This window comes from Streptomyces sp. NPDC040718 (genome assembly GCF_055593565.1).
Genome location: NZ_JBVIXO010000007.1, coordinates 285,075 through 341,209, shown reverse-complemented (window position 1 = coordinate 341,209; position 56,135 = coordinate 285,075). Strand labels below are relative to the sequence as shown.

General features: G+C 73.2%; 44 protein-coding genes, 1 tRNA gene, 1 rRNA gene and 1 pseudogene (1 of these 47 only partly in view). 26 read left to right on the top strand and 21 right to left on the bottom strand.

Translation table 11 applies throughout. From position 1 onward, the window contains the following. The 3 genes from rrf to ACZ597_RS20685 all read left to right on the top strand — a co-directional run. A 5S ribosomal RNA gene (gene rrf / locus ACZ597_RS20695) occupies positions 1 to 93 on the top strand; the annotation flags it as partial. 5 nt (positions 94 to 98) lie between these two features. Next, positions 99 to 171, top strand: a tRNA-Thr gene (locus ACZ597_RS20690). 98 nt (positions 172 to 269) lie between these two features. Continuing rightward, complete coding sequence (locus tag ACZ597_RS20685) at positions 270 to 902, top strand: hypothetical protein (protein WP_471332016.1); 633 nt, start codon at positions 270 to 272, stop codon at positions 900 to 902. Between the two features lie 8 nt (positions 903 to 910). Here the strand turns inward: ACZ597_RS20685 and ACZ597_RS20680 are convergent, their stop codons facing one another. Beyond that, positions 911 to 3,493, bottom strand: a complete 2,583-nt coding sequence (locus ACZ597_RS20680; RefSeq protein ID WP_471332013.1) for a SpoIIE family protein phosphatase — start codon at positions 3,491 to 3,493, stop codon at positions 911 to 913. Between the two features lie 185 nt (positions 3,494 to 3,678). On the opposite strand from ACZ597_RS20680, the gene ACZ597_RS20675 reads away from it, so the two are divergent. The 8 genes from ACZ597_RS20675 (at position 3,679) to ACZ597_RS20640 (ending at position 17,591) form a co-directional block, all read left to right on the top strand. Further along, the gene (locus ACZ597_RS20675) at positions 3,679 to 9,162 is read left to right on the top strand and encodes a HAMP domain-containing protein (protein WP_471332055.1); all 5,484 of its coding nucleotides are present in this window, start codon (positions 3,679 to 3,681) and stop codon (positions 9,160 to 9,162) included. A 235-nt stretch (positions 9,163 to 9,397) separates the two neighbouring features. Next, a complete protein-coding gene (locus ACZ597_RS20670; RefSeq protein WP_469114782.1) occupies positions 9,398 to 10,078 on the top strand; it encodes a response regulator in 681 nt (226 codons plus the stop codon). Positions 10,079 to 10,244: 166 nt separating this feature from the next. Beyond that, positions 10,245 to 13,058, top strand: coding sequence for an FtsK/SpoIIIE family DNA translocase (locus tag ACZ597_RS20665; RefSeq protein WP_471332010.1), 2,814 nt, complete (start codon positions 10,245 to 10,247; stop codon positions 13,056 to 13,058). A gap of 293 nt (positions 13,059 to 13,351) precedes the next feature. After that, the gene (locus ACZ597_RS20660; RefSeq protein WP_471332007.1) at positions 13,352 to 14,254 is read left to right on the top strand and encodes a helix-turn-helix domain-containing protein; all 903 of its coding nucleotides are present in this window, start codon (positions 13,352 to 13,354) and stop codon (positions 14,252 to 14,254) included. Positions 14,255 to 14,379: 125 nt separating this feature from the next. Beyond that, on the top strand, positions 14,380 to 15,882 hold the full coding sequence (gene rimO / locus ACZ597_RS20655) for a 30S ribosomal protein S12 methylthiotransferase RimO (RefSeq protein WP_471332005.1): 1,503 nt from the start codon (positions 14,380 to 14,382) through the stop codon (positions 15,880 to 15,882). Continuing rightward, positions 15,879 to 16,535 carry a CDP-diacylglycerol--glycerol-3-phosphate 3-phosphatidyltransferase gene (pgsA, locus tag ACZ597_RS20650; protein WP_471332002.1) on the top strand — a complete coding sequence of 219 codons (657 nt, stop codon included), beginning with the start codon at positions 15,879 to 15,881 and terminating at the stop codon, positions 16,533 to 16,535. The genes rimO and pgsA overlap by 4 nt, the downstream gene beginning before the upstream one ends. Before the next feature lie 65 nt (positions 16,536 to 16,600). Then, positions 16,601 to 17,101 carry a CinA family protein gene (locus ACZ597_RS20645; RefSeq protein WP_471332053.1) on the top strand — a complete coding sequence of 167 codons (501 nt, stop codon included), beginning with the start codon at positions 16,601 to 16,603 and terminating at the stop codon, positions 17,099 to 17,101. Between the two features lie 109 nt (positions 17,102 to 17,210). Continuing rightward, a complete protein-coding gene (locus ACZ597_RS20640) occupies positions 17,211 to 17,591 on the top strand; it encodes a helix-turn-helix domain-containing protein (RefSeq protein ID WP_007266936.1) in 381 nt (126 codons plus the stop codon). 421 nt (positions 17,592 to 18,012) lie between these two features. On the opposite strand, the gene ACZ597_RS20635 is transcribed toward ACZ597_RS20640, so the two are convergent. The 4 genes from ACZ597_RS20635 to ACZ597_RS20620 form a co-directional block, all read right to left on the bottom strand. After that, positions 18,013 to 18,819: an SDR family NAD(P)-dependent oxidoreductase gene (locus ACZ597_RS20635; RefSeq protein ID WP_471332000.1), complete on the bottom strand. Its 807-nt coding sequence runs from the start codon at positions 18,817 to 18,819 to the stop codon at positions 18,013 to 18,015. Then, entirely contained in the window at positions 18,816 to 19,628 is an 813-nt protein-coding gene (locus ACZ597_RS20630) for an Fpg/Nei family DNA glycosylase (protein ID WP_471331997.1), read from the bottom strand. Before ACZ597_RS20630 ends, ACZ597_RS20635 begins: the two co-directional genes overlap by 4 nt. 102 nt (positions 19,629 to 19,730) lie before the next feature. Next, positions 19,731 to 20,447: a hypothetical protein gene (locus ACZ597_RS20625; protein WP_471331994.1), complete on the bottom strand. Its 717-nt coding sequence runs from the start codon at positions 20,445 to 20,447 to the stop codon at positions 19,731 to 19,733. A 182-nt stretch (positions 20,448 to 20,629) separates the two neighbouring features. Continuing rightward, positions 20,630 to 25,222 carry an ATP-dependent helicase gene (locus ACZ597_RS20620; protein ID WP_471331990.1) on the bottom strand — a complete coding sequence of 1,531 codons (4,593 nt, stop codon included), beginning with the start codon at positions 25,220 to 25,222 and terminating at the stop codon, positions 20,630 to 20,632. An 81-nt stretch (positions 25,223 to 25,303) separates the two neighbouring features. Here ACZ597_RS20620 and ACZ597_RS20615 point away from each other — a divergent pair, with 81 nt between their 5' ends. The 4 genes from ACZ597_RS20615 to ACZ597_RS20600 all read left to right on the top strand — a co-directional run bounded on the left by ACZ597_RS20615 (position 25,304) and on the right by ACZ597_RS20600 (position 28,543). Next, on the top strand, positions 25,304 to 26,176 hold the full coding sequence (locus ACZ597_RS20615; RefSeq protein ID WP_471331986.1) for an AraC family transcriptional regulator: 873 nt from the start codon (positions 25,304 to 25,306) through the stop codon (positions 26,174 to 26,176). A gap of 29 nt (positions 26,177 to 26,205) precedes the next feature. Beyond that, positions 26,206 to 27,465 (top strand): DUF2716 domain-containing protein, encoded by a 1,260-nt coding sequence (locus ACZ597_RS20610; RefSeq protein ID WP_471331984.1) that lies wholly within the window; start codon positions 26,206 to 26,208, stop codon positions 27,463 to 27,465. A gap of 74 nt (positions 27,466 to 27,539) precedes the next feature. Then, positions 27,540 to 28,238, top strand: a complete 699-nt coding sequence (locus ACZ597_RS20605) for an AzlC family ABC transporter permease (protein WP_471331981.1) — start codon at positions 27,540 to 27,542, stop codon at positions 28,236 to 28,238. Continuing rightward, complete coding sequence (locus ACZ597_RS20600; RefSeq protein WP_471331978.1) at positions 28,235 to 28,543, top strand: AzlD domain-containing protein; 309 nt, start codon at positions 28,235 to 28,237, stop codon at positions 28,541 to 28,543. The genes ACZ597_RS20605 and ACZ597_RS20600 overlap by 4 nt, the downstream gene beginning before the upstream one ends. Here the strand turns inward: ACZ597_RS20600 and ACZ597_RS20595 are convergent. Next, complete coding sequence (locus ACZ597_RS20595) at positions 28,512 to 29,534, bottom strand: hypothetical protein (protein ID WP_471331976.1); 1,023 nt, start codon at positions 29,532 to 29,534, stop codon at positions 28,512 to 28,514. The two genes, ACZ597_RS20600 and ACZ597_RS20595, sit on opposite strands and share 32 nt — an antisense overlap. 81 nt (positions 29,535 to 29,615) lie before the next feature. On the opposite strand from ACZ597_RS20595, the gene ACZ597_RS20590 reads away from it, so the two are divergent. Both ACZ597_RS20590 and ACZ597_RS20585 read left to right on the top strand, forming a co-directional pair. Continuing rightward, entirely contained in the window at positions 29,616 to 29,810 is a 195-nt protein-coding gene (locus tag ACZ597_RS20590; RefSeq protein WP_267032313.1) for a DUF3046 domain-containing protein, read from the top strand. 267 nt (positions 29,811 to 30,077) lie between these two features. After that, entirely contained in the window at positions 30,078 to 31,169 is a 1,092-nt protein-coding gene (locus ACZ597_RS20585; protein WP_471332050.1) for an AI-2E family transporter, read from the top strand. On the opposite strand, the gene ACZ597_RS20580 is transcribed toward ACZ597_RS20585, so the two are convergent. Next, on the bottom strand, positions 31,123 to 31,878 hold the full coding sequence (locus tag ACZ597_RS20580) for a Clp protease N-terminal domain-containing protein (protein ID WP_471331972.1): 756 nt from the start codon (positions 31,876 to 31,878) through the stop codon (positions 31,123 to 31,125). The two genes, ACZ597_RS20585 and ACZ597_RS20580, sit on opposite strands and share 47 nt — an antisense overlap. A gap of 115 nt (positions 31,879 to 31,993) precedes the next feature. Next, the gene (locus tag ACZ597_RS20575; RefSeq protein ID WP_471331970.1) at positions 31,994 to 32,419 is read right to left on the bottom strand and encodes a hypothetical protein; all 426 of its coding nucleotides are present in this window, start codon (positions 32,417 to 32,419) and stop codon (positions 31,994 to 31,996) included. Positions 32,420 to 32,716: 297 nt separating this feature from the next. Between ACZ597_RS20575 and ACZ597_RS20570 the strand changes: the two genes are divergently transcribed. Beyond that, positions 32,717 to 33,547, top strand: coding sequence for a S1 family peptidase (locus tag ACZ597_RS20570; protein WP_471331967.1), 831 nt, complete (start codon positions 32,717 to 32,719; stop codon positions 33,545 to 33,547). 43 nt (positions 33,548 to 33,590) lie between these two features. On the opposite strand, the gene ACZ597_RS20565 is transcribed toward ACZ597_RS20570, so the two are convergent. Further along, positions 33,591 to 34,346 (bottom strand): hypothetical protein, encoded by a 756-nt coding sequence (locus ACZ597_RS20565; RefSeq protein ID WP_471331965.1) that lies wholly within the window; start codon positions 34,344 to 34,346, stop codon positions 33,591 to 33,593. A 309-nt stretch (positions 34,347 to 34,655) separates the two neighbouring features. Further along, complete coding sequence (locus tag ACZ597_RS20560) at positions 34,656 to 35,207, bottom strand: SMI1/KNR4 family protein (protein ID WP_471331962.1); 552 nt, start codon at positions 35,205 to 35,207, stop codon at positions 34,656 to 34,658. Positions 35,208 to 35,406: 199 nt separating this feature from the next. Here ACZ597_RS20560 and recA point away from each other — a divergent pair, with 199 nt between their 5' ends. The 3 genes and pseudogenes from recA (at position 35,407) to ACZ597_RS20545 (ending at position 39,730) form a co-directional block, all read left to right on the top strand. Further along, positions 35,407 to 36,513, top strand: a complete 1,107-nt coding sequence (gene recA / locus ACZ597_RS20555) for a recombinase RecA (RefSeq protein WP_471331959.1) — start codon at positions 35,407 to 35,409, stop codon at positions 36,511 to 36,513. Next, positions 36,423 to 37,085: pseudogene (gene recX, locus ACZ597_RS20550) on the top strand (recombination regulator RecX); the annotation flags it as partial. The gene recA and the pseudogene recX, both read left to right, overlap by 91 nt. Before the next feature lie 101 nt (positions 37,086 to 37,186). After that, positions 37,187 to 39,730, top strand: coding sequence for an FtsX-like permease family protein (locus tag ACZ597_RS20545; RefSeq protein ID WP_471331956.1), 2,544 nt, complete (start codon positions 37,187 to 37,189; stop codon positions 39,728 to 39,730). A gap of 60 nt (positions 39,731 to 39,790) precedes the next feature. Here the strand turns inward: ACZ597_RS20545 and ACZ597_RS20540 are convergent, their stop codons facing one another. The 8 genes from ACZ597_RS20540 to ACZ597_RS20505 form a co-directional block, all read right to left on the bottom strand. After that, entirely contained in the window at positions 39,791 to 40,171 is a 381-nt protein-coding gene (locus ACZ597_RS20540; RefSeq protein ID WP_471331955.1) for a rhodanese-like domain-containing protein, read from the bottom strand. Next, positions 40,168 to 40,722, bottom strand: a complete 555-nt coding sequence (locus ACZ597_RS20535; protein WP_471331953.1) for a cupin domain-containing protein — start codon at positions 40,720 to 40,722, stop codon at positions 40,168 to 40,170. Before ACZ597_RS20535 ends, ACZ597_RS20540 begins: the two co-directional genes overlap by 4 nt. A 78-nt stretch (positions 40,723 to 40,800) precedes the next feature. Beyond that, on the bottom strand, positions 40,801 to 40,848 hold the full coding sequence (locus ACZ597_RS20530) for a hypothetical protein (RefSeq protein ID WP_311314449.1): 48 nt from the start codon (positions 40,846 to 40,848) through the stop codon (positions 40,801 to 40,803). 72 nt (positions 40,849 to 40,920) lie between these two features. Next, a complete protein-coding gene (locus ACZ597_RS20525; protein ID WP_471331951.1) occupies positions 40,921 to 42,492 on the bottom strand; it encodes an FAD-dependent monooxygenase in 1,572 nt (523 codons plus the stop codon). A gap of 197 nt (positions 42,493 to 42,689) precedes the next feature. Further along, positions 42,690 to 43,586 (bottom strand): amino acid ABC transporter permease, encoded by an 897-nt coding sequence (locus ACZ597_RS20520; protein WP_471331949.1) that lies wholly within the window; start codon positions 43,584 to 43,586, stop codon positions 42,690 to 42,692. Then, positions 43,583 to 44,257, bottom strand: coding sequence for an amino acid ABC transporter permease (locus ACZ597_RS20515; RefSeq protein WP_471331947.1), 675 nt, complete (start codon positions 44,255 to 44,257; stop codon positions 43,583 to 43,585). Before ACZ597_RS20515 ends, ACZ597_RS20520 begins: the two co-directional genes overlap by 4 nt. Before the next feature lie 84 nt (positions 44,258 to 44,341). Beyond that, on the bottom strand, positions 44,342 to 45,196 hold the full coding sequence (locus ACZ597_RS20510; protein ID WP_471331945.1) for a glutamate ABC transporter substrate-binding protein: 855 nt from the start codon (positions 45,194 to 45,196) through the stop codon (positions 44,342 to 44,344). A gap of 98 nt (positions 45,197 to 45,294) precedes the next feature. Next, positions 45,295 to 46,080, bottom strand: coding sequence for an amino acid ABC transporter ATP-binding protein (locus ACZ597_RS20505; protein ID WP_042801963.1), 786 nt, complete (start codon positions 46,078 to 46,080; stop codon positions 45,295 to 45,297). A 277-nt stretch (positions 46,081 to 46,357) separates the two neighbouring features. Here ACZ597_RS20505 and ACZ597_RS20500 point away from each other — a divergent pair, with 277 nt between their 5' ends. After that, positions 46,358 to 47,062 carry a response regulator transcription factor gene (locus ACZ597_RS20500; RefSeq protein ID WP_471331942.1) on the top strand — a complete coding sequence of 235 codons (705 nt, stop codon included), beginning with the start codon at positions 46,358 to 46,360 and terminating at the stop codon, positions 47,060 to 47,062. Between the two features lie 12 nt (positions 47,063 to 47,074). Beyond that, positions 47,075 to 48,487, top strand: a complete 1,413-nt coding sequence (locus tag ACZ597_RS20495) for a sensor histidine kinase (protein ID WP_471331939.1) — start codon at positions 47,075 to 47,077, stop codon at positions 48,485 to 48,487. Here the strand turns inward: ACZ597_RS20495 and ACZ597_RS20490 are convergent. Both ACZ597_RS20490 and ACZ597_RS20485 read right to left on the bottom strand, forming a co-directional pair. Beyond that, positions 48,484 to 50,640 (bottom strand): endo-beta-N-acetylglucosaminidase, encoded by a 2,157-nt coding sequence (locus tag ACZ597_RS20490; RefSeq protein ID WP_471331936.1) that lies wholly within the window; start codon positions 50,638 to 50,640, stop codon positions 48,484 to 48,486. The two genes, ACZ597_RS20495 and ACZ597_RS20490, sit on opposite strands and share 4 nt — an antisense overlap. After that, the gene (locus ACZ597_RS20485; RefSeq protein WP_471331934.1) at positions 50,637 to 51,872 is read right to left on the bottom strand and encodes a glycoside hydrolase 5 family protein; all 1,236 of its coding nucleotides are present in this window, start codon (positions 51,870 to 51,872) and stop codon (positions 50,637 to 50,639) included. Before ACZ597_RS20485 ends, ACZ597_RS20490 begins: the two co-directional genes overlap by 4 nt. Before the next feature lie 242 nt (positions 51,873 to 52,114). Between ACZ597_RS20485 and ACZ597_RS20480 the strand changes: the two genes are divergently transcribed. Together ACZ597_RS20480 and ACZ597_RS20475 are read left to right on the top strand one after the other, a co-directional pair. Further along, positions 52,115 to 53,164 (top strand): LacI family DNA-binding transcriptional regulator, encoded by a 1,050-nt coding sequence (locus tag ACZ597_RS20480; protein WP_471331933.1) that lies wholly within the window; start codon positions 52,115 to 52,117, stop codon positions 53,162 to 53,164. 97 nt (positions 53,165 to 53,261) lie between these two features. After that, positions 53,262 to 54,185 carry an ROK family protein gene (locus ACZ597_RS20475; protein ID WP_471332047.1) on the top strand — a complete coding sequence of 308 codons (924 nt, stop codon included), beginning with the start codon at positions 53,262 to 53,264 and terminating at the stop codon, positions 54,183 to 54,185. Here the strand turns inward: ACZ597_RS20475 and ACZ597_RS20470 are convergent. Continuing rightward, positions 54,175 to 55,170 (bottom strand): TAXI family TRAP transporter solute-binding subunit, encoded by a 996-nt coding sequence (locus ACZ597_RS20470; protein ID WP_471331932.1) that lies wholly within the window; start codon positions 55,168 to 55,170, stop codon positions 54,175 to 54,177. The two genes, ACZ597_RS20475 and ACZ597_RS20470, sit on opposite strands and share 11 nt — an antisense overlap. Before the next feature lie 127 nt (positions 55,171 to 55,297). Between ACZ597_RS20470 and miaB the strand changes: the two genes are divergently transcribed. Next, on the top strand, positions 55,298 to 56,135 hold the 5' portion of the coding sequence (miaB, locus tag ACZ597_RS20465) for a tRNA (N6-isopentenyl adenosine(37)-C2)-methylthiotransferase MiaB (protein ID WP_471331930.1). The gene runs 683 nt beyond the window's last position; only the first 838 of its 1,521 coding nucleotides appear in the window; the start codon lies at positions 55,298 to 55,300; its stop codon lies beyond the right edge, outside the window.

Below are 56,135 nucleotides of genomic sequence, written 5' to 3'. Positions count from 1 at the left end.
ACGCCCGGTTACATTCCGAACCCGGAAGCTAAGCCTTTCAGCGCCGATGGTACTGCAGGGGGGACCCTGTGGGAGAGTAGGACGCCGCCGAACAACCCGCCCTTTTAGCTCAGTCGGTAGAGCGTCTCCATGGTAAGGAGAAGGTCAACGGTTCGATTCCGTTAAAGGGCTCTGACTTGACAAAGAGGCCCCCGCCACCAGGCGGGGGCCTTTTTTGCGTTCTAGGCTCGTCCGCGGCGCGACAGTCCGCGAACGGGAAGAGAACGGAAATGCTGGAGAACAAGGCGGCCCAGGCCGAATTCGAGAGCGCGTGGAACGACGTGCGGCACACGCGTGCCGAGCTTCCGCCGGTCGACGTGAACGCCGTCCTCTCGGAGCGGTACGAGACAGACGAGCCGCTCGCCTTCACCGCGGACATGCTCTGGGACATGGAGGTACGCAAGGCCGGCGATCCTGCCGCCTTCATCCCCTACGTCGTACGGGCCGGCTCCGCGGCCGCGTGGGTCCCCGGACGGGAGGGCGGGGAGCTCGGCGACGTGTTCGTACGCCGGTCGGACCAGCGGATCTGGGTGAGTCCCGACGAATACGGGCTCGTGCTGGAGGAGGTCTACCTCGACCACCGGCAGAAGCTGGTCACCTTCCTCGGCCGCGCCGATCTCCCGGAAACCCCGGAAGGCCCGGCGGCGGCCGGGACGGGACAGCCGCTCTTCCACGTACAGCACGGCGTCGCCGGTACGGCAGAGCGGCCCACCAACACCTGGCGGATCGTCCTGCTCACCGACGAGCCCGACGCGCGCGTCGTGAAGGTGTTCGAGGAGATGGCGGCGGAGGTGTGGCTGCCCGGGTTCGTCGAGAACTACGTACGCGACGTCCTCGGCCTGACCCTCACCCGGAAGCCGTAGGGCAGGGGTCAGGAGCCTTCGCGCTGCTGGGGGACCCGGAAGGCCAGGATGGCCATGTCGTCCGAGGCCGGTTCGGCGGCGAAGCGCTCGACCGCGCGCAGGACCCGGGAGGCGACCGCGCCCGCCGTGAGGCCGGTGCAGGTGGTGAGGACCTCCGCGAGGCCGTCGTCGCCGAGCATCCGGGTGCCCTCACGGCGTTCGGTGACGCCGTCCGTGACGCAGAGCAGGACGTCGCCCGGGTCGAGGGTCATGGTCTGTTCGTAGAGGTCGAGGTCGTCGATCACGCCGAGCAGCGGCTGCGGCTCCGCGGCCGGCGTGACCTCGCCGTCCGGGCGCAGCCGCAGCGGCAGCGGGTGGCCCGCGCAGACGACCTTCATCAGGGCGCCGCCGTCGGGCTGCGGGTGGAGCTCCCCGTAGAGGAGGGTCAGGAAGCGGCTGCGGGCGCCCTCGTCGAGGATGGCCGCGTTGAGCCGCTCCAGCACCGCCGGCCCGCCCAGGCCCTCGCGGGCCAGGAGGCGCAGGGCGTGGCGGGCCAGGCCGGTGACGGCGGCCGCCTCCGGGCCCGTACCGCAGACGTCGCCGATGGCGAAGCCGTAGGCGCCGTCGCGGATCGGGAAGACGTCGTAGAAGTCGCCGCCCACCTCGTTGCCCTCGCCGGCGGCGCGGTAGATGACCTCGACCTCCATGCCGGGGATGGCGGGGGAGCCGGGCGGCAGGAGGCTGCGCTGGAGGGAGCGGCTGATGGCGGTGCGCTCGGAGTAGAGGCGTGCGTTGTCCAGGGCCAGGGCCGCGCGGCGGGAGAGGTCGTCGGCGAGTTCGAGGATCTCCCGGCGGAAGTGCTCCTCGCTGGGCTTGCCGAGCGTGAGCATGCCGATCACCCGGTTGCGGGCGAGGAGGGGCAGTACGACCGTCTCGCCGCCGACCGCGGCGGCCGTCGCCGGCCAGGGGCGGGCACCGGCCTCGCGGACCGGTTCGGGCGGTTCGACGCGGGACAGGAGGGCCTTGAGGCCGTCGATGCGCTCCTCGTCCTCGTGCAGGACGTAGGCGAGGTAGGGGTCCGAGGCCTGGTCGGCGATGGTGTAGACGGCGCACCAGGTGGCGAGCGTGGGGACGGTCATCTGGGCCATGAGGGCCAGGGTCTGGTCCCGGTCGAGGGTCCCGGCGAGCAGGTCGGAGGCCTCGACGAGGAAGGACAGGGAGCCGCGGCGCAGCCGTTCCAGCTCGCCCAGGCGGGCGGATTCGACGGCGAGGGCGATACGGTCCGCGGCGAACTGGAGACGCAGGGCCTCCTCGTTGGTGTAGCGGCCCGGGCCCTCGGCGGCGACGCCGAGGGAGCCGGTGAGGCGGCCCTCGACCTTGAGGGGGACGGTGACGACGGAGCGCATGCCGGTGGACTCCAGGAGCGGTACGGCTCCGGGGACGACGGCGAGGTCGTCGTGGACGGCGGGCAGGCGGGCCGATCCGTAGCGGCTGGTGCCGGCCTCGACGGGGACGCGGGCGAAACGCTGCCGGGTCGAGGGCAGGCCGGTGGTCGCGCGGACCTCCAGCTCGGTTTCGTCGTCGGTGGCCAGCAGCAGGAAGGCGGCGTCGGCGTCGAGCATGTCGCGGGCCCGCTCGACGGTGCGCTGGAGCAGCCCGTCGAGGTCGTCGGGGGCGGGGGAGCCGATGAAGACCTCGAAGGGGTCGGTGGGGCGGGGCTCGCTGTGCTGGCCGTCGGAGCTGGGGACGCGTACGGGGGTCTGGAGCAGGGCCCGCTCGTCGTCGTGGACGAGGAGGCAGACGATGGAGGGCTCGCCGTGGGCGTCGCGGACCCGCAGGTGGGAGGCGTAGACGGGGATGACGCGGCCGTCGGCGCCGCGGATGCCGTAGCTGCCCTCCCAGCGGGACAGGCGCAGGGCCTCGGCGACGCCGGTGCCGGTGCCCGGGGTCTGGGGCCAGGCGGCGATCTCGGCGAGGGGGCGGCCGACGGCCTTCTCCGCGGGGTGGCCGAAGATGTGCTCGGCGTCCTCGTTCCAGGCGGAGATGGAGTCGGTGCCGTCGATCTGGAGGACGGCGACGCGGACCCGGCTCTCGGCCAGGGGCAGGAACTGGTCCGGTACGACGGGGCCCGCGGAGCGGGTACCGACCGGCCGGTCCGGGAGGTCGAGGCGGAACCACACGTGTTTGTGGGTGGCGGTGTACTCGACGCCCCAGCGGGTGGCGAGGGCGGCGCAGAGCATCAGGCCGCGGCCGCTCTCGCGGTCGGGATCGGCGTACGGGCGCTCGCCGGGGTGCCGCAGGGGCAGCTCGCGCTCGGGGTAGCGGTCGGCGACCTCGACGCGTACGCCGTCCTCGGCGCGCAGGCACAGGACCTCGGCCCTGGTTCCGGCGTGCACCACGGCGTTGGTGACGAGCTCGCTGGTCAGCACGACCGCGTCGTCGACGATGTCCGCGAAGCCCCAGCCCTGCAGCGTGTCGCGCACGAACGCGCGGGCGGCGGCGACCGACCGCCCTTGAGGGTCGAAACTGGCAGCCGCCCGTGCCGTGATCACGAGTCTCCTTCGACGCGGTTGAACATCGGATGCCAGGTTACTTACCTTCGCGGTCGCCATGAGGCCGTCGTACCGGATTCCACCCGCGGGGTGCGGCCGGTGTGCGATGGTGCCGAAGTGTTATCGCCGGGTTCGGCCAGGGTGAAACACTGGGCAGGCTTGGAGAGCCGGCTCTTGGACAGCCGGTGTCCGGTGGAACAGAGGTCGACCCTTTCGGGAGGGACACGGTGGAGTCCAGCGCAGCGGTGCGGCGTACGGGAACGCGGCCCAAGGGCGGGCGGTCCCGGCGGAACGGGACCACGGAAGTCGACACCGCCGCTCTGAACCGTCTGCTCACGGCCCTGGTGTCGATGCGGGACGGGAACTTCCGCAAGCGGCTGACGGTGTCCGGCGAGGGCGTGATGGCGGAGATCGCCGCCGTCTACAACGAGGTCGCCGACCGCAATCTGCACCTGACCGGTGAGCTTTCCCGGGTCCGGCGGATGGTGGGCCGTGAGGGCAAGCTGAGCGAGCGGCTGGAGACGGGGGCCTGCGAGGGCTCCTGGGCGGCCGCGATCGACGCGTCGAACCAGCTGGTGGACGATCTCGCGCGGCCGGTGTCCGAGGTGGGCCGGGTGCTGTCGGCGGTGGCCGAGGGCGACCTGGACCAGCGGATGGACCTGCGGACGCAGGCCCCGGACGGGGTGGGGCATCCGCTGCGCGGGGAGTTCCTGAAGGTCGGGCGCACGGTCAACAACCTGGTCGACCAGCTGTCGGCGTTCACCGACGAGGTGACGCGGGTGGCGCTGGAGGTCGGTACGGAGGGCAAGCTGGGCGGTCAGGCCCAGGTGCGTGGAATGTCCGGTTCTTGGAAGGACCTGACCGACTCCGTCAACACGATGGCGTACCGGCTCACCGCTCAGGTGCGTGACATCGCCCTCGTCACGACGGCGGTCGCCAAGGGCGATCTCTCGCGCAAGGTCACGGTCCACGTGGCCGGCGAGATGCTCCAGCTGAAGAACACCGTGAACACGATGGTGGACCAGCTGTCCTCGTTCTCCTCCGAGGTGACGCGCGTCGCCCGCGAGGTGGGCACCGAGGGCGAGCTGGGCGGTCAGGCGAAGGTGCCCGGGGTCGCGGGCGTCTGGAAGGACCTGACCGACTCCGTCAACACGATGGCCGGGAACCTGACGGCGCAGGTGCGCGGGATCGCGCAGGTGACGACGGCCGTGGCGAACGGCGACCTGTCGCAGAAGGTGCGGGTCAGCGCGCGCGGCGAGGTGGCGCAGCTGGCCGAAACGATCAATCAGATGACGGAGACGCTGCGGACCTTCGCGGACGAGGTCACGCGCGTGGCCAGCGAGGTCGGTGCGAAGGGGCTCCTCGGCGGCCAGGCGCAGGTGCCGGGGGCGGCGGGTACCTGGAAGGACCTCACCGACTCGGTGAACACGGTCTTCCGCAACCTCACCACGCAGGTGCGGGACATCGCCCAGGTGACGACCGCGGTGGCCAACGGCGACCTGTCGCAGAAGGTCACGGTCGACGTGGCCGGCGAGATGCTGGAGCTGAAGAACACCGTCAACACGATGGTGGACCAGCTCCAGTCCTTCGGTGCGGAAGTGACGCGCGTGGCCCGTGAGGTCGGTGTCGAGGGCGAGCTGGGCGGCCAGGCGCAGGTGCCGGGGGCGGCGGGTACCTGGAAGGACCTCACCGACTCGGTGAACACGGCCTTCCGCAACCTCACCGGGCAGGTCCGCAACATCGCCCAAGTGACCACGGCGGTGGCCAACGGCGACCTGTCGCAGAAGGTCACGGTGGACGTCTCCGGCGAGATGCTCCAGCTGAAGAACACCGTGAACACGATGGTGGACCAGCTGTCCTCGTTCGCGGACCAGGTCACGCGGATGGCGCGGGACGTGGGCACGGAGGGACGGCTCGGCGGTCAGGCCCGGGTGGAAGGGGTCTCCGGCACCTGGAAGGAGCTCACCGACTCCGTCAACTTCATGGCCGGGAACCTGACTTCGCAGGTGCGCCAGATCGCCCAGGTGACGACGGCGGTGGCGCGCGGTGACCTGTCGCAGAAGATCGACGTGGACGCCCGGGGCGAGATCCTGGAGCTGAAGAACACCATCAACACGATGGTCGACCAGCTCTCCGCCTTCGCGGAGCAGGTGACCCGGGTCGCCCGGGACGTGGGCACCGAGGGCCGGCTCGGCGGTCAGGCGCAGGTGCCCGGCGTGGCCGGGGTGTGGCGGGACCTGACGGATTCGGTGAACGGCATGGCCGGGAACCTGACTTCGCAGGTGCGCAACATCGCGCAGGTCGCGACGGCGGTGGCGCGCGGTGACCTGTCGCAGAAGATCGACGTGGACGCCCGGGGCGAGATCCTGGAGCTGAAGAACACCCTCAACACGATGGTCGACCAGCTGTCGAACTTCGCGGAGCAGGTGACCCGGGTGGCGCGCGAGGTGGGCACGGAGGGCATCCTCGGCGGGCAGGCGGAGGTCAAGGGCGTCTCCGGCACCTGGAAGGACCTCACCCAGTCCGTCAACTTCATGGCGAACAACCTGACGTCGCAGGTGCGCAACATCGCCGAGGTGACCACGGCCGTGGCCATGGGCGACCTCTCCAAGAAGATCACGGTGGACGCCAAGGGCGAGATCCTCGAACTGGTCACCACCGTGAACACGATGGTCGACCAGCTGTCGTCCTTCGCGGAGCAGGTGACGCGGGTCGCGCGCGAGGTGGGCACCGAGGGCATCCTCGGCGGCCAGGCCCGGGTGCGCGGGGTCACCGGTATCTGGAAGGACCTCAGCGACAACGTCAACACGATGGCCGGGAACCTGACGGCGCAGGTGCGCGGGATCGCCCAGGTCTCGGCGGCCGTCGCCAACGGCGACCTGACGAAGAAGGTCACCGTCGAGGCGCGGGGCGAGGTCGCGCAGCTCGCCGACACCGTCAACACGATGGTGAAGACCCTGTCGTCCTTCGCGGACGAGGTCACGCGCGTGGCCCGCGAGGTGGGCACGGAGGGCCGCCTCGGCGGCCAGGCGCACGTCCCGGGCGTCTCGGGGACGTGGAAGGACCTCACCGACTCGGTGAACTTCATGGCGTCCAACCTCACCGGCCAGGTGCGGCAGATCGCCATGGTCACGACCGCCATCGCCAAGGGCGACATGACCAAGAAGATCGACATCGATGCCCGCGGGGAGATCCTGGAGCTCAAGACGACCATCAACACGATGGTCGACCAGCTGTCGTCCTTCGCCGACCAGGTGACACGGGTGGCGCGCGAGGTGGGCACCGAGGGCATCCTCGGCGGCCAGGCCCGGGTGCGCGACGTGGACGGCACCTGGCGGGACCTGACCGAGTCCGTGAACGAGATGGCCGGCAACCTCACCCGGCAGGTGCGGGCCATCGCGGCCGTGGCCACCGCGGTGACCCGCGGTGATCTCAGCCTGAAGGTCGACGTGGACGCCGCGGGCGAGATCCAGGTGCTCCAGGACAACATCAACACGATGATCGTCAACCTGCGCGACACCACCCTTGCCAACAAGGAGCAGGACTGGCTCAAGGGCAACCTCGCCCGGATCTCGGCCCTGATGCAGGGCCGCCGGGACCTGGACGACGTGGCCTCGCTGATCATGAGCGAGCTGACCCCGGTGGTCTCCGCGCAGCACGGGGCCTTCTTCCTCGCCGTCCCGGCCGGCGGGACCTCCGAGATCGGGACGGACGGCGGCGCGGAGGGCTCGTTCGAGCTGCGGATGCGCGGGAGCTACGCGTACGCGGGCGGCCAGATGCCCATCTCCTTCCGGCCCGGCGAGGGGCTGATCGGCACGGTGGCCGAGGAGAAGCGGACGATCCTCGTCGAGAACACCCCGCCCGGCTACCTGAAGATCTCCTCGGGGCTCGGGGAGGCGCCGCCGGCGCACGTGATCGTGCTGCCGGTGCTGTTCGAGGGGAAGGTCCTCGGCGTCATCGAGCTGGCGTCGTTCACGGGGTTCACGCAGATCCAGAAGGACTTCCTGAGCCAGATCGCCGAGATGATCGGTACGAGCGTCAACACCATCTCCGTGAACTCCAAGACGGAGATGCTGCTCAAGCAGTCGCAGGAGATGACCGAGCAGCTGCGCGAGCGCTCCGACGAGCTGGAGAACCGGCAGAAGGCCCTCCAGGCGGCCAACGCGGAGCTGGAGGAGAAGGCGGAGCTGCTGGCCCAGCAGAACCGGGACATCGAGGTGAAGAACACCGAGATCGAGGAGGCCCGGCAGGTCCTGGAGGAGCGCGCCGAGCAGCTCGCGGTCTCGATGCGGTACAAGAGCGAGTTCCTCGCGAACATGTCGCACGAGCTGCGCACCCCGCTGAACTCGCTGCTGATCCTGGCCAAGCTGCTCGCCGACAACGCGGACGAGAACCTCTCGCCGAAGCAGGTGGAGTTCGCGGAGACCATCCACGGTGCGGGTTCGGACCTGCTCCAGCTGATCAACGACATCCTCGACCTGTCGAAGGTCGAGGCGGGCAAGATGGACGTCTCGCCGACGCGGATCGCGCTGGTCCAGCTCGTGGACTACGTGGAGGCCACCTTCCGGCCGCTGACCGCGGAGAAGGGGCTGGACTTCTCGGTACGGGTCTCCCCGGAGCTGCCCGCGACCCTGCACACCGACGAGCAGCGGCTGCTCCAGGTGCTGCGCAACCTCCTGTCGAACGCGGTGAAGTTCACCGACAACGGGGCCGTGGAGCTGGTGATCCGGCCCGCCGGCTCCGATGTGCCGACGGCCATCCGGGAACAGCTGCTGGAGGCGGGTTCGCTGCGGGACGCGGACGCCGACCTGATCGCCTTCTCCGTGACCGACACCGGGATCGGGATCGCGGCGAGCAAGATGCTGGTGATCTTCGAGGCGTTCAAGCAGGCGGACGGCACCACCAGCCGCAAGTACGGCGGCACGGGCCTGGGGCTGTCCATCAGCCGGGAGATCGCCCGGCTGCTGGGCGGGGAGATCCACGCGGCCAGTGAGCCCGGCCGGGGGTCGACCTTCACGCTGTACCTGCCGCTGCACCCGAGCGAGCTGCCGCCGCAGGGGTACGCGCCGCCGACGCCCGGCGGGGCGCGCGGGGAGTACCGCAGGGCGGCCGAGGAGGAGCCGCCGGCGGTCCAGCCGCTCCCGGCGGTGCTGCCGTCGCCGCTGGGCGCGGCACCGCAGCGGCAGGCGCTGCCGGTGGCGGAGGCGAGCGGTCAGGGCTCCTCTGCGCTGTTCCGGCGCCGGCGCAAGCCGTCGGCCGGTCCGCTGCCGCGCACCGAGGTGCCGGGGCAGTCCGAGGGCGACGCGTGGGACGTGGAGGAGCCGCTTCCGGCGCCGCCGCGGACGTACGACTTCCACGGTGAGCGAGTGCTGATCGTGGACGACGACGTGCGCAACGTGTTCGCCCTGACGAGCGTGCTGGAGCAGCACGGGCTGGCGGTGCTGTACGCGGAGAACGGCCGGGAGGGCATCGAGGTCCTGGAGCAGAACGACGACGTGTCGGTCGTGCTGATGGACATCATGATGCCGGAGATGGACGGGTACGCGACGACCTCGGCGATCCGGCGGATGCCGCAGTTCGCGGGGCTGCCGATCATCGCGCTGACGGCGAAGGCGATGAAGGGGGACCGGGAGAAGGCCATCGACTCCGGGGCCTCCGACTACGTCACCAAGCCGGTCGAGCCCGATTACCTGCTGACGGTCATGGAACAGCACATGCGCGGAAACTGATCGGAGGGCGGGCCGCGGGCGGAGGCCGGGAGGGGAACCTTTGGGTCTCCCCTCACGTTTCCGCTTCGTGCACAGTGACATCTTGGTGACAGGGTGTGGCGATCTCGGGACTGGGGCTACGATGACCGGCACAAGGACGGACGGCTCAAGGATGCCGTCCTCTGGGGCGGGGCCCGGCGCGCATGCCGGAGCCAGGAGCCGGGGAGGCCCCATGCCGGGGCGAGGAGGACAGGGCATGGTGCAGAAGGCCAAGATCCTCCTGGTCGACGACCGGCCGGAGAATCTGCTGGCGCTGGAGGCCATCCTCTCCGCGCTCGATCAGACACTGGTCCGGGCGTCGTCGGGGGAGGAGGCGCTCAAAGCGCTGCTCACGGACGATTTCGCGGTCATCCTGCTGGATGTCCAGATGCCGGGCATGGACGGATTCGAAACGGCCGCGCACATCAAGCGGCGCGAACGGACCCGGGACATCCCGATCATCTTCCTCACCGCGATCAACCACGGTCCGCACCACACCTTCCGCGGTTACGCGGCGGGCGCGGTGGACTACATCTCGAAGCCGTTCGACCCGTGGGTGCTGCGCGCCAAGGTCTCGGTGTTCGTCGAGCTGTACACCAAGAACTGCCAGCTGCGGGAGCAGGCGGCCCTGCTGCGCCTCCAGCTGGAGGGCGGCGGTACCAACGGCGACGGCGGCCGGGAGACGGCCGGGCTGCTCGCCGAGCTCTCCGCGCGGCTGGCGGCGGTCGAGGAACAGGCCGAGGCGCTGACCAAGCAGCTCGGCGAGGACTCGGCGGACGCGGGCGTGGTCGCCACGGCCGCCCATCTGGAGCGGAAACTGACCGGGCTGCGGCGGGCGCTCGACGCGCTGGAGCCGGGCGCCAGCGGAGGGGCCGCCATCCTGCCCGCGCAGGGCTGAGGCGGCCGGGCCGCCCGTCGCGCCGGCGGAGCGGCCCGCCCGGCAACCCCGCTGGGCACCCGTCAGTTCTGTCACGGAGTCAAAGCGCTTACGGGCGGGGCGACACGAACGGGTGAAGGGGTGGGCACGCGTGTCCACCGGCGTGCGCACGGGTAACCTCGGCCCCATGGCCTCAAGTACGTCCGGCAAGGGTTCCCAGAGCACGGCGGGCACCGCGAAGGGCCGCACCGGCCGTACGACGGCGCCGACCAAGAAGGCGGCCCCGCGTAAGCCCCCCGCGAAGAAGGCCGCCGCGGCCAAGCGCCCCCCGGCGAAGAAGGCCGCCGCCGCCAAGCCGGCGCCGCCGCAGAGCGGGGGAGCGGTGCGGCTGGTCCGCTGGTGCTGGCTCGGCCTCGCGCACGCCGTCGGCGGGCTGTTCCGCGGGATCGGCAGGGGCGCCAAGAACCTGGACCCGGCCCACCGCAAGGACGGTGTGGCGCTGCTGCTCCTCGCCCTCGCGCTGATCGTCGCCGCCGGCACCTGGTCGAACCTGAGCGGCCCCGTCGGGGACCTGGTCACGATGCTGGTCACCGGGGCCTTCGGGCGCCTGGACCTGCTCGTGCCGATCCTGCTGGGGGTCATGGCGGCACGTTTCATCCGCCACCCCGAGCAGACCGACGCCAACGGGCGCATCGGGATCGGCCTGTCCGCCCTCGTCATCGGCGTCCTCGGGCTGGTGCACATCGCCTGCGGTGCGCCCGGCCGGGACGAGGGCACCACCGCCATGCAGAACGCGGGCGGGCTGATCGGCTGGGGCGCCTCCAAGCCGCTGATCTTCACCATGGGGGCGCCGCTGGCGGTGCCCATGCTGGTGCTGCTCACGGTCTTCGGGCTGCTGGTGGTCACCGCGACCCCGGTCGCCGCGATCCCGCAGCGGCTGCGCCGCGCCGGGATCCGGCTCGGGGTGGTCCAGCCATGGGGGTCCCCCCGGACGGAGTCTGGGGGAGAGTACGACGAGGGGTACGGGGAGCCGCACGAGGGCTCCGGCCGGCCAGGCCGGCAGGACCGTCATGACGCAGAGCAGTGGCAGGCCCGCACCGGCGGTGCCGGCGACGCGGTGGACGAGGCCGAGGACGCGGCCCTGGCGCGGCGGCGCCGGCCCCGGCGGAGCGCCGCGCGGCCGGGCGGGCGGGAGCCGGACGCCGTCGACGTCGCCGCCGCGGCGGCGGCCGCGCTGGACGGGGTGGTCTACGGGGGGCTGCCGCCGAACCCGCTGGTCGCCGATCTCACCCAGGGGATCTCCGCCCGGGGGGAGGGGGCGGAGGCCACCGCGCCGGTGCCGCCCGCCCGGGAGGAGCGGCCCGCCGCCCGGCCGTCGGCCCCGGCTCCGGCCGCAGACTCCGACGGCGCTCCGCACGAGCGGACCGCGGCGGCCTCCGGGACGCTGGCGGTGCCGGACCTGACGAAGACCCCGCCGCCGGCCCAGCCGCTCCCGCCGCGGGCCGAACAGCTCCAGCTGCGCGGGGACATCACGTACGCACTGCCCTCGCTGGAGCTGCTGGAGAAGGGCGGCCCCGGCAAGACCCGCAGCGCCGCCAACGACTCGGTGGTGGCGGCGCTGACGAACGTCTTCACCGAGTTCAAGGTGGACGCGCAGGTCACCGGCTTCACCCGGGGGCCGACGGTCACCCGGTACGAGGTGACGCTCGGCGCCGCGGTGAAGGTCGAGCGGATCACCGCGCTCGCCAAGAACATCGCCTATGCCGTGGCCTCGCCGGACGTGCGGATCATCAGCCCGATCCCGGGGAAGTCGGCCGTCGGCATCGAGATCCCGAACACCGACCGCGAGATGGTCAACCTGGGCGACGTGCTGCGCCTCGCGGACGCCGCCGAGGACGACCACCCGATGCTGGTCGCGCTCGGCAAGGACGTCGAGGGCGGCTACGTCATGGCCAACCTCGCCAAGATGCCGCACGTGCTCGTCGCGGGCGCCACCGGATCCGGCAAGTCCTCCTGCATCAACTGCCTGATCACCTCGATCATGGTGCGGGCCACCCCGGAGGACGTCCGGATGGTCCTGGTCGACCCCAAGCGGGTCGAGCTGACCGCCTACGAGGGCATCCCGCACCTGATCACGCCGATCATCACCAACCCCAAGCGGGCCGCCGAGGCCCTCCAGTGGGTCGTGCGCGAGATGGACCTGCGCTACGACGACCTGGCCGCCTTCGGCTACCGGCACATCGACGACTTCAACCAGGCGATCCGGGACGGCAAGATCAAGCTGCCGCCGGGCAGCGAGCGGGAGCTCAGCCCGTACCCGTACCTGCTGGTGATCGTCGACGAGCTCGCGGACCTGATGATGGTGGCCCCGCGCGACGTCGAGGACTCGATCGTCCGCATCACCCAGCTCGCCCGCGCGGCGGGCATCCACCTGGTCCTCGCCACGCAGCGGCCCTCGGTGGACGTGGTGACCGGTCTGATCAAGGCGAACGTGCCCTCGCGGCTGGCGTTCGCGACCTCCTCCCTCGCCGACAGCCGGGTCATCCTGGACCAGCCGGGCGCGGAGAAGCTGATCGGCAAGGGTGACGGACTGTTCCTGCCGATGGGCGCGAACAAGCCGGTCCGCCTCCAGGGCGCCTTCGTCACCGAGGACGAGATCGCCGGGATCGTCCAGCACTGCAAGGACCAGATGGCGCCCGTGTTCCGGGACGACGTCACCGTGGGGCAGAAGCAGAAGAAGGAGATCGACGAGGAGATCGGCGACGACCTGGACCTGCTGTGCCAGGCGGCGGAGCTGGTGGTGTCCACCCAGTTCGGCTCCACCTCGATGCTCCAGCGCAAGCTGCGGGTCGGCTTCGCCAAGGCGGGGCGGCTCATGGACCTGATGGAGTCCCGCGGGGTCGTCGGGCCGAGCGAGGGCTCCAAGGCGCGCGACGTGCTGGTCAAGCCCGACGAGCTCGACGGGGTGCTCGCCGTGATCCGTGGCGAGGAGGCTCCCTAGGGCCCCGGGGGCACCCTGTTCCCGGCGGAAGCGGAATCCCCAGGAGCCCCGGGCGGCCCGCTAGAACGGGGGTCCGGCCGCCTCACCCGACCGAATGGGATCGTGGCCGGATCGTCACCGGATCCGGTGGCAACCGTTTCCCTCGGGCGTGCGTCAAGTTGAGGGAGGCACCGGCGGCCGTTCGCCTCGCCATTCGGATGGCGTAGGAAGCGGACCCTCCGGTTGCCCCACCCTTTCGTCACCCCCCTAGACTGGACATCCAGCAGGTGGCTACACGCTCGAAAGGCGCCCTTGTGTCCATCGGCAACTCCAACTCCCCCGAAGAAGAGCGGCCTTCGACCGACGCCCGGTCCGAGGACCGGTCCGAGGACCGCATCGTCGAGCGCTCCGTCGAAGAGCCGTCCATCGGGACGGCCCTGAAGAAGGCCCGGATCGCCGCCGGGCTCACCGTCGACGAGGTCAGTTCCACCACCCGTGTGCGCATCCCGATCGTGCACGCGATCGAAGAGGACGACTTCACGCGGTGCGGCGGCGACGTGTACGCCCGCGGGCACATCCGTACGCTCGCCCGCGCCGTCCACCTCGACCCGGCACCCCTGGTCGAGCGCTACGACGCGGCCCACGGCGGCCGGCCGGCGCCCACCCCCGCCGCACCGATGTTCGAGGCCGAGCGGATCCGCCCCGAGCGGCAGCGGCCCAACTGGACCGCAGCCATGGTCGCCGCCATCGTCGCGGTGATCGGCTTCGTCGGCTTCACGGCGTTCAGCGGCGGCGACGAGCAGTCCAAGCGGCCGGTGGCGGAAGGTTCCGTCTCCCCGAAGCCCGCGCCCAAGCAGCCCGCGGGCAAGCAGCCCGCCGCCCCGACCCCGCAGGCTCCCAGGCCCGAGCCCTCGGACAGCGCCATCGCCGCCGCCCCCAAGGACCTCGTCACCGTCGTCCTGACGGCCGACGCCGGCGAGAGCTGGATCTCGGCGAAGGACCACAGCGGCCGGCTCCTCTTCGACGGCACCCTCGAGCAGGGCGAGTCGAAGACCTTCACGGACAAGGAGTCCGTGGACCTCGTCCTCGGCGACGCCGGGGCCGTCAAGCTGTTCGTGAACGGCAAGGAGATCAAGGAGAGGTTCGAGTCGGGACAGGTCGAACGTCTCACCTACACCAAGGACGACCCGCGCCAGGGTCAGGCCCAGGCGGGCTGACCAGCACGGAATAAGAAATTCCAGATCCCCGGGATCCCGCGCGGCGGCCGCCGCCGGCCCCGGGGATCTTGCCGTGGGGGGACTTGGGGCGGGGGTGGGCGCCGGGACGAAGTAGTCTTGAGTCCATGCCCGAACGCCGTACCGTCGCCCTTGTCACTCTTGGCTGCGCCCGTAACGAGGTGGACTCGGAGGAGCTCGCAGGCCGCTTGGCGGCGGATGGCTGGGAGCTCGTCGAGGACGCCGCCGACGCGGACGTAGCCGTCGTCAACACCTGTGGCTTCGTCGAAGCCGCCAAGAAGGACTCCGTAGACGCCCTGCTGGAAGCCAACGATCTCAAGGATCACGGCAAGACCCAGGCCGTCGTCGCCGTCGGCTGCATGGCCGAGCGCTACGGCAAGGAACTCGCCGAGGCGCTCCCCGAGGCCGACGGAGTCCTCGGCTTCGACGACTACGCCGACATCTCCAACCGCCTCCAGACCATCCTCAGCGGCGGCAGCGTCGAGGCGCACACCCCGCGCGACCGGCGCAAGCTGCTGCCGATCAGCCCGGCCGAGCGGCAGAGCGCCGACGTGGCCCTGCCCGGCCACGCCCAGGCCGCCGAGGAGCCCGCCCCGGCCCCCGCCGACCTGCCGGACGGGCTCGCGCCCGCCTCCGGGCCGCGCGCGCCGCTGCGCCGCCGCCTGGACAAGAGCCCGGTCGCCTCCGTGAAGCTCGCCTCCGGCTGTGACCGGCGCTGTTCCTTCTGCGCCATCCCGTCCTTCCGCGGCTCCTTCATCTCCCGCCGTCCCAGCGACGTGCTGGGCGAGACGCGCTGGCTCGCCGAGCAGGGCGTCAAGGAGGTCATGCTGGTCTCCGAGAACAACACCTCGTACGGCAAGGACCTGGGCGACATCCGCCTGCTGGAGACCCTGCTGCCCGAGCTGGCCGCCGTCGACGGCATCGAGCGCGTCCGCGTCAGCTACCTCCAGCCCGCAGAGATGCGGCCCGGGCTGATCGACGTGCTCACCTCGACCCCCAAGGTCGTGCCGTACTTCGACCTGTCCTTCCAGCACTCGGCCCCCGACGTGCTGCGCGCGATGCGCCGCTTCGGCGACACCGACCGCTTCCTGGAGCTGCTGGACACCATCCGCTCCAAGGCCCCGCAGGCCGGCGTCCGGTCCAACTTCATCGTCGGCTTCCCCGGCGAGAAGGAGTCGGACTTCGCCGAGCTGGAGCGTTTCCTCACGCACGCCCGCCTCGACGCCATCGGCGTCTTCGGCTACTCCGACGAGGACGGCACCGAGGCCGCCGGCTACGAGGACAAGCTGGACGAGGACACCATCGCCGAGCGGCTCGCGCACATGCAGCGGCTCGCCGAGGAGCTGACCTCGCAGCGCGCGGAGGAGCGGATCGGGGAGACCCTGGAGGTGCTCGTCGAGACGGTCGTCCCGCTCGACGAGGCGGAGGAGGGCGAGGGCGCCTACGGGCGCGCCGCCCACCAGGCCCCCGAGACCGACGGCCAGGTCGTCTTCACCGACGGCGCGGGCCTGGTCCCCGGGCGCATCGTCACCGCCAAGGTGGTCGGCACCCTGGGCGTCGACCTCGTCGCCGAGCCCCTGGGCGTGGAACTCGAGGAGGCGGCCGGATGACCGGAGTCCCGGCATCGGCGGCGGGCGGGACCGGCCGCCGGCCCACGCCCGGCGCGAAGCTCGGGACTGCGGCCGTCAACCAGGCCAGCCTCTGGAACATCGCCAACATCCTGACGATGATCCGGCTCGTCCTCGTGCCGGGATTCGTCCTGCTGCTGCTCGCCGACGGGGGCTACGACCCCGTCTGGCGGGCGCTGGCCTGGGCGGCCTTCGCCGTCGCCATGATCACGGACGTGTTCGACGGGCACCTGGCCAGGACGTACAACCTGGTCACGGACTTCGGGAAGATCGCCGACCCCATCGCCGACAAGGCGATCATGGGGTCGGCGCTCGTGTGTCTCTCCTGGCTCGGCGACCTGCCCTGGTGGGTGACCGGGGTGATCCTCGGGCGCGAGCTGGGCATCACGCTGATGCGCTTCTGGGTGATCCGGTACGGGGTGATCCCGGCCAGCCGGGGCGGCAAGCTGAAGACCCTGGCCCAGGGCACGGCGGTGGGCATGTACGTGCTCGCGCTGACCGGGCCGCTGGCGACCATGCGGTTCTGGGTGATGGCCGTCGCCGTCGTGCTGACCGTGGTCACCGGTCTGGACTACATCCGGCAGGCCGTGGTGCTGCGCCGGGCCGGTCTGGTGGCGGAGCGGGCCGCGAAGTGACATACGGGGCGGGGGACGCGCCGGAGGCCGCGGAAGCGGCGGAAGGCGCCGCGGGGGCGGCGGGGGTGGCCGAAGACGTGCTGCGGCTGCTCGCGGAGAGTGACCAGACCCTCGCGGTCGCGGAGTCGCTGACCGGTGGAATGGTGGCTTCCGAGCTGACGGCGGTGCCGGGGGCCTCGCGCGCCTTCCGCGGCTCGGTCACGGCGTACGCCACCGAACTGAAGCACCGCGTCCTCGGGGTGGACGCGGAGCTGCTCGCGGCCGAAGGCGCGGTGAACGCGCAGGTCGCGGAGGAGATGGCGGCCGGTGTGCGGCAGGTGCTGGGCGCCTCGTGGGGGATCGCGACGACCGGAGTGGCCGGACCGGACCCCCAGGACGGGCAGCCGGTGGGCACCGTCTTCATCGCCGTGGCCGGTCCGGCGGGCAGGAAAACGGCCCGACTGCGGTTGAACGGCTCCCGCGCGGAAATCCGTAGGGAGAGTGTACGGACAGTGCTCGAACTCCTCTCGAGCGAACTCCGCGAGAATCGGCGGGGGCAGGATACGGAACAGAACGGGGGGATCTGATGTTTGCAGCCCTGAGTGAACACGACATCGCTCCCCGCACGGCCGCGGCGCGAGGCGGTACGGTGGGGCGTGAAGGTTACGGCTACACGGTCAGAGGAGGGAGCCACCGATGATTCTGCTCCGTCGCCTGCTGGGTGACGTGCTGCGTCGGCAGCGCCAGCGCCAGGGCCGTACTCTGCGCGAAGTCTCCTCGTCCGCCCGAGTTTCGCTCGGCTATCTCTCCGAGGTGGAGCGGGGGCAGAAGGAGGCATCCTCCGAGCTGCTCTCCGCGATCTGCGACGCGCTGGACGTACGGATGTCCGAGCTGATGCGCGAAGTCAGCGACGAGCTGTCGCTGGCGGAGCTTGCGCAGTCGGCCGCCGCAAGCGAACCGGTGCCGGCACCGGTGCGCCCGATGCTCAATTCGGTCTCCGTGGCCTCGGTCACGGGCGGACCCGAGCGGGTGACCATCAAGGCACCCGTGGAAGCGGTGAACGTCGTAGCCGCTTGAGCGTGCCGTTGGGTATGTGAGCGTGGCGGGAGCCCCGGTTGGTGCGTGAGCACCGGCCGGGGCTCCTTGCCGTTCCGGGGGCCTGGCGGAGCCGGTGCCCGGCGTTCTGGGTGCGGGGCCGCGGAGGGTGCGGGAGGATGGGCCCGTCCGGGAACCGGCCCTCCCCCCACTCCGTCCGGGGGGACCGCCAGGGAGGTCGCCGTGCGGCGGTTACTGCGCATACCTGTGGTGGCGGTGCCCTTCGCCCTGGCCGTGGCGGTGCTGTGGTGCTGGGCCGTGCTGCGGCTTGCGCTGGCGCCGGCCGAGGCGGGCCCGGTGGAGGGCGCGATCGCCGTCGGCGGCTGGGGCCTGGGGCTGCTGCCGGTGCACTGCGTGCCGGGGCCCGTGCGCGGGGCCGGCGGGGAGCGGTCCGCGGCGGGGGCTACCAGGGCATCGACACTCCGCCGTTCGGGCGCAGGATCTGGCCCGTCATGAAGGACGAGGCGTCCGAGGCCAGGTAGAGCACGGCCTGGGCGATGTCCTCGGGCTCGCCGACCCGGCCCAACGGGGACATGCGGACCATGGCGGCCTCGGTCTGCTGCTGGACCTCGGGGCCGTGGCGGCCGGTCATCGGCGTGCGGACCCATCCGGGGGCGACGGCGTTGACGCGTATCCCGTGCGGGCCGCTCTCGGTGGCCAGGGTCTTGGTCAGCTGGACGACGGCGGCCTTGGCGGCGCTGTAGCAGAGCAGGCCGGGCTGGGCGGCGTCCACGGCGCCGGAGGCCATGGTGACGACCGAGCCGGGGCGGCCGGCGGAGATCATCGCGCGGACGGCCTCCTGGCAGGTGCGCAGGACTCCCTTGAAGTTGACGTCGAGGATCCGGTCCAGGTCCTCGTCGGTGGTGTCCAGGACGCTGCTGGTGTGCATCACCCCGGCGATGGCGGCCACGATGTCGAGCGGTCCCGCGGCGGCGACGGCGGCGCGCAGGGCGGCCCGGTCGGTGACGTCGAGGGGGTGGGCGGTGGCGGAGCCGCCGTCCTCGGCGATCAGGGCGGCGGTCTCGGCGAGGCCCCGTCCGTCGAGGTCCGCGCAGTGGACGGCGGCTCCGGCCCGGGCGAGGAGGAGGGCGGTGGCGCGGCCTATGCCGCCGGCGGCTCCGGTGACGAGCGCGGTGCGGCCGGTGAGGTCGTACGAGGCGATCGGTGTGGGCATGCCAGGACCGTACGAGCGGATCTGACGGCCCGTCAACTGGTGGGGTGCTCCGGGACCGGGCCGGACTGGCAGCGGGGGCACCAGTACGTGGGCCGGCCGTCCTGCGGGGCCTCGCGGACCGGGGTGCCGCAGCGCAGGCAGGGGCGGTGGGCGCGGCCGTAGACGAAGAGCCCCTTGCCGGGGTGGCGGCTGCCGGTGGTGTTGCGGGCGCCGCCGTGGCCGGTGTTCGCCGCCAGCAGGCGCTGGGCGGCGGAGGCGATGCGGGGGATGGTGGTGGCGGGGTCGGGGAGCGCGCCGACCGGAGTCCAGGGCGTGACCTGGGCGAGGAAGCAGAGCTCGCACTTGTAGATGTTTCCGATGCCCGCCAGGTTGCGCTGGTCCAGCAGGGCCTCGCCGAGCGGGCGGCCGGGGTCGGCGAGGAGGTTGGCGGCGGCCCGCTCCCGGTCCCAGTCGGGTCCCAGGAGGTCGGGGCCCAGGTGGCCCACGGCCAGGGCCTCGTCCGCCGTGCGCAGCAGTTCCAGTACGGGGAGCCGGTAGCCGACCGCGGTGGAGTCGGCGGTGGACAGGACGGCCCGGATCTCGTGGGAGGGTCCGCCGCGCCACTTCTCGCCGGGGGCGAAGAGGCGCCAGGAGCCGTCCATGCCGAGGTGGCTGTGGAGGGTGAGGCCGCCTTCGAGGCGGGCGAGAAGGTGCTTGCCGCGGGGGGTGACGTCGAGGACGGTGCGGCCGGTGAGGTCGGCGGTGGCGAAGCGGGGGACGCGCAGGTCGGCGTGGGTGAGCGGCCTGCCCGCGAGGGCGGCGTGCAGGCGGGCCGCCGCGCGGTGGACGCTGTCTCCTTCGGGCATGGGGCCATTGTCGGGCCCGGGAGCGCGCGGAACCCCCTGGGCGGGGTGGCCGCCGCAGGGGGTTCGCGGATCAGGAGGGGCGAGGGCCGGGTGGGCCGCCCGTCACTTCCAGGTGAGGCCCTTCTGCGGCGGGGAGGCCAGGTTGTTGTACGGGTCGCCCCAGTACAGGGCGCCGGAGACCTTGGTCCCGGTCGGGGCCAGGGCCACGGCGCAGGAGTTCTGCGACTGGCCGTTGGTGAAGCCCTTCGGCAGCGACTCGTTCGGGCACTTGTCGAACTTGCCGGCGATCAGGAGGACGTCGGACTCGCTGCCGCCGTCGAGCAGGCCCTTCATGTGGCCGACGGAGGAGAAGGACAGGTCCGTGTTGCCGGTGTTCTTGACCGTGTAGCGGATGTAGAAGGGGGTCTTGCCCTTCACCTTGTCGGCGGCGATGTTCACCGAGGCCAGGTCGGACGGGTTGCCCGCGTCGATGCCGGTGACCGTGATGGCGAGCTGGCCGCCCTTGTTGCTGCCGTAGCTGAACGGGACGGTGGCCGCCTCGCCGATCTTGAAGGACTGGCCGGACTTGGCCACGGCGCCGCCGGCGGATCCGCCCGGGGCGGCGGAGGCGCCCGCCGAGCCGTCGTAGCCCGTCGAGGAGCTGGGCGCGGCCGGGGAGACGGGCTGGGCCGAGGAACCGGCGGAGGGGGCGGCGGACGGCGCGGCCGGGGCCGCCGGGGTCTCCTCGATGCCGTCCTTGCAGCCGGTCAGGACGAGCGTGCCGGCGACGGCGAGGCCGGCCGCGGCGAGGGTGGTCCGGCGCATGCTGTTGGTGCTCACTGTTCTTGTCCCCCATGACGGGGCACCGCCGATCGCGGTGCCTGTGATCACCTTTGATAAGCCACGGATAAGCGGCTGGGCCAGCCCTGGAGCCCCTGCGGAGCGGCTGGCAGCAGTTTCGTGACATGCCCAAGACATACGTGTCCGGGTCGAGACCCGACCTGCTTCCCGGGCTCTCGGCGTCAGCTGCGCAGCCGCAGCCCCCTCGGGGTGGCGTGGAAGCCCGCCGCCTCCAGCGCAGGGCCCAGCGGGGAGGTCAGGGCCGCCGCCGCGTTGATCCGCTCCACCGTCAGCGCCGGAACGGTGCCCGCGCGGGAGCCGGCGGCCAGCGCCGCCGTCGCCGCCTCCAGGCGCGGATCCCCCGGCTCCGGCCAGGCCAGCAGGGTCTTGCCGCCGCGCTCCAGGTACAGGATCAGCTCGCCGTCGACCAGCACCACCAGCGAGCCCGCCTTGCGGCCCGGCTTGTGCGCGGCGCCCGCCGGCGGCTCCGGCCAGGGCAGGGCCGCCCCGTACGCGTTCGCCGGATCGGCGGCGGCCAGGACCACCGCCGCCAGCGGCGGAGGGTTCTTCTCGGCGGCCCGGAGCCGGTCCACGGCGCCGTCCATCGCGAACTGGGCGGCGCCCAGGCCCTCGACCACGTACCCCCGGCGGGCCTGGCCGCCGTCCTCGAACGCCGACAGCACCCGGTAGACCGCGCTGAAGCCGCCCTCGACGCCCTCCGCCGCGACCGCGCCCCGGGTGACCACCCCGTGCCGGTCGAGCAGGGTGCGGGCCAGGGCGTGCGCCCGGTGGGTCGGGTCGGGGGCCCGCTCGGGCAGCAGCGACCAGCGGCCCGAGACCGTGGGCGGGCCGTTGCGGGACACCGAGGCGCTCAGGCTGCCGTAGCGGCCGCGCGACACCGTTCGCCGGGCCCTGTGTGCGGTGGCGCCGGCCGTACGGCCCGAGCCCAGCAGGGAGCGCAGCGGGGCCAGGGTGTCGTTCGTCAGCCGGCCCGACCAGGCCAGGTCCCACAGCACCTCCGAGAGCTCCAGGTCGGAGGCCTCCGGGTGGCGGGCGCGGACGGACTGGGTGATCTGCCGGAAGAACAGGCCGTACCCGCCGGACAGGCTCTCCAGGACCGCCTGGTGCAGCGGGCCCGGCTCCAGCGGATGCGGGTCGGGCAGCAGCAGCGGAGCCGCGTCCGCCAGGTACAGGGAGATCCAGCCGTCCTTGCCCGGCAGGGCCCCCGCACCCGCCCACACCACCTCCCCGGTGCTCGTCAGCTCGTCCAGCAGCGTCGGCGAGTACCCCGCCACCCGCGAGGGCAGGATCAGCCGCTCCAGCGCCGAGGCCGGCACCGGGGCCCCCTGGAGCTGCTCCACGGCGCGGGCCAGGCCGTCGATCCCGCGCAGCGCCCCGCCCAGGTGCTGCCACTGGGGCAGGAAGGTGGCCAGCGAGGCCGGCGGGACCGGCTCCAGCTCCTGGCGCAGCGCCGCCAGCGAACGCCGCCGCAGCCTGCGCAGCACCGTCGCGTCGCACCACTCCTGGCCGATGCCCGCCGGATGGAACTCGCCCTGCACCACCCGGCCCGCCGCCGCGAGCCGGTGCAGGGCGCCCTCGGTCACCGCCGCGCCCAGGCCCAGGCGGGCGGCCACCACCGCGGTGGTGAACGGCCCGTGGGTGCGCGCGTACCGGGCCAGGAGATCGCCGAGCGGGTCCTTGACCGGCTCGGTGAACGCCTCCGGCACCCCGACCGGCAGGGCCGTGCCCAGCGCGTCCCGCAACCGGCCCGCGTCCTCGATCGCCGCCCAGTGGTCCACGCCGCCGATCCGCACCCGGATCGCCCGCCTGGCCGTCTCCAGCTCCCGCGCCCAGGCCGGCTCGGCCCCGCGCGCGGCCAGCTCGGCGTCCGTCAGCGGGCCCAGCAGCCGCAGCAGGTCCGCCACCGACTCGGCGTCCTTGGCGCGCCGGTCCTCCGTCAGCCACTGGAGCTCCCGCTCCAGCTCCTCCAGCACCTCCGCGTCGAGCAGCTCCCGCAGCTCCGCCTGGCCCAGCAGCTCGGCCAGCAGGCGGGAGTCCAGCGACAGCGCCGCCGCCCGCCGCTCGGCCAGCGGCGAGTCCCCCTCGTACAGGAACTGCGCCACGTACCCGAAGAGGAGGGAACGGGCGAACGGCGAGGGCTCGGGGGTGGTGACCTCGACCAGCCGGACCCGCCGCGCCTCGACGTCCCCCATCAGCTCGGTCAGGCCCGGTACGTCGAACACGTCCTGGAGGCACTCGCGCACGGCTTCCAGCACGATCGGGAAGGAGCCGAACTCCGAAGCCACCTGCAGCAGTTGCGAGGCGCGCTGGCGCTGCTGCCACAGCGGGGTGCGCTTGCCCGGACTGCGCCGCGGCAGCAGCAGCGCGCGCGCCGCGCACTCGCGGAACCGGGAGGCGAACAGGGCCGACCCGCCCACCTGGTCGGTGACGATCCCCGAGACCTCGCCCTGGTCGAACACCACGTCGGCCGCGCCCAGCGGTGCCTGCTCGTCGTCGAACTCGAACGCGGCCGGACGCGCGGGGTCGTGGTCCAGGAGGTCCATGGAGAGCAGGTCGGCGTCCGGCAGGCGCAGCACGATCCCGTCGTCGGCGTGCATCACCTGGGCGTCCATGCCGTACTTCTCGGCGAGCCGGGCGCCCAGCGCCAGCGCCCACGGGGCGTGCACCTGCGCGCCGAAGGGGGAGTGGACGACGACACGCCAGTCGCCGAGCTCGTCCCGGAACCGCTCGACCAGGATGGTCCGGTCGTCCGGCACGTGCCCGCAGGCCTCCCGCTGCTCGGCCAGGTACGCGAGGACGTTGTCGGCGGCCCAGCCGTCGAGGCCCGCCGCGAGCAGCCGCAGCCGGGCGTCCTCGTCGGAGAGCGCGCCCAGCTCCCGCAGGAACGCGCCGACCGCGCGCCCCAGTTCCAGGGGGCGGCCCAGCTGGTCGCCCTTCCAGAACGGCAGCCGGCCCGGCACCCCGGGGGCGGGGGTGACGAGGACCCGGTCACGGGTGATGTCCTCGATCCGCCAGGAGGTGGTGCCCAGGGTGAACACGTCGCCCACGCGGGACTCGTAGACCATCTCCTCGTCCAGCTCGCCGACCCGGCCCCCGCCCTTCTTCGGGTCGGCACCGGCGAGGAACACCCCGAACAGGCCCCGGTCCGGGATGGTGCCGCCGGAGGTGACCGCCAGGCGCTGCGCACCGGGCCGCCCCGTGATCGTCCCGGCGACCCGGTCCCACACCACGCGCGGTCTGAGCTCGGCGAACGCGTCCGACGGATAGCGGCCCGCCAGCATGTCCAGCACCGAGGTGAACGCCGACTCGGGCAGCGCCGCGAAGGGCGCCGCCCGACGCACCAGCGCCAGCAGCTCGTCCAGCTGCCAGGTGTCCATGGCGGTCATCGCCACCAGTTGCTGGGCGAGCACGTCCAGCGGGTTGGAGGGGATCCGCAGCGACTCGATCGCCCCGGTCCGCATCCGCTCGGTGACCACGGCCGCCTGCACCAGGTCCCCGCGGTACTTGGGGAAGACCACACCCGTGGAGACCGCGCCGACCTGGTGCCCGGCGCGGCCCACCCGCTGGAGTCCCGAGGCCACCGACGGCGGGGACTCCACCTGCACCACCAGGTCCACGGCACCCATGTCGATGCCCAGCTCCAGGCTGGAGGTGGCGACCACGGCGGGCAGCCGGCCCGCCTTCAGGTCCTCCTCGACCAGCGCCCGCTGCTCCTTGGACACCGAGCCGTGGTGGGCGCGGGCCAGCAGCGGCGGGGCGCCGAGGGCCGCACCCGACTGGGCCATGATCTCCGCCGGGGGCGGGGCGCCCTCGGCGAGCGCCTCGCCCGTGGCCCGCTCGTGGGCGATCTCGTTGAGCCGGTTGCACAGCCGCTCCGCGAGGCGGCGGGAGTTGGCGAACACGATCGTCGACCGGTGCGCCTGCACCAGGTCCGCGATCCGCTCCTCCACGTGGGGCCAGATCGACGGCTTGTCGCCGCCCTCCCTCCCCTCGGTCGCCGGGGAGCCTCCCAACTCGCCCATGTCCTCGACCGGGACGACCACCGACAGGTCGAACTCCTTGGCCGAGGGCGGCTGCACGATCTCCACCCGGCCGCGCGGCGCGAGGTAGCGGGCCACCTCCTCCACCGGCCGGACCGTCGCCGACAGCCCGATCCGGCGGGCCGGGCGCGGCAGCAGCTCGTCCAAGCGCTCCAGGGACAGCGCCAGATGCGCGCCGCGCTTGGTCCCGGCGACCGCGTGCACCTCGTCCAGGATCACCGTCTCCACCCCGGACAGCGCCTCCCGGGCCGCCGAGGTCAGCATCAGGAACAGCGACTCCGGCGTGGTGATGAGGATGTCCGGCGGCCGCGTCGCCAGCGTCCGGCGCTCGGCGGCCGGAGTGTCCCCCGAGCGGATGCCCACCCGGATGTCCGGCTCGGGCAGCCCCAGCCGGGCGGACTCCTGCCGGATCCCCGTCAGCGGACTGCGCAGATTGCGCTCCACGTCCACCGCCAGGGCCTTCAGCGGCGACACGTACAGCACCCGGCACCGCTTGCGCGCCTCCGCCGGCGGCGGCTGCGAGGCGAGCCGGTCCAGGGCGGCGAGGAAGGCGGCCAGGGTCTTGCCGGAACCCGTCGGCGCCACCACCAGCACGTCCGAGCCCTCCCCGATGGCCCGCCAGGCGCCCTCCTGTGCGGAAGTGGGCGTACGGAAGGCCCCCGTGAACCACGAGCGGGTCGCGGGGGAGAACGAGTCGAGCGCAGCGCCTGCCATGCCCCCATCGTGCACCCCGCCTCTGACAACGGGGCCCGAGCTGGGAGAACGCCCCGCCGGGGCGGGGCGCAGAATGAGGACATGGGGACGGACGGCGGGCACGGGCGCGGCGAATGGGCACGGCACTGGCAGTACGAGGAACTGCCCGGCCTGGACCTGCTGCGCGCCCACTACGTGCGCCACACCTTCCCCCGCCACGCCCACGACGGGTACGTCATCGCCGCCGTCACCGGCGGCATCGAGGAGATCGGCCTGCCCGGCGGCACCGTACGCGCCGGACCGGGCAGCGTGGTGCTGATCAACCCGGAGGTCGCGCACACCGCCCGCGCCGGGGTCCCCGAAGGCTGGGCCTACTCCACCCTCTACCCCTCGCGGGACCTGATCGCCGAGGTGGCCGCCGAGATCGCCACCCCGCGCGGCACCCCCGGGTTCAACGCCGACATGGTCGCCGACGCGCAGGGCGCACGGGCCATCACCGAGGTGCACCGGGCCGCCGAGGCCGGGAACGCGCTGGCCGCCGACACCCTGCTGCGGAGCGTGGTGGCCCGGATGCTCAGCAGGCACGCCGGCCCGCTGCCCGCCCGCCCGGTGCGCGGCGCGGGGGCCGCCGACGCCGGACGGGCCAGGGCCGTGCTGGAGGAGCGGATGGCCGAGCCGCCCTCCCTGGAGCAGCTGGCGGCCGAGCTCGACACCAGCCCCTTCGCGCTGCTGCGCGCCTTCCGGGAGCAGTACGGGATGCCCCCGCACACCTGGCTGACCGACGCCCGGGTCCGCAGGGCGCGCCGGCTGCTCGACGCGGGCGTGCCGCCCGCCGAGGCGGCGGTCACCGTCGGCTTCACCGACCAGCCGCACCTGAACCGGCACTTCACCCGCATCGTCGGCGTCCCGCCGGGCGCCTACCGGCGGGAGCGGGCCGGTCAGTGCCTGTCCGGCGGACCATGGCCGGGGCCCTGATCCGCCGGACAGGCCTTAGGCTCCCGCCCATGGACGCCGGGGGACTGCTGGAGCTGTACGACGCGCGGGTGCGGGGCCGGGTGCCCGAGCAGCCGCCGGTCGGGGCCGTGGTGTGCCGCGACGGGCCCGTCGTGCGCACCCATTACGGCACCCACGGCACCGTCGACCACCCGCCGCTGACCGGCCCGCCGCCGGCCGGGCTGGTGCGCCGCCAGGCGGAGGCCTTCGCCGAGCGCGGCGAGGGCGCCCGCTGGAAGGTCCACGGCCACGACCCGGCGGGCCTCGCCCGGCAGCTGGAGGCGGCCGGGTTCGAGCCCGGTCCCGAGCGCTCGGTCCTGGTCGCCCCCTTCGCCGGGCTCGCGCCGGCGCAGGGCCCTCCCGCCGACGTGCGCTCCCTGGGCGCCTGGGAGGCCGATCCCGCCTGGTGGCCGCGGCTTCGGGAGCTGGCCGCCGCCGGCGGTCCGCACCCCGGCCCGCTCGACGAGTTCGAGACCGACGCCGCCCGGTGCGGTGGCCGGGGCGACGCCGCCGTGGCCCTGGAGGGCGGGCTGCCCGCCGCCGGCGGCTGGGCGCGGGTGGTGCCCGGCACGGACGTCGTGGCCGTCGGCGGGCTCACCGCCCCCGCGGCGGCCGCCGACCTGGTCCGCAGCTGGCAGGGGCTCGGGGCCGCGTACGGGTACGACGGCGCCCGGTACTGCTGCGCCGAAGCCGCCGGGGAGACGCGTACGGCCCTGCTCGCTGCGGGCCTCACCGAGGTGGCGACCGTACGCACCTTCACGCTGCTCCCGCCGGGCGGCGCTCCGGCCGCCGCGACCCGGCCGGTGCTGGGGCTCGGCGGGGCCCGGGAGGACGCGCTGTGGGACCGGCTGTGGGGCGAGTTCGGCTTCCGCACCAAGGTCGTGGAACTCCCCGGCTTCGCCCCGCCCGCCCCGTCCGCCACCTGGCCGCTCGGCGACCCCGTCGAGGAGCACACCCGCCCGGTGGAGCAGGCCGTACGGCGCGCGCTGACCGCCGCCACCGAGCCCGGGGACCGGCTGTACTGGATGGACTGGCAGCACCCCTGCTACGACTTCGACCCGCACCGGGCCGGGCGCCCCGGGCAGCCGCCCTGGCCGGGCTGGGCCTTCCCGAACGGCGACTTCTACCTCTACCTCCACCCGGAGCTGCGGTTCGGGACCTTCGGCCACCCCTGGGAGCCCACCCTGACGGTGTTCGGGGCCGCGCTGCTCGCGGCGGCCGGGCCGGAGCTGACCCGGCTGCTCGGGGGGCCGGTGCGCCGGCGGGGCTGAGCCGGGCGCGCGCAAGAACGTACAAGACCCGGACGCTCCTCCCCGCCTACGTTCGGGGCGTGGGAGAACATCAGATGGTGATACAAGAGGCCCCCGACGCGGTCGGCGGCCGACCGCGCGCCGCCGTCGTGCGGGATTCGCTCGGGGTCGGCGTGGCCGTCGGCCTGTCGGGGTTCGCGTTCGGGGTGACCGCGGCCGGGGCCGGGATCAGCGTGCTCCAGGCCTGTGTGCTCAGCCTGCTCGTCTTCACCGGCGCCTCGCAGTTCGCGCTGGTCGGAGCACTCGCGGCGGGCGGGAACCCGTTCACCGCCGCCGCCGGGGCCTTCTTCCTCGGCACCCGCAACGCCTTCTACGGACTGCGGCTGTCCCAGCTGCTCGCCCTCCCGAAGGCCGTACGGCCCCTCGCCGCGCACTGGGTGATCGACGAGACCACCGCCGTCGCGCTGGCCCAGCCCGACCGCAGGTCGGCCCGGCTCGGCTTCACCGTGACCGGGCTCACCCTCTACGTGCTGTGGAACCTCACCACCCTGCTGGGGGCCCTCGGCGCCGAGGCCATCGGCGACACCGCCGCGTGGGGCCTGGACGCCGCCGGGCCGGCCGTGTTCCTCGCCCTGCTCGCGCCGATGCTCAAGAGCACCACCGAGCGGGCCGTCGCCGCCCTGGCCCTGGTGCTGGGGCTGGGCTTCCTGCCGGTGCTGCCGGCCGGGGTGCCCGTACTGATCGCCGCGCTGGCCGCGCCCGCGGTGCTGTGGATGAAGGGACGCCGCTCGTGAACGTCTGGATCGCCATCGGGCTCACCGTCGCCGGATGCTACGCCGTCAAGCTCGCCGGACTGCTCGTGCCCGCCGGGGCCCTGGAACGCCCCGTGGTGCGCCGGCTCTCCGCCCTGCTGCCCGTCGCGCTGCTCGCCGCGCTCACCGCCCAGCAGACCTTCAGCACCGGCCACGAGCTGGTCCTCGACGCCCGGGCCGCGGGGCTCGCCGCGGCCGGGGCCGCCCTGCTGCTGCGCGCCCCGTTCCTGCTGGTCGTCGGCGCGGCCGTGGTCGTCACCGCGGGCGTCCGGGCCCTGGGAGGCTGACCCCGCCGGCCCCGATCGGCCGCCCGTACGCCCGCAGGGTCAGCAGGGCCTCCAGGGTCGCGATCGGCCGCCGCTCCAGCGAGCTGCCCGGCGCCCAGGCCCGGCGGCGCACCGGCCAGCCGCCGTCGGGCTGCTGCTCCGCCGCGAGGAAGTCCAGCGAGCGCCGCATCTCCTCGTCGGTGAACCAGCCGCGGGCCAGTGACTCCGGCCGGCGCGCGTAGTCGTGCGGGAACAGCTGCTCTTCCGGCGCGTGGCCGGGGGCGGTCGGGTACTCCGCGCGCCGGTCCGGTTCGAGCACCGCCAGCCGCCGCTCGCGCACCAGCCGGCCCAGCCGGTCCGCCGCCGCCGCGGCGCGGGCCCGGTCGGGGGCGCCGTCGAGGAAGGCCACGGCGCTCTGCACCTCGTACGGGTGGGCCTGGCGCAGCGTCTCGACCCGCTCCCAGCAGAAGTCCGTGGCGCGGAAGAGCCAGGCGTGCCAGATCCGGTTGCGGTGCAGCACCCCGACGACGGGGCCCGTGGTCAGCAGCGCACCCGGCGGGTCGTCGCACACCGGGTGGTACGGGGCGGCGGGATAGTCCCGGGGACCCGCCACGACCAGCGGGAGCGCGCCCTCCGGGGTGGAGACCCGGGTCAGGTGGCGGCAGAGCCGCTCGATGCGCTGCCCGGAGCACCGGCCCAGGGCGTCGAGGACCCGCAGGGCGTGCGCGGTGTGCAGCGGCTGGCTCAGCGGGCCGCGCAGGTCGGGGTCGAGCGCGTGCCCGTAGCCCCCGTCGTCGCCGAGGTACGAGCCGAGGGCCGCGTCGACCGGGTCGGCATCCCCGCCGAGGAAGTGGAACGCGAACCGCCGCTGCTCCAGCACCCGGGCCGTGAGCCAGGTGAACCGCTCGGCGCGGGCCAGCGGGGTGGACGCGGGGGAGGAGGGGGCCGCCGAGGTGGCCGTCGGGGCCGCCGGGCCCGGTGGGGCCGGGGCGGGAGCTTCGTCTCCAGGCATGCGTGACACCGTAGGGCGCCCGCACGGGGGTGCAGGGGAGCAACGGGGCCGGTGCACTCTCCGGGGCGGGATACTGGAGGCATGCGGTTGACGATTTTCTGGGAGCGGATGGCCGAGCACTTCGGCGCGGGCTACGCGGAGTCCTTCGCGAGGGACCACGTGATGGCCGAGCTCGGCGGACGCACCGTCCACCAGGCCCTGGACGCGGGCTGGGAGACCAAGGACGTGTGGCGCGCGGTGTGTTCGGCGATGGACGTGCCGGCCTCGCTGCGCTGACCCGCCCCCGGGCCGCGCGCGGCGCGCGCCGGCGGACCCGCGCGCGGGCCCCGTCCCGTGCGGCTTCGTGGTCCGGGCGGCCGTTGGGACAGACTGGACGGCGTGGCAGCGACAGAAGACACGACCGACCAGACGACGGGCTCGACCGCGGGCGGGAAGGGCGGGACGGGCGGCGAGCCGGCGGGCCCGGCGGCCGGCGTCCCCGCGGCCCCCGCGGGCGCGGGCGCCGTCCCGCCCGGGAGCACCCCGGCCGGGGGAGAGGCGCGGATGCCGCGCTGGCTGCCGCGCGCGGTGGTCCTCGTACTGGCCCTCGTCGCCTGCTTCCAGCTCGGCAGCTGGGCCTTCCACCAGCTGATCGGGCTGCTGGTCAACATCCTGATCGCGTTCTTCCTCGCGCTCGCCGTCGAACCGGCCGTGGCCAGGATGGCGGCCCGCGGCATGCGCCGCGGGCTCGCCACCTTCCTGGTCTTCCTGAGCGTGTTCGTCGCGGGCGCCGGCTTCCTCGCGCTGCTCGGCTCGATGCTCGCCGGGCAGATCATCGACATGGTGGCGGGCTTCCCGGGCTACCTCGACTCGGTGATCGACTCGATCAACCGGACCTTCCACACCGATCTGTCCCGGCTGGAGATCCAGGACAGCCTGCTGCACTCCCAGTGGCTCCAGAAGTACGTGCAGAACAGCGCCACCGGTGTGCTCGACGTGTCCACCACCGTGCTGGGCGGGCTGTTCAGGCTCCTGACGATCTTCCTGTTCTCCTTCTACTTCGCCGCCGACGGGCCCAGGCTGCGGCGCGCGCTGTGCTCCGTACTGCCGCCCGCGAAGCAGCGGGAGGTGCTCCGGGCCTGGGAGATCGCCGTGGCGAAGACGGGCGGCTACCTGTACTCGCGCGGGCTGATGGCGCTGATCTCCGGCATCGCGCACTACGTCCTCCTCGCGGTGCTCGACGTGCCGTACGCGCCCGCACTCGCGGTGTGGGTGGGGCTGGTCTCGCAGTTCATCCCCACGATCGGCACCTACCTGGCGGGCGCGCTGCCGATGCTGATCGCCTTCGCCGACGATCCCTGGGACGCGCTGTACGTCCTCGGGTTCGTGGTGGTCTACCAGCAGTTCGAGAACTACGTCCTGCAGCCGAAGCTGACCTCCAGGACGGTGGACATCCACCCCGCGGTGGCGTTCGGATCGGTCATCGCGGGCACCGCCCTGCTGGGCGCCGTCGGGGCGCTCATCGCGATCCCGGCCGTCGCCACCCTGCAGGCCTTCCTGGGCGTGTACGTGAAGCGGTACGAGCTGACGGGCGCGGCGGCCGGCGAGGCTACTGCGCTGCGTCCCCGCCGAGTACGGCTTCGAGGGCTTCGGTGACGACCGCCTCGGCGGCGGCCTTGTCGAGGCCGGCGCCGCTGAGCGGGCCTTCGCCGTTCTCCAGCTCCAGGAGCGCGAGCAGGATGTGCTCGGTGCCGACGTAGCCGTGGCCCAGGCGCAGGGCCTCGCGGAAGGTGAGCTCCAGGGCCTTCTTGGCGTTCGCGTCGAAGGGGACGAGCTCGGGGACCTCGGTCTCGGCCGGGGGCAGGGTGGCGGTCGCGGCGGTGCGCAGCTCTTCCGGGGTGATGCCGCGGGCGGCGAGGACGTGGGCGGACAGGCCCTCGGTCTCGCCGAGCAGGCCGAGCAGCAGGTGCTCGGTGCGGATCTCGGTGTTGCCGGCCGCGCGGGCCTCGTTCTGCGCGGACATGACCACGTTGCGGGCGCGGGGGGTGAAGCGGCCGAAGCCCGCGTTCGGGTCGAGGCCCGGGTCGCCGTCCTTGTCCGCCTTGGGGACGAAGCGCTTCTGGGCCGCCTGGCGGGTGACGCCCATGCTGCGCCCGATGTCGGTCCAGGAGGCGCCGGAGCGGCGGGCCTGGTCGACGAAGTGGCCGATGAGGTGGTCGGCCACGTCGCCGAGGTGTTCGGCGGCGACGACGGCGTCGCTGAGCTGGTCGAGGGTGTCGGAGTGGACCTTCTTGATGGCCTCGATCAGGTCGTCGAGGCGGACCGGATTGGTCATGCGAACGGGTTCCACCGAAGGGTTCGTCATGGGCGCAACCCTAGGTTGACACCCCGAGGAGTGTCAACCGTTGGTTGTCACTCGGCTGCGCGCCGGGGCGGAGGGGGCTGGGGACGGGTCCCCTCCGCTCCCGGCCCGTCAGGCGTCAGGCGGTGGGCTGGCCCTGACCCGTCAGCAGGCCGAGCAGCTGGTCCATCTCGGCGCGCCAGATGCGGTGCACGTTCATCCGGGTCGGCGCGGCCTGGCCGGGGAGCTGCATGCGGAAGGAGCTCCAGACGGCGTTGCGCTTGACCTCGGTGATGCTGCCGACGGCCTCGGCGGGCGATATCGCGAAGACGATCTCCTGGGGGCGGTTGCTCATCCGGCTCGCCTTGTGGAGCACCACGGCCTGCTCGGTGACGGTGACGAAGTAGTAGGAGAGGAACGCCTGGCCGATGAGGCCGAGCATGCTCATCAGCCACACGCTGGGGCCGGCGATGGCCTGGATCGTGACGATGGGCTTGTCGGCGGGGTTGGCCTGGGCGAGGGCTTCTGCCACCTGCTGCTGGATCGTGGCCTTCTTGATGGCCATGGGTCCTCCTGAGCGGAATTTCGCGGCCCCCGTCGTCGGGGGCACCGCAGAGTACCGGCCATTCAGGGGCGATTTCACGCCAGCCCGGGGCCGCGGCCCATGCGCCCCGGTATGGGCATCGGCGCCCGCCTCGTGGGGTGTTGGAATGGTTGATTCCGGATGTGTCCCGGGTCGTGCGGTGAGGTTCCGCCCCAACCGGGAAGGCCCTCTTGTGGGTTGAGCCGCCTGGTTTGAGAATGCGCATGACAACCGGAAGATCTTCGGTCGTCGTATCCGTCACCAGAGGGGACCCCCCACATGAACAAGCCTCTCGCCGCCGTCGCGCTCTCCTTACTCCTGACCGGAGTGGCAGCGGCCCCGGCCATGGCCTCGGCCTCCGACACGGCGCCCGCCGTCGCGGTCACCTACGCGGGCACGGTCGCGCTCAGCAACTGCTCCGGCTCCGTCGTCCGCACCCCCAACTCCCAGCCCGGCGACCCCGCGCTCGTCCTGTCCAACGGGCACTGCCTGGAAACCGGCTTCCCGGCGGCTGGCGAAGTCCTCGTCAACCGGGCGTCCAGCCGCACGTTCTCCCTGCTCAACGCCTCGGGCTCGAAGGTCGCGACGCTGCGCGCCAGCAAGATCGCGTACGGGACGATGACGGACACGGACGTCTCGCTCTACCAGCTGACCAAGACGTACGCGCAGATCCAGAGCCAGTACGGGATAGCCGCGCTCACCCTCAACGACGCCCACCCCGTGCAGGGTTCGTCCATCAAGGTCGTCTCCGGGTACTGGAAGCGCACCTACAGCTGCAACATCGACGGGTTCGCGTACCGCCTCAAGGAGGGCGCCTGGACCTGGAAGGACTCGGTCCGCTACACCTCGTCCTGCAACACCATCGGCGGCACGTCCGGCTCGCCGGTGATCGACACGACGACGGGGAAGGTCGTCGCCGTCAACAACACGGGCAACGAGGACGGCCAGCGCTGCACGGACAACAACCCGTGCGAGGTCGACGCGAGCGGCAACGTCACGGTCCGCCAGGGCATCAACTACGCCCAGCAGACCTACACCCTCGTCCCCTGCATCGGCCCCGGCAACCAGATCGACCTGACCCGCCCGGGCTGCACCCTGCCCAAGCCGTAACCCCCCCACGTGTACCGGGGCCCGCGCGCGGGGCGGGCCCCGGTCACGGGGTGGGGGAGGCTCCGGTGAGGGACATCCACCGCCGGACGGTCTCCTGGTGGGAGCCGTCCGCAGTACCCGCCGCCACCGCCGCCGCGTTCCCGGCGGAGCACGGCGCCCCCGCGCGGGTCAGCAGGACGAGCGGCCACTCGGGGCCCGCGCCGGGCGGCTCGCCGTCGAAGGGGGCCCAGTCCCAGGGCCCGTCGAACCGCCACGCCCGGCCCGCGCCGTCGCCGACCTCGTCACCCGGCTCCAGGAACGCGTACGGGCGCATCAGCAGTTCGACGGTGTAGGGGATCCCGTTGTCCGGGTGAATGCCGTAGCCCCAGCCGTCGAGATGGCTGCCGTCCGGGAACTCCCGGTACGACAGGCCCCGGGGCAGCACGCACACGGTCATCCCGGGGCGCGGCAGCCAGCCCGTCTCCTGCGGGGGGACGTGGTGGTCCACGGAGGTCACGTGCACCACCGTCGGGGGTACCCCGACCAGGCAGGCGTCCCCCGCCTTCAGGTGCTCGGGTGCCGGCTCGGTCCGGAACAGCTCGACCTCGCCTCCGGGTACGAGGGACGGGTCCCCGTCCACCCCCAGGGCGACGACCCCGTTCCAGCGGTGGAAGTCGCTGCCGCTGTCGATGCGCCACCACGGCCAGCGCACGGACACGTGCCCCCACTTCACACCCTGCTCGACCACGGCGGGCGTGAAGGGGCACGCGACCGACAGCACGTCCCCGGCCCGGAAGCCCGGCTCTCTCGCGTACGTCACCGGGCCAGCCTAGGTCCCGGCACTGACAGCGGCGGCCGTCGGCGCCCTCGCGTACGGTCGGCGGATGACGAACCATCGATCCGCCGGGCCGGGCATACGGGACTTCGCCGTCTGGGCGCCCGTGCTGCGGCTGTTGCTGGAGGCCGGGACGGGCGGGCGGTGCGCCGGCGGGCCGGCCCGTGTGGCGGGGAGCATCGGCCGGAGCGGCTGGAGCCTGGCCCTGAAACGGCCGGTGCCGTCCGGCAGGGCCATGAGGGCTCCGGCATCCGCAGCCGTCCCGCCGGGTCTCCGCTGCCGGTGTGACGCGCCCTACGGGTTCTCCAGCCAGGCCGCGTACCAGGAGCGGAAGTCCGTGCTCACGGGCACGAAGCCGCCCCAGTCCGTGTCGATCTCCCAGACCTCACCCGTCCGCGGGCCGTTCAGGACCAGCCTGACGAAGATGCCGCAGCCCTGTTCGGCGAGCATCAGCGTGCCCGGGGTCAGCGCGTCCTCCTGTCCGCCGATCGGGCCGGGCCGGGGCTCGGTGAGGGGGAACGGCAGGGCGAGCCGGCCCGGGAGCCGGTCCTCCCGCCACTCGTCGTCCACGGCCCACTCCTCGCCGGCCTCCGGGCGGGGGACGGTCAGCGGCATCAACCCGTGACAGGGGCCGGCGGGGCCGTCGCCCACCTCCGCGACGAAGGACCGGTACTCCCGCGGCAGCTCGATGCCGTGGGACCCCTCGAACGCCCGGATCTCCGCCTCCGGCACCCGGGGCGCCAGCTCGTACCGGTGCGTGCCCGCCCCGAAACGCTCCATCCCCGGGTCCCCTGCCGCCATCTCCCGTATCCGTGCGCGCACGCCGTCGGCGTCCCAGCTGGTCATCCGGTGACCGTAGCAACGACGCCCGCGTCCGCCGGGACGGGCGCCCCGCCGGGGCGGGCGTGGCTCGCTTGACACGGAAATCGAACATCCATTCTGATGGGTTATCCACAGCCGAAACGGGCGTGGGAGCGCATTGTCAGTGGCAGGCGTTAGCGTCAATGGCGTGAAGCGATCGACTCAAGCAAACCGGGTGGAACCCATGGCAGGCACCGACCGCGAGAAGGCTCTCGACGCCGCGCTCGCGCAGATTGAACGGCAATTCGGCAAGGGTGCGGTCATGCGCCTCGGCGACAAGCCGAACGACCCCATCGAGGTCATCCCCACCGGGTCGACCGCGCTGGACATCGCCCTCGGCGTCGGCGGTCTGCCGCGCGGCCGTGTGGTCGAGATCTACGGCCCGGAGTCCTCCGGTAAGACGACCCTGACCCTGCACGCCGTGGCCAACGCGCAGAAGGCCGGCGGCACCGTCGCCTTCGTGGACGCCGAGCACGCGCTCGACCCCGAGTACGCCCGGGCCCTCGGCGTGGACACCGACAACCTCATCCTGTCCCAGCCGGACACCGGCGAGCAGGCCCTCGAGATCGTCGACATGCTGGTCCGCTCCGGCGCGCTCGACCTCATCGTCATCGACTCCGTCGCGGCGCTCGTGCCGCGCGCGGAGATCGAGGGCGAGATGGGCGACTCGCACGTGGGTCTCCAGGCCCGCCTGATGAGCCAGGCGCTCCGCAAGATCACCGGTGCGCTCAACCAGTCCAAGACCACCGCGATCTTCATCAACCAGCTCCGCGAGAAGATCGGCGTGATGTTCGGCTCGCCGGAGACCACGACCGGTGGCCGCGCGCTGAAGTTCTACGCCTCCGTGCGCATCGACATCCGCCGCATCGAGACCCTGAAGGACGGCACGGAGGCGGTCGGCAACCGCACCCGCTGCAAGGTCGTCAAGAACAAGGTCGCGCCCCCCTTCAAGCAGGCCGAGTTCGACATCCTCTACGGCCAGGGCATCAGCCGCGAGGGCGGCCTGATCGACATGGGCGTGGAGCACGGCTTCATCCGCAAGGCCGGCGCCTGGTACACGTACGAGGGCGACCAGCTGGGCCAGGGCAAGGAGAACGCCCGCAACTTCCTCAAGGACAACCCCGACCTCGCCAACGAGATCGAGCGGAAGATCAAGGAGAAGCTCGGCGTGGGCGTCCGCAAGGACGCCGAGGCTGACGAGGCCGCGGCCGCCGCGCCGGCCGACGCCTCCGTCCCCGCCCCGGCGTCGAAGGCCAAGCCCGCGGCCAAGGCCGCCGTGGCCAAGAGCTGACCGTGAGGGAAGAGCAGGAGAGGGGCGGCAGAGCGAGGGGCGGCCGTGAGGGCCGCCAGGAGCTGCCGCCCCAGAGTCCCGAGGAGCAGGCGCGGGCGATCTGCCTGCGCCTGCTCACCGGGATGCCGCGCACCCGGCGGCAGCTGGAGGAGGCCCTGACGAAACGGGGCATCCCCGAGGAGGTGTCGCAGGAGGTCCTCTCCCGGTACGAGGAGGTGGGCCTGATCGACGACGCCGCCTTCGCCGGGGCCTGGGTGGAGTCCCGGCACCGCGGCCGGGGCCTGGCCCGCCGGGCGCTCGCGCAGGAGCTGCGGACCAAGGGGGTGCACACCACCCTCGTCCAGGAGGCGCTGGAACAGCTGGACTCCGAGCAGGAGGAGCAGACCGCCCGGGAACTCGTGGAGCGCAAGCTCCGCAGCACCCGCGGCCTGGAGCGGGACAAGCGGATCCGGCGCCTCGCCGGGATGCTCGCCCGCAAGGGATACCCCGAGGGCATGGCCCTGCGGGTGGTGCGGCGCGCGCTGGAGGCCGAGGGCGAGGACGCCGACGACCTGGGGTACCCCGGACACTGAGCCGTGGCCCGACCGCGGGGCGGGGGGTGGGGGTAGCCCCCGGAAGGGGACGCCGGGGTGCTCCAGTGCCGGGAAACCGGCGCGCGGCCAGAGTTGACCGCATGATGCTGCGTTACGCCCTTCAGACCATCCGGGACCGCAAAGCCGGCTTCCTCGGAGCCTTCGTCGCGCTCCTGTGCGCGGCGGCCCTGATCACCGCCTGCGGCACCCTCCTGGAGACCGGACTCCGCGGAGAGATCGCCACCGAGCGCTACGCCGGCACCCCGGTGGTCGTCTCCGCCGACCAGAACGTCCACCGGACGACGGTCAAGGAGAAGAAGGGCAAGACCGAGACGAAGCACAAGGCCAAGCCCGTCGCCGAACGGGCCTGGCTGCCGGCCTCCACCCTGGAGACCGTACGCTCCGTCCCCGGCGTCGAACGGGCCGTGCCCGAGCTGACCTTCCAGGCCGAACCGCTGCTCAAGGCGGCGGGCGACCCGGCCAGGCCCTCCTACGGGCACGCCTGGACCTCCGCCGTCCTCACCCCCTTCACCCTCGCCGAGGGCCGCGCCCCCCAGGGCGGCGACGAGGTCGTCATCGACCGCGCCCTGGCCGCCCGGGCGGGACTCGCCGCTGGCGCGCGGCTGACCGTACAGGCCACCGGCGAGCCGAAGGCCTACACCGTGAGCGGCATCGCACGGACCGCCCACGGCGACCTCGGCCGGCAGACCTCCCTGTTCTTCAGCGACGCCGAAGCCGAGCGGCTCGCCGCCCGCGCCGGACAGGTCACCGCCATCGGAGTGCAGCCCCGGCCCGGAGCCGACGCCGCCCGGCTCGCCGCACAGGTCAGGCAGGCACTGGCCGCCACCCCGCAGGGCGCCACCGCACAGGTGGCCGCCGGGGACGAGCGCGGACCCGTCGAGTTCCTCGACGCCGCCGGAGCCCGCATCAAGCTCGTCTCCATGGGCGGCGCCATGGGCGGCACCTCCCTGCTCGTCGCGATCCTGGTGGTCGTCGGCACCTTCGCCCTCTCCGTCCAGCAGCGCTACCGCGAACTCGCCCTGCTGCGGGCCATCGCCGCCACCCCCAAGCAGCTGCGCCGCATGATCGGCCGCGAGGCCCTCCTCGTCGGCCTGGCCGCAGGCGTCGCCGGTTCCCTCGCCGGACTGCCCCTGGCCGCCTGGCTGCACGGCCGCTTCATCGACAGCGGGGTGATCCCCGCCACCCTGGAGCGCACCGCCGGGATCTTCCCCATGTTCGCCGCCGTCGGAGCGAGCCTGCTCGGCGCCTGGGCCGCCGCCCGGATCACCGGTCGCCGCATCGCCCGCATCCGCCCCGCCGAGGCACTGGCCGAGGCCGCCGTCGAGCGGGCCCGCCCCTCCTGGATCCGGACCGTGGCCGGACTGCTCCTGCTGGCGGGCGGAGCGGTGCTGGTCGTCGTACTCGGCTCGCTGCGCACCGAGCCCGCCTCCACCCCGGTGACCTTCCTGGCCGTGGTGGTACTGGCCGGCGCGGTGTCCCTGCTCGGCCCGCTGCTGGTCCGGCTCGCCACCGCGCTGCTCGCCGGACCGCTGCGGCTGGCCGGCCCCGGCGGCCGCCTGGCCGCCGCGAACCTGCGCGGCAACGCCACCCGCATGGCCTCCGCCGTCACCCCGCTCACCCTCCTCATCGGCATGACCTGCACCGTGCTCTTCGTCACCCCGACCCTCGGCGACGCGGCCCGGGCGCAGGCCCGCGAAGGGGTCAAGGCCCAGTGGGTCCTCGCCGCGCAGGGCCCCGGCGTGAGCGCCGGCACCGCCGCGCGGATCCGCCGCACGCCCGGAGTCACCGCGGCCACCGAGATCGTGCACACCTCGGTACGCGTCGGCCTGACCAAGTACGCGGCCCAGGGCGTGACCCCGGAAGGCCTGACCCGCACCTGGGATCCGCAGGTCACCCGCGGCAGCCTGGACCGCTTCGGCGGGAACAGCGCCGCCGTCAGCGAACTCGCCGCCGACCAGCTGGGGCTGAAGCCCGGCAGCCCGCTCGAACTGACGCTGGGCGACGGGACCCCGGTGACGCTGACGGTGTCCGCCGTGTACGGGCGGGGGCTCGGCTTCGGTGACCTGACCCTGCCGCACGACCTGGTGGCCGCGCACGTGGACAACCCCCTCGCCGCCGCCGTGCTCGTCGCGGCGGAGCCGTCGGTCAGCCGGGAGCGGCTGGCCGCCCCGGGGCTCGCGGTGCTGTCCGCGGATGAGGCCGACACGGCCCGGGCGGAACGGCAGGCGGACGGCGCCGAGATCAACCTGCTGGCCATGGGCCTGGTGCTGGCCTTCACCGCCATCGCGGTGGTCAACACCCTGGCGATGTCCACCGCCGAGCGGTTCCGGGAGTTCGCGATGCTGCGGCTGGCCGGGGCGAAGCGGCGGCAGGTGCTGCGGATGCTGCGCACGGAGACCCTGGCCGTGCTGCTGATCGGCGCGGTGCTCGGGTCGGGGATCTCGCTGGCCGTGCTGACGGCGTTCAGCGTGGGCATGACCGGGGTGGCGGCGCCGGCGGTGCTGCCGCTGGTGTACGCGGTGGTGGTCGGCGCGGCCGGGCTGCTGGCGCTGGCCGCCACCGCCCTCCCGGGCCGGGCCGCGCTCCGGCTCCGCCCGGTGGAGGTGGCCACCTCCAAGGCGTAGCCCGTCGGCGGGCCGCCCCTCTCCCTTCCGGACGACCGGACGGGGAGGGGCGGCGGCGCTTCAGGTGAGGGGGAGCCCCGCCGCGCGCCACGCCTGGAACCCGCCCGTCAGGTCCGTCGCCCGGCGCAGCCCCAGCGCGTGCAGGGAAGCGGCGGCCAGCGAGGAGGCGTAGCCCTCGTTGCAGATCACCACCACCCGCAGGTCGTGCGAGACGGCCTCCGGGAGGCGGTGGGAGCCCTGGGGGTCGAGGCGCCACTCCAGCTCGTTGCGCTCCACGACCACCGCCCCCGGGATCAGCCCGTCCCGCTCGCGCAGCGCCTGGTAGCGGATGTCCACCAGCAGGGCCCCGTCCAGCGAGGCCTCGTACGCCTCCTGCGGGCCGATGCGCTCGTACGTCGCGCGGACCCGCTCCAGCAGCTGGTCGATGCCGACGGCGCTCACTGCCAGTCCGCCGGGCGCTCGACGTGCTCCAGGCGCAGTACCGGACCGCTGCGGCTGTACCGGCGGATCAGCGGCAGCGGCGGGTAGTAGGCGTGGACGGAGACCGCGTGCTCCGACGCGGACTCGTTGAGCACCTCGTGGACGTGGTGCTCGCCGAAGGCCCGCCCGCTGACCGCGCCGAGGCTGCGGGTGCGGTCCACGTCGGGGGCCAGCTCCAGGCTCTGCCAGCCCTCCGAGGGCAGACGCACCGTCAGGGAGTGCTCCGTCAGCCGGCCCCGCGCGGTGGCGAAGGCGCCCCGGGACTCGGCGTGGTCGTGCCAGCCGGTTCCGGTGCCCGGCGGCCAGCCGATCAGCCATGCCTCGCTGCCGCCGGGCCCGTCGAGCCGGATCCAGGTACGGCCCTCCGGGTCGAGGGGGAGCGAGTCGACGACCGCCGGGTCGGAGGCGGTGCGCAGGGCGAAGGCGAGGAGTTCCGCCGCCGTGGGGGCGGACGCCGGGCGGGCGGGGGCGTGCGTGGACGCGGGGGCGGGGGAGGGCGAAGACGAAGGCATGGGTGTGACCGTCCTGGGGTTCGCGAAGGTGCGCGCGCCGGGCCGGCAGGGCTCAGGGGCGCGCGGAGGGAAGGCGAATCAGCAGGAGGGGCGACACACGCAGCCCGCGTAGCGGAGCAGGTCCATGTGAACCCTCCGCCACAGGCGTACGTCGTTGCCGGTCATGTCCGCGAGTGAACCACGCGCCCCCGAGAGCGGTCAATCGATCACGGGGGCGGGTGTGGCGGGAGTCCCCGCCGGGGCACCGGCCCGGACGGCGTCGGCAGCCGCGTACAGCTCGGCCGGCCGGACCCCCGCGAACGTGGCCGCCAGGTGTCCGTCCGGCCGTACCAGCAGCACGGTGTGCGCCGGCGCGCCCGGGTAGGCGTCGGCCACCAGCAGGTCGGCCGGGACCGGCAACGCGCTCACGGCCGCCGCGAGGCGGGGCATCACCCCGGCGCTCAGCCAGTGCCGCCGGTCCCATACCCCGGTGCCCGGCGCGACCAGCAGCACCAGCAGCCGGCCCCGTCCCAGCAGGTCGCGCAGCGGGACGGTGGCTCCGTCGGGCGCGGTCACGGGTACGTTCGCCACGGGCCCGCCCGGCTCGGTCGCCGTCGGCACCTCGCGTACGGCCACGGGCGGGGCGTACACCGGCTGCGCGCCCAGCGGGCCGCGCCCCAGGTGCCCGTCGGTCAGCAGGGCCTCGGCGGAACGCCCCGTCCCGGGGAGCAGGGTGCGCAGCCCGCTCCCGCCGCGCAGTACGGGCATGGCCTGGTCGGCGGCGCGCAGCCGGGCGGCGACGGCGGTGCGGCGCTCGCCCTCGTAGCTGTCGAGCAGGGCCTCGGAGGCGCCCTGGTGCCAGGCCAGGGCCAGCTTCCAGGCGAGGTTCTCCGCGTCGCGCAGCCCCTCCTCGACGCCCTGGGTGCCGACCGCGCCCAGCAGGTGCGCGGCGTCGCCGACGAGGAAGGCCCGGCCGTCGCGCCAGCGCAGGGCGAGCCGGTGGTGGAGGGTGTGCACGCCGGTGTCGATCAGGTCGTACGGGGGAGTCGTGCCTCCGCACCACAGCGCCAGGGTGTCCCGGATCAGGGTGACGAGGGCGTCGGGCGTGACGAGGTCCCCGCGCGCGGGGAGCAGCCAGTCCAGCCGCCACACCCCGTCGCGCAGCGGCCGGGCGGTGACCTCGTCGGGCCCGGACGGCGCGTTGCGGTGCAGCAACGCTTCACCCGGCCAGGGCAGTTCGGCGCGCAGGGCGGCAACGGCGTGCCGCTCGACGGCGGTCCGGCCGGGGAAGCGGATGCCGAGCTGCTTGCGCACGGTGGAGCGGGCCCCGTCGCAGCCGACCAGGTGGCTGCCGCGCCACCAGGTGCTCTCGGTGCCCCGGGTGCGGGCGGTGACCCCGTGGTCGTCCTGCTCGAAGGAGTCCAGCTTGGCACCGGTGACCAGCTGGACCAGGGGGTGTGCGGTGGCGGCGTCGCGCAGCCCGCGCACGAGGGCGTGCTGCGGCAGGTGCAGGGGGGGCTGGTGGTCCTCGAAGGTGATCCGGCGGGACTCCTGACGGCGCTTCATGGTGCGCCAGGCCGCGTACTGGGCGCCCTCGTCGCGCAGGGTCGTGCAGCCCAGCCGGTGGGCCATGGCGGCGGTGTCGGAGTGCAGTACGACACTGCGGGCGGGCCGGGGCTCGTCCTTGCCGGGCCCCTCGTCGAGCAGCACGCTGGGCACGCCGTGTCCGGCCAGGGCGAGGGACAGGGACAGCCCGACGGGCCCCGCGCCGACGACGATCACCGGGTCCATGATGCGGCTCCCGATGTCCGGTATGTGATCACAGAACGTATGCAACCCACTGGAGGTTCCGCCGTCAAGTGACACCGGCCGGGACAGCACTGTGTGGTGCGGCGGAGGATTCCGCCGCACCACACGGGCTACGCACTATGGCTGACCCTATGTCAGCCCTCCGGCGGCCTTGCGGCCGGGCCCGGCCGGTCCTCCGCTCAGCCTCCGGCCGAGTTGGCGCCGGTGGCCATGTCGTTGACGTCCGAGACGCCGACCACCGCGCCGGTGCTCTTCTTCGACTTCCGCAGCCGGCCCTCCATCCAGGAGGCGAAGGAGGTGAGGGCGAAGTTCACCGCGATGTAGATCAGGGCGATCACCACGAGGGTGGGGATGGTGTTGCTGTAGTTCGCCGAGATCTGCCGGTTCGCCGCCAGCAGGTCGCTGACGCCGAGGACCGAGCCGCCGAGCGCGGTGTCCTTGAGGATCACCACGAGCTGGCTGACCAGGGCGGGCAGCATCGCCGTGACGGCCTGCGGGATCAGGACGTGGACCATGGTCTGGCCCTTGCGCATGCCGATCGCCTTGGCGGCGTCGGTCTGGCCGCGGGGCAGGGAGAGCACGCCGGCCCGGACGATCTCGGCGATGACCGAGGCGTTGTACAGGACCAGGCCGATCACGACCGAGTACAACGGGCGGAAGTCCGACGAGACGGCGGGCACGTACATCACGATGAACGCCGAGCCGAAGATCATCAGCATCAGCACCGGGATGGCGCGGAAGAACTCCACGACCGCGCCGACCGGGACGCGCACCCAGGCGTGGTCGGAGAGCCGGCCCATGCCCAGCAGGGCACCCAGCGGCAGGGCGATCACCATGGCGATCGCGCCGGCCTTCAGGGTCTCCAGCAGGCCGGGGATCAGGAAGGTGGTCCAGATCCGGCCGTCGGTGACGAACGGGGTCCACTTGTCGGCGTCGAGCTGGTGCTTCTCCCCCATGACAGAGAGGATCCACCAGGCGGCGAGCGCGAGCAGGACCAGGAAGACGCCCGTGTAGACCCAGTTGCGGGACTTGGCCTTGGGGCCGGGCACGTCGTACAGCACGGAGCTGGAGCTCATCGCTTCACCGCCACTCGCTTGGCCACCCAGCCCAGCAGCAGACCGGTGGGCAGGGTCAGCAGGACGAAGCCGAGGGCGAAGATCCCGAAGACGGCGAAGAGCGCGTCCGCCTCGTTCTCGATCATTTCCTTCATCAGCAGGGCCGCCTCGGCCACGCCGATGGCCGCGGCCACCGTGGTGTTCTTGGTGAGCGCGATCAGTACGTTGGCGAGCGGCGCGATGACCGCCCGGAAAGCCTGGGGGAGCACGATCAGGGTGAACACCTGGAAGAAGCTCAGCCCCAGCGCGCGGGCCGCCTCGGCCTGGCCGACGGGCACGGTGTTGATGCCCGAGCGCAGTGCCTCACAGACGAAGGTGCCGGTGTAGGCGGTCAGCGCGAGGACGGCGAGCCGGAAGCCGGTCTCCTTGGAGGTGTCACCGCCCAGGTTGATCGTGAGGGTCTGGTACAGGCCCAGCGAGCAGCCGATGATCAGCAGGGTCAGCGGCGTGTTGCGGACCAAGTTGACGTACGCGGTGCCGAAGGCCCGCATCAGCGGGACCGGGCTGACCCGCATCCCGGCCAGGACGGTGCCCCATATGAGGGAGCCCACCGCCGAGTAGAGGGTGAGCTGAACCGTCACCCAGAAGGCTCCGAGCAGGTCGTACTGCCCGGAATCAAGAAAGTCGAACACGTTGCCCTGCGCTCTCCCCAGGATGGCCGGTGGGGCACGCCGCCGCCCGCGGACGGGCGGGCGGCGACGCACCCCACCGGGAAATCAGCTGCCTTCGGTGATCTGCGGGGCAGGCTCGTTCTTGTAGCCGGCCGGGCCGAGGTTCTTCTTGATGGCCGCTTCCCAGGAACCGTCCGCGACCATCTTCTTCAGCGCGGCGTTGATCTTGGTCTGAAGGTCCTTGTCGCCCTTCTTCAGACCGATGCCGTAGTTCTCGTTGCTCATGCTCAGGCCGACGAGCTTGAACTTGCCCTTGTTCTTCTCCTGCGCGGCGTAACCGGCGAGGATCGAGTTGTCCGTGGTCAGCGCGTCCACGGCCTTGTTCTCAAGACCGGTGAGGCACTCGGAGTAGCCCGGGAACTCCTGCAGGTCGGCGTCCTTGGCGACGTCCTTCTTGATGTTCTGCGCCGAGGTGGAGCCCGTGACCGAGCAGAGCTTCTTCTTGTTGAGGTCCTCGACCTTGGTGATCGAGTTGTCGTCGGCGCGGACCAGCAGGTCCTGGTGGGCCAGGAAGTACGGGCCGGCGAAGTCGACGCGCGCCTTGCGCTTGTCGTTGATCGAGTACGTGGCGGCGATGAACTTCACGTCGCCGTTGGAGATCAGGTTCTCGCGCTCGGCGCTGACGGCCTGCTTCCACTCGATCTGGTCCGGCTGGTAGCCGAGCTCCTTGGCGACGTACGTCGCCACATCGACGTCGAAGCCCTCGAACTTGCCGTCCGGGGTCTTCAGGCCCAGACCCGGCTGGTCGAACTTGATGCCGATGACGATCTTGTCCGACTTGGCACCGCCGGACGGACCACCGTCGCTCGCCGCGTCCTTGCTGCCGCCGCCACAGGCGGTCGCCGTCAGGGCGAGAACGACGGCCGTGGCAACGGCGGCGCCGGTCTTGAGAACCTTCATGGTGAACTTCCCTCGGGTGAGACGTTGTTGAACGACGAGCAGGACACGTCGTGGGCGACGGCACGAGCCGTCGATCGGATCACTACCAGACGAGAGCGTCAGTGGTGCAGGATCTTCGAGAGGAAGTCCTTGGCGCGGTCGCTCTTCGGGGCACTGAAGAACTGCTCGGGGGCGGCCTGTTCGACGATCTTCCCGTCCGCCATGAACACGACCCGGTCGGCCGCCGAACGGGCGAAGCCCATCTCGTGCGTGACGACGACCATCGTCATGCCCTCGCGGGCGAGCTGCTGCATGACCTCCAGCACCTCGTTGATCATCTCCGGGTCCAGGGCCGAGGTGGGCTCGTCGAAGAGCATCACCTTCGGGTCCATCGCCAGCGCCCGGGCGATGGCCACGCGCTGCTGCTGGCCACCGGACAGCTGCGCCGGGTACTTGTCGGCCTGTGCGCCGACGCCCACCCGGTCCAGCAGTGCCTTCGCCTTCTCCAGGGCCGTCGCCTGGTCCGTCTTGCGGACCTTGAGCTGACCCAGCATCACGTTCTGCAGCACCGTCTTGTGTGCGAACAGGTTGAACGACTGGAAGACCATGCCCACGTCCGCGCGCAGCCGGGCCAGTTCCCTGCCCTCGGCCGGAAGGGGCTTCCCGTCCAGCGTGATGCTGCCCGAGTCGATGGTCTCCAGCCGGTTGATGGTCCGGCACAGCGTCGACTTGCCCGAACCCGAGGGCCCGATCACCACGACGACCTCACCGCGGGCAATGCTCAGATCGATGTCCTGAAGCACGTGCAGCGCGCCGAAGTGCTTGTTGACGTTGCTCAGTACGACCAGGTCGTCGGCGGCACCGGCCGCATCCTCCACGTCCTTGGTCACTGATACTCCGCTCATCGGCTTCTTGCTCCGTCCTCCGTCGGTTGGGAGGAATGTAGTGACGAGGTGCGCACACCGTCAGCACATCTGAGGGAGAATTGAGCATAACGAAACGGCCTCGCACCGATACGCTCCGTACCCGTTACCCACGAAGGGCGGGATGTACGCGTACCGGGTGCATAACGGAAGACTCGCCGGACCGGAACCCTCTTGACGTGGGACTCTCCCATGGGCGTGGATGCATGGTGACCATGTGTACGGAAGCTGAAGCGGAAGAAGCGGGAAGGGGGACGCCATGAGGCTGCTGCTCGTCGAGGACGACGACCACGTCGCCGCCGCCCTGTCGGCGATCCTCGCCCGGCACGGCTTCCAGGTGACCCACGCCCGCAACGGCGAGGAGGCCCTCCAGGCGCTGCTGCCTGCCGGGGCCAAGCCCTTCGGCGTGGTCTTGCTGGACCTGGGCCTGCCCGACCAGGACGGCTACGAGGTCTGCGGCAAGATCCGCAAGCGCACCTCCACGCCCGTCATCATGGTCACCGCCCGCGGCGACGTCCGCTCGCGGATCCACGGCCTGAACATGGGCGCCGACGACTACGTGGTCAAGCCGTACGACACCGGGGAGCTCCTCGCCCGCATCCACGCCGTCGCCCGGCGCACCGGAGCCCCCGACGAGGCCGCCGCCACCCCCGAGAGCGCCCCCGGCACGGTCCGGCTCGGCTCCGTCGCCGTCGAGCTGCCCACCCGCCGCGTCACCGTGAACGGCGCCGACGTACCGCTCACCCGCAAGGAGTTCGACCTGCTGGCCCTGCTCGCGCAGCGGCCCGGCGTGGTCTTCCGGCGCGAGCAGATCATCAGCGAGGTGTGGCGCACCAGCTGGGAGGGCACCGGCCGCACCCTTGAGGTCCACGTCGCCTCGCTGCGCTCCAAGCTGGGCATGCCCGCGCTCATCGAGACCGTCCGCGGGGTGGGCTACCGGCTCGTCACCCCGGCCGCCCCCTAGCGGGTCCCCGCCGTGCGCACCCGGCTGCTCCCGCTCCTGGTCGTCCTGATGGCGGGCGTCCTGATCGCGCTCGGCCTCCCGCTCGCCGTCAGCCTCGCCGCCGCCCAGCAGCAGCGGGTGGTGGTCGACCGGATCGACGACAGCGCCCGCTTCGCCGCCCTCGCGCAGTTCGTGATCGACGCCGAGGGCTCCGGAGCCACCGGCGCCGACGAGCGCCGCGACACCCTCCAGCTCGAACTCGCCCGCTACCAGGAGCTGTACGGCATCCGCGTCGGCATCTTCTACCGCGACGACAACGCCATGGTCCGCGCGCCCGGCTGGTGGCAGCTCCCCGAGTCCGGGGAGGGCAAACGCGCCTTCGAAGACGCCCTCGCCGGCCGGCGCAGCCACGACCCCGGCCAGGTCTGGCCCTGGCAGACCAGCGGCAAACTCCTCGTCGTCTCCCCGGTCGTCCTCGACGGAGACGTCGTCGCCGCCGTCGCCACCGAATCACCCACCGACCAGATGCGCGCCCGGATCCTGCGCGGGTGGGTGATCATCGCCGCCGGCCTCGCCGCCGCCATGCTGGTCGCCTTCGGCGCCGCCCTGCGCCTGACCAGCTGGGTGCTCAAGCCCGTGCAGACCCTGGACGCCGCCGCGCACGGCATCGCCACCGGCCGGATGAACTCCCGCGTCGCAGCCGCGAGCGGCCCGCCGGAACTCAGACGCCTGGCCCGCTCGTTCAACGAGATGGCCGACAACGTCGAAGAGGTACTGGAGCAGCAGCGGGCGTTCGTCGCGGACGCCTCCCACCAGCTGCGCAATCCGCTCGCCGCGCTGCTCCTGCGCATCGAACTCCTCGCACTCGAACTCCCCGAGGGCAACGAGGAGATCGCCTCCGTGCGCACCGAGGGCAAACGCCTCGCCCAGGTCCTCGACGACCTCCTCGACCTGGCGCTGGCCGAGCACGCCTCCGCCGAGATCAGCCTCACCGACATCGGGGCGCTCGCCGCCGAGCGGGTGGCGGCCTGGCGGCCCTACGCCGAGGAGAAGGGCGTACGGCTCACCGAGGCCGGCCGCACCGCCGTCACCGGCTGGGCCGACCCCATCGCCCTGTCCAGCGCCCTCGACGCCGTCATCGACAACGCCCTGAAGTTCACCCCGGCCGGCGAGGAGGTCGAGGTGTCGGTCTCCGCCGAGGGCCGCAGCGCGCTCGTCGTCGTCGCCGACCGGGGACCCGGCCTGACCGAGGAGGAACTGCTGCGCGTCGGCGACCGCTTCTGGCGCAGCGGCCGCCACCAGAACGTGAAGGGCTCGGGTCTCGGCCTGTCGATCTCCCGCGCCCTGCTCGCCTCGGGCGGCGGGTCCCTCTCCTACGAGACGAACCCCCCGCACGGGCTGCGCGTGACCGTGGCCGTGCCCCGCACCGACCCCCAGGAGCCCTAGCTCCAGGGCAGCTCGGTGCGGGCCGGCGCGGAGACGGCGTACGTCTCGTCCACCGTCCGGAGCTCGAAGACGGCCGCCCGCTCCCCGTCCGCGCGGACCACGGAGGGCAGGTGGAGGGCGGACCCGCAGGTGCCGGCCAGGAAACGGCGGGTGCCGTCGGGGAGGCGACGGTGGAGCTCGTGGTGCCGGACCGGCCCGGCCGCCCGGTCCCAGCGCAGGCGGAGCTCGGCACGGCCGTCGCCCTGCCGGGAGACGGCCTCCACCCGCAGGCGGGAGGGCGGGGCCGGGGGCCGCCGCGCGGTGGTGTCGCGTACCGTCAGGGCCCCGAGCCGCCAGGACACCGGCGCCTTCCCGGGTGCGGTGATCCGTACGGCAAGGGCGTACGCGGTCCTCCCGGCCAGGCGCGCGAGGGACACTCGGGAGGTCCGCCAGCCCTGGCCGGCGCCCGCCGTCCCGGCCGGCAGCCAGGTGTACGGCACGGGCGCGCCCGGGGCGGACGGCTCGCGGACGGCGACGCCGAGCTCCACGGCCACCGGCCCCGCACCGGCGCTCGCGTGGACCAGCTCCGCGATCGTGCGGCCGGTCAGGGGCAGGCGCGCGGCGTGCAGGCCGACGGCCGCCGGCGCGGTGAGCGCGCCCGCCACCAGCAGGCTGGAGCCGCCGCGCCAGGCGTCCGCGAAGTCCAGGGTCACCGTGGGGCGGGCCCCGGCGGTGTCCACCACCCAGCGCCGGCCCGGGAGCCGGTCCTGGAGCGACAGGTGGTTCCAGGGCTCCTCGGAGGTGACCGCGCCGTCCTCGTGCCAGCGCAGACCGTGCCCGGTGTTGAAGGAGCAGCCGAACGGCAGCCCGGTGACGGTGGAGCGGTCGGCGACGAAGGTGGCCGGGGCCCGCCAGGCGGCCTGCGGCGCGGGCCGGGACGGGTCCAGGGACTCACCCGTCCAGAACCGGTCGTCGGCGTGGTGGAACGCACCGGGGGAGCGGTCCGCGAGGTGGTTGCGGGTCCACTCCGGCCGGTAGAGGCCGAGGCTGACCACGTGCTCGCGGCCGCGCGGCACGATCGCGTCCCACTGGACGGGGGAGTCCCAGCCCTTGGACTCCACGTCCACCGCCGCCCACAGTTCGTGGCGGCTGCGCCCGAGCCGGCCGGCGAGGGCGCCGGAGTCGGCGAGCGACCGCGCCGTCCAGCGGAAGTCCACGAACACCGTGTCCGCGACCCGGCCCGAACGGTCCTCGAAGAACTCCTGGTTGAGCGCGTTGAGGGCGCCCTGCCAGCCGACCCTGCCGGTGATGTTCATCGCGTCGTACCAGGTGATGCGCAGCCCGTGCGCTGCGCCCGCCGAGCGCAGCGCCCGCAGGAACTCCCGCATGCGGGTGGCGAGGGCGCTGTCCCCGCCGTCCGTCTCGGCGTTGACGAACCAGCCGTCGAAGCCGTGCGCCACCGCCACCCGGACCAGCTGCTCCGCGATCGGGAACCGGCCGTCGGGCTCCCGCCGTACCAGGTCGCGAGTCCACTGGAGGTCGCCGCCGTAGGGGACGGGCGGCAGGAAGACGTTGCCCAGCACCGGGACCCCGTTGCGGTGGGCGGCGTCGACGACGGGCGCGTTCGGGGCCAGCACGAGGCCCTCACCGGCGGAGCCGCCCCAGAAGACCAGCTCGTCGAGGTACGCCCAGTGCGTCAGGGCGTAGTAGTCGGCGGTCCCCGAGCCCTGGGAGGGGTTGCGGGAGGTCGGCCCGAACGAGACCAGCGCCGAGATCCGGGCCTGGGCGGCGCGGGCGCCGCGGTGTGCCGGAACGGGGGTGAAGCGCGGGGCGAGCGGCACGGTCGCGGTGTTGTGGGCGAGGTCCGGGTCCGACTCCGGGGTCCAGTCGGCGAGCGAGCGCCAGACGACGCCGGGATCGGGGGTGCCGTGGGGGAGGGAGGCGGGGTACCAGTAGGAGGCGTACGGGGTCAGTTCGCCGTTGCCGCCGCCGGGCGGGGTGGCGGGGGAGGCCGCCGCCGGCGTGGGCAGGCCCGGGAGGGCGGCTGCGGCGGCGCCGGCCGTCGCGGCGGCCAGGAGCGTGCGTCTGGTCGGGGGTAAGGGGGCGGGGGCGGCGTCGGGGTCGGGCACAGGGGGCTCCTCGCGGTGCGGTTCGGGCGGGGCGGGGGCCGTCATTCGACGTCCCCGATGCGGAGCACCTCCTTGATGCCACGTGCGGACAGATGCGTCGGGTCCTCGGCGCGGTTCGTCAGGACCACCGCCGGGCGGGCGCCCCGGGCCGTCAGGGAGGACCAGGCCTCGAAGAAGGCGCCCCCCGGGGCGCACGCCGAGCGGCCCCGGGACTCGTCCAGGGCGAGGGCGGTGGAGCGTACGGCCGGGCGGTGTTCGCGGTCCCGCCACGCCGCGGCGATGCGGGCCAGGACGGTTCCGGCGGGCTTGGGCAGGCGGTCGTTGGTGAGCAGGCCGAGGCCGTACTCCAGTTCCGGGAAGTCCGCGAGCTCCCGGGACACGTCGTGCGAGCACCACCACGTCACCCCCCACAGCCCGGTGCAGTCCAGGGCGGCCGCCAGCGTCGCGGCCGTGAACCGCGCGGCGTGCTCCGGCGGGATCAGCGGTGCCGGCGCCCCGACCTCCTGGAGCCACACCGGGCGCGCGGGGTCCGCGGCCCAGGCCTTCGAGAGCTCGATCAGGTACGCGGCGTGGTGCTCGGTCGCCGTCCCGGTCCGGCCGTGGCGCTGCGCGGTGCCGTTGAACACCCACGAGTGCACGGCGGTGGCCGCGCCCAGCCGGGCCGCCTGGGCCGGGGTGAAGGGGTGCCCGTCCTGGTACCAGACGGCGTCGTACTCCGCGTGCACGTGCTGCCGTCCCGGGGCGCCCCGCTCGCAGGCGGCGAGCATCCGCTCCAGCCAGTGGCCGGCCTGCTCGGGGGTGACGCGGTCGGGGTCGGGGTGCGGGGGCCCGGAGAACTGGTCGATCTCGTTGCCCACCGTCATCCCGAGGAAGTTCGGCCGGTCGGCGAGGGCCGCGGCGAGGGTGCGCAGGTACTCCTCCTGGCCGGCGACGACCTCCGGGTCGGTGAAGAGGTTCCGCCGGTGCCAGGTCCGCGTCCATGCGGGAAGGAAGTCGAAGCTCGACAGGTGCCCCTGGAGGCCGTCCACGGCGACGTCGAGCCCGCGCGCGGCTGCCGCGTCGGCGAGGGCGACGAGCTGCTCGACGGCGCGCGGCCGGATCAGCGCGCGGTTGGGCTGGAAGAGCGGCCACAGCGGGAACACCCGTACGTGGTCCAGGCCGAGGGCGGCGATCGAGTCGAGGTCGGCCGCGACCTCGGAGAGGTCGAAGTCCAGCCAGTGGTGGAACCAGCCGCGTGCCGGGGTGTAGTTGACGCCGAAGCGCAGGGTGCGGTGCATGGATGATCCCGGGGTTTTGGGGAATGCGCCGGACGCCCACAAAGTGCCGGGCCGTGCGGGCCGGAGTCAACAGCGCCTTTGTCGTCGGGCGGCCGGATCCGGGAAGCCGACTCCTGCCGCCCGGAAGGCTGTTGCCCCAGACGTGTCTTTCGGATCGGGCCGGGCCGGGCCGGCCCGCCGCGGTGCCGGATCGCGTACGGTCCGCCCCATCGCAGTCCACGTCACCGAGGGATGAGGCAGACATGGCCCGCAGACCCACCATCAAGGACATCGCCCGCGGGGCCGGAGTGTCCGAGAGCGCCGTCTCCTTCGCCCTCAACGGCAGGCCGGGAGTCTCCGAGGACACCCGCGCCCGGGTCCGCCGGGTCGCCGACGAACTGGGCTGGCAGCCCAACCACGCCGCCCGCGCCCTGTCCGGCGAGCGCTGCGGGGCCGTCGGGCTGGTCCTGGCCCGGCCCGCGCACACCCTCGGCGTCGAGTCGTTCTTCCTCCAGCTCGTCTCCGGCGTACAGGAGGTGCTCTCCGCCGGGCGGACGGCCCTGCTCTTCCAGGTGGTGGGGGACGTCGACGCCGAATGCGCCGTCCACCGCCGCTGGTGGGCCGAACGGCGCGTCGACGGAGTCCTCGTCGTCGACGCCCGTACGCAGGACCCGCGCCCGGAGCTCCTGGCCCGGCTCGGGCTCCCGGCCGTCTTCGTCGGGGGGACGGGGGAGCCGGTGGCGCCGGACTCCCCGCCGCCGCTGTCGTCGGTCTGGGCCGACGACGCCCGCGCCATGGCCGGGGTGCTGGAGCACCTCCACGGGCTCGGCCACCGCCGGATCACGCACATCGCCGGCCTGCCCGGCCTCGCCCACACGGCCCGCCGCATCGCCTCGCTGCGCGCCGAGGCCCGCCGGCTCGGGCTCCCCGAAGGGCACGTCCGCTCGGTGCCCACCGACTACTCCGACAGCGAGGGCGCCGCCGCCACCCGCCGGGTCCTCGGCGAGCCGGAGCCGCCCACCGCCCTCGTCTACGACAACGACGTGATGGCGGTGGCCGGCAGCGCGGTCGCCGCCGGGCTGGGCATCCCCGTGCCCGGTCGGCTCTCCATCGTCGCCTGGGACGACTCCGCCCTGTGCCGGGTCACCCACCCCCCGCTGACCGCGCTGGTCCGCGACACCGCCGGATTCGGCTGGCTCGCGGCCGAGGAACTCCTCGCGCTCCTCGCCGGGGGACCGCCCCGGGCCCGGGAGAGCGAGCTGCCCCGGCTGGAGCCCCGCGGGAGTACGGCCCCGCCGCCGGCCGCATACTGAAATCCGACCCCTTCGCAGGAGCGCCTCCGTGACCACCCCCACCTCAGCCTTCCCCGTCCCGCGCAGCGCCGCCCCGGCGGCCGTCTCCGGCCCGACCGTGGCGATCGACATCGGCGGCACGAAGATCGCCGGGGCGCTGGTCCACCCCGACGGCGCGATGACCGCGGTCACCCGGCGTCCCACCCCGCGCGGGACGGACGCCGACGGGGTCATGGCCGCGGTCGCGGAGGTCGTCGCCGAACTGGCGCAGGACCCCCTGTGGGCGCAGGCCGCGCGCTGCGGCATCGGCAGCGCCGGCCCGGTGGACACCTCGCGGGGCACCGTGAGCCCGGTCAACATCGGGGCCTGGCGGGAGTTCCCCGTGCAGGAGCGGATCGCCGCCGAGCTGGCCGCCCGGGGGGCCCGGATCCCGGTCCTGCTGGCCGGCGACGGTGTGGCCATGACGGCCGCCGAGCACTGGCTGGGCGCCGCCCGGGGGCACGCCAACGCCCTGTGCATGGTCGTCTCCACCGGGGTCGGGGGCGGCCTGGTCCTGAACAACCAGCTCCACCCCGGCCCCACCGGCAACGCCGGTCACATCGGCCACATCAGCGTGGCGTTCGACGGTGAGCGGTGCGCCTGCGGGGGCCACGGCTGCGTCGAATCCCTCGCCTCCGGGACCGCCATCGCCCGCTGGGCCCTCGCCCAGGGCTGGACCGGCCCCGACCCCACGGCGGCGGGCGTCGCCGCCTCCGCCGGAGCCGGCGATCCGGTGGCGCTGGCCGCCTTCGACCGGGCCGGGCGCGCCCTGGCCGCCGCCATCGCCGCCACAGCCACCCTCGTCGAGACCGACATCGCGGTGATCGGGGGCGGGGTCGCCGCCAGCGGGGACACCCTCTTCGCACCGGTCCGGCGGCACCTGGCCTCGTACGCGACCCTGTCCTTCGTCAAGGACCTCCAGGTCGTCCCGGCCGCCCTCGGCACGCACGCCGGACTGATCGGCGCGGCCGCCGCCGCGATGATGCTGCTGCCTACGGCTTGACCGAGCGGTAGTACCGCCGGGCCCCCTCGTGCAGGTCCAGCGGGTCCGTGTAGATCGCCGTCCGCAGGTCCACCAGCTGCGCGGCGTGCACCTGGTGCCCGATGAGGTCCCGGCTCAGGATCACCGTCCGGGTGAACTGCTCCGTCAGCTCCGCGTCGGTGTCCTCCCGGGTCACCAGCAGGTTCGGCACGGCGAGCGTCGCCACCGCCGAGGTGTTGCGGGCCCGCGCGTACGCGTCCTGCGGCATCACCGCGGCACGGTAGTACCGGGCGGGGCTGCCGCTGCCCTGGAGCTGCTCGACCAGGTCGCCCAGCTGTACGAGCCGGATGTCGAAGCGCTCCGACAGCTCCTTCACGGCGTTCGTCGGGAGCCCGCCCGACCAGAAGAACGCGTCGATCCGCCCGGCCTCCAGCTCGGCGGGCATGGTGTCGATGCCGATCCCGACGGGGGTGATGTCCTTGTGCGGGTTCAGCTTGGCCGCCGTCAGCAGCCGTTCCGCCACCAGCCGGACCCCGGAGCCGTCCTGGCCGATCGCCACCCGCTTGCCCCGCAGGTCGCGGGCCGACTGCACCGGCGAGCCCGCCGGCACCACCAGCTGCACGTAGTCGTCGTAGAGCCGTGCGCAGCCGCGGAGCCGGTCGGCGCCCTGCTTCCCGTCGGCCCGGTACTTGGAGACCGCGTCCGCCGTGGCGATCGTGAAGTCCGCCTGCCCGGCGGCGACCCGCTGGAGGTTCTGCTGCGAACCCTCGCTGGGCTCCAGCCGGACCTCCACCTCGGGCATGTCCTGCGCGAGCGCCTCCTCCAGCAGCTGCCCGTACCGGTGGTAGACGCCGGTACGCACACCCGTGCTGAAGGCCAGCTCGCCCTTGAGCCCGGGCTCCCAGAAGGGCCTCGGCCACCACAGCAGCCCCCCGAGCACGACCAGCACGGCGACCAGGCCCAGGAGGAGGCGGCGCCGGCTGATGCGGGGAGGTACGAGGGGCATGCCGGGATCCTCCCACCCATCCCGCCGTCCTGTCACGGCCGGTCCCGCCCCGCCCCCCCACGGCGCCTCCCGGGGGCGGCCGGCACCGGCGACCGGAGGGCCCTCCGGCACCGCCTACCCTTGTTGCATGACCAGCAGCAGCGACCGGAGCACGGCAGTGGTGGACCCCAAGGGAACTTACGAGGTGCGCACCTACGGGTGCCAGATGAACGTGCACGACTCCGAGCGGCTCTCCGGTCTGCTGGAGGACGCGGGCTACGTCCGCGCGCCCGAGGGCTCCGACGGCGACGCCGACGTGGTCGTCTTCAACACCTGCGCCGTCCGCGAGAACGCCGACAACAAGCTGTACGGCAACCTCGGCCGGCTCGCCCCGATGAAGACGAAGCGCCCCGGCATGCAGATCGCCGTCGGCGGCTGCCTCGCCCAGAAGGACCGCGACACCATTGTCAAGAAGGCCCCCTGGGTCGACGTGGTCTTCGGTACGCACAACATCGGCAAGCTGCCGGTCCTCCTGGAGCGCGCCCGCGTCCAGGAGGAGGCCCAGATCGAGATCGCCGAGTCGCTGGAGGCGTTCCCCTCCACGCTCCCGACCCGCCGCGAGTCCGCGTACGCCGCCTGGGTCTCGATCTCCGTCGGCTGCAACAACACCTGCACCTTCTGCATCGTCCCGGCGCTGCGCGGCAAGGAGGAGGACCGCCGGCCCGGCGACATCCTCGCCGAGGTCGAGGCCCTGGTCGCCGAGGGCGTCTCCGAGATCACCCTGCTCGGCCAGAACGTCAACGCCTACGGCTCCGACCTCGGCGACCGCGAGGCCTTCTCCAAGCTGCTGCGCGCCTGCGGCCGGATCGAGGGCCTGGAGCGGGTCCGTTTCACCTCCCCGCACCCGAAGGACTTCACCGACGACGTCATCGCCGCCATGGCCGAGACGCCGAACGTGATGCCGCAGCTGCACATGCCGCTGCAGT

Excerpts from the sequence above, each read along its gene's own strand:
- ACZ597_RS20490 (WP_471331936.1), bottom strand. The coding sequence starts at position 50,640 with ATGACGGCCCCCGCCCCGCCCGAACCGCACCGCGAGGAGCCCCCTGTG.
- ACZ597_RS20605 (WP_471331981.1), top strand. The coding sequence starts at position 27,540 with ATGGTGATACAAGAGGCCCCCGACGCGGTCGGCGGCCGACCGCGCGCC.
- ACZ597_RS20680 (WP_471332013.1), bottom strand. The coding sequence starts at position 3,493 with ATGGCGACCGCGAAGGTAAGTAACCTGGCATCCGATGTTCAACCGCGT.
- ACZ597_RS20610 (WP_471331984.1), top strand. The coding sequence starts at position 26,206 with ATGGACGCCGGGGGACTGCTGGAGCTGTACGACGCGCGGGTGCGGGGC.
- ACZ597_RS20480 (WP_471331933.1), top strand. The coding sequence starts at position 52,115 with ATGGCCCGCAGACCCACCATCAAGGACATCGCCCGCGGGGCCGGAGTG.
- ACZ597_RS20470 (WP_471331932.1), bottom strand. The coding sequence starts at position 55,170 with ATGCCCCTCGTACCTCCCCGCATCAGCCGGCGCCGCCTCCTCCTGGGC.
- ACZ597_RS20525 (WP_471331951.1), bottom strand. The coding sequence starts at position 42,492 with ATGGACCCGGTGATCGTCGTCGGCGCGGGGCCCGTCGGGCTGTCCCTG.
- ACZ597_RS20585 (WP_471332050.1), top strand. The coding sequence starts at position 30,078 with ATGCCGCGCTGGCTGCCGCGCGCGGTGGTCCTCGTACTGGCCCTCGTC.
- ACZ597_RS20595 (WP_471331976.1), bottom strand. The coding sequence starts at position 29,534 with ATGCCTGGAGACGAAGCTCCCGCCCCGGCCCCACCGGGCCCGGCGGCC.
- ACZ597_RS20500 (WP_471331942.1), top strand. The coding sequence starts at position 46,358 with ATGAGGCTGCTGCTCGTCGAGGACGACGACCACGTCGCCGCCGCCCTG.
- ACZ597_RS20545 (WP_471331956.1), top strand. The coding sequence starts at position 37,187 with ATGATGCTGCGTTACGCCCTTCAGACCATCCGGGACCGCAAAGCCGGC.
- ACZ597_RS20670 (WP_469114782.1), top strand. The coding sequence starts at position 9,398 with ATGGTGCAGAAGGCCAAGATCCTCCTGGTCGACGACCGGCCGGAGAAT.
- ACZ597_RS20685 (WP_471332016.1), top strand. The coding sequence starts at position 270 with ATGCTGGAGAACAAGGCGGCCCAGGCCGAATTCGAGAGCGCGTGGAAC.
- pgsA (WP_471332002.1), top strand. The coding sequence starts at position 15,879 with ATGACCGGAGTCCCGGCATCGGCGGCGGGCGGGACCGGCCGCCGGCCC.
- ACZ597_RS20575 (WP_471331970.1), bottom strand. The coding sequence starts at position 32,419 with ATGGCCATCAAGAAGGCCACGATCCAGCAGCAGGTGGCAGAAGCCCTC.
- ACZ597_RS20535 (WP_471331953.1), bottom strand. The coding sequence starts at position 40,722 with ATGCCTTCGTCTTCGCCCTCCCCCGCCCCCGCGTCCACGCACGCCCCC.
- ACZ597_RS20570 (WP_471331967.1), top strand. The coding sequence starts at position 32,717 with ATGAACAAGCCTCTCGCCGCCGTCGCGCTCTCCTTACTCCTGACCGGA.
- ACZ597_RS20640 (WP_007266936.1), top strand. The coding sequence starts at position 17,211 with ATGATTCTGCTCCGTCGCCTGCTGGGTGACGTGCTGCGTCGGCAGCGC.
- ACZ597_RS20620 (WP_471331990.1), bottom strand. The coding sequence starts at position 25,222 with ATGGCAGGCGCTGCGCTCGACTCGTTCTCCCCCGCGACCCGCTCGTGG.
- rimO (WP_471332005.1), top strand. The coding sequence starts at position 14,380 with ATGCCCGAACGCCGTACCGTCGCCCTTGTCACTCTTGGCTGCGCCCGT.
- ACZ597_RS20505 (WP_042801963.1), bottom strand. The coding sequence starts at position 46,080 with ATGAGCGGAGTATCAGTGACCAAGGACGTGGAGGATGCGGCCGGTGCC.
- ACZ597_RS20560 (WP_471331962.1), bottom strand. The coding sequence starts at position 35,207 with ATGACCAGCTGGGACGCCGACGGCGTGCGCGCACGGATACGGGAGATG.
- ACZ597_RS20510 (WP_471331945.1), bottom strand. The coding sequence starts at position 45,196 with ATGAAGGTTCTCAAGACCGGCGCCGCCGTTGCCACGGCCGTCGTTCTC.
- ACZ597_RS20485 (WP_471331934.1), bottom strand. The coding sequence starts at position 51,872 with ATGCACCGCACCCTGCGCTTCGGCGTCAACTACACCCCGGCACGCGGC.
- ACZ597_RS20615 (WP_471331986.1), top strand. The coding sequence starts at position 25,304 with ATGGGGACGGACGGCGGGCACGGGCGCGGCGAATGGGCACGGCACTGG.
- ACZ597_RS20590 (WP_267032313.1), top strand. The coding sequence starts at position 29,616 with ATGCGGTTGACGATTTTCTGGGAGCGGATGGCCGAGCACTTCGGCGCG.
- ACZ597_RS20520 (WP_471331949.1), bottom strand. The coding sequence starts at position 43,586 with ATGAGCTCCAGCTCCGTGCTGTACGACGTGCCCGGCCCCAAGGCCAAG.
- ACZ597_RS20630 (WP_471331997.1), bottom strand. The coding sequence starts at position 19,628 with ATGCCCGAAGGAGACAGCGTCCACCGCGCGGCGGCCCGCCTGCACGCC.
- ACZ597_RS20665 (WP_471332010.1), top strand. The coding sequence starts at position 10,245 with ATGGCCTCAAGTACGTCCGGCAAGGGTTCCCAGAGCACGGCGGGCACC.
- ACZ597_RS20580 (WP_471331972.1), bottom strand. The coding sequence starts at position 31,878 with ATGACGAACCCTTCGGTGGAACCCGTTCGCATGACCAATCCGGTCCGC.
- recA (WP_471331959.1), top strand. The coding sequence starts at position 35,407 with ATGGCAGGCACCGACCGCGAGAAGGCTCTCGACGCCGCGCTCGCGCAG.